This window comes from Microvirga alba, from assembly GCF_015694465.1.
GTDB classification, from domain to species: domain Bacteria; phylum Pseudomonadota; class Alphaproteobacteria; order Rhizobiales; family Beijerinckiaceae; genus Microvirga; species Microvirga alba.
In genome coordinates, this window is sequence record NZ_JADQDO010000003.1 from 112,270 (window position 1) to 169,940 (window position 57,671).

Consider the following 57,671-nt stretch of genomic DNA (forward strand, 5'->3'; position numbering starts at 1 on the left):
GCCACCTTCAGGACGGCGCAAGCCAAGTCACGCGCACCCTCGCCGAGACCGGCCGAGGCGTCATCGATGCGCTGGCTCAGCAGGGCAACGACGTGCGCGAGGCTTTCGAGAGCACCGCGCACACTCTGGAAGAAAGCTTTGCGCTGCGCGGCAGCGAGATCACCGAGAAGCTTGCAGCGACCGGCAATGTCATCGCCGAGGACATTTCAGCCCGCACATCCGAAATGCGCGACCAGATCGCGGCAGCGGGCTCGGCTGTCAGCGAAGAGATCGTGACGCGTGGCGGCCTCGTGCGCGAGCAGCTTTCCGCGACCGGCGCTTCGATCGTGCAGGAGCTGTCCACAAGCGGCAGCACATTGCGTACCGAGTTCTCGGAGACGGCAGGTTCTCTCATCGAAGAGCTCGCCAGCCGTGGCACCGCCCTGCGCGAGCAACTGGCCGCGACCGGCACTGAAGTCGTGGAAGAGATTGCTACGCACGGCGGCACGCTTCGCCAGCAACTGGCGACCACTGGCACCGAAATCGTCGGCGAGATCGTCTCGCGCGGCGGCACGCTGCGCGACCAACTCGCGAGCACGGGCACCGAAATCGTCAGCGAGATCGTCTCGCGCGGCGGCACACTGCGCGACCAGCTCGCCAGCACGGGCACCGAGGTCGTGGACGAGATCGTCGTGCGCGGCAATGAGTTCCGCGACCGCCTTGCGGCGACCGCGTCCGAGGTCACCCGCGAGATCGCTCAGCGTGGCGGCGAAGTGCGCGAGCACCTCGAAGGCGCCGTCCGCTTGGCGGATGAGGCCATCGGCAACCGCGTCGAAGACCTTGCCAACCGTCTCGAGACCGCAAGCCAGCGCGTGAGCGAGTCCGTAACGGTCCAAGGCCAGGCCCTGGAGATCAGCCTCTCGCAGGCCGGCGACAAGATCACCTCCCTCATGGGCGAGAAGGTGGAAGAGTTCCAGACCGCCTTCCAGACGCGCGGTCAGGAATTCTCCGAAACCCTCAGTCTCCATACGGATGAGGCGCATTCCCGTCTCGCCAATACCGGCAAGGACATCGTTCTCGCCATCGCGACGCAAGGGGCACGCGTCAACGAAGCTCTTACCCGCACGGCGGACAGCCTCGCGAACACGGTCGACACCCGTGGCCGCGAGATGGAAGAAACCCTTGGCTCGCGCCTTGCGGCTTTCGAGGACGTCATGGGCCGTGGCGGCGAGGTCGCCGAGCGCATCTCCCGCGACGTGGGAAGCCTCACCGACACGATCGGCGGCCGCTTCGAGGAGATGGAGCGTCTTATCACCGTGCAGGGCCGCACGATGGCCGAAGCGTTCTCCGAGCGCGCCCGTGAAGCCACAAGCGCCATCGAGACTCAGCTCACCGCTCTCGAAGAGCACGCTGCTCGCCGTTCCACGGAGATCACGTCGAATTTCGACACCATCGTGGATCGCGTCGACCAAACCCTCAGCGCCCGCTCGTCGGCCCTCAATGAGGCGCTCGTGGTGCGCACCGGCGAAATGGCCCGCGTCATGGCGGAAGGCGGGCGCGATGTCGCGCACGGTCTGCAGACTCGCGTTGACGAGATCACTCAGGCTCTCGACGCCAAGAGCGGCGTGATTGCCGAAACGCTGTCGTTCAAGGCCGACCTGATCAGCGAAACGCTGGGCGCGCGCGCCTTCGAGATCAACCAGACGCTCGGCAACCGCGCGGAAGAAATCGCGACGACCCTCGACCAGCGCGTCGCCCTCTTCGAGGATCGCGTCGTCAACCGCCTCGACAGTGTCGCGGAAACGATCGACCAGAAGGGTCACGCAGTGCTTGGCTCGCTCGGCAACCAGATCGGCGAGATCCGCGGCATCTTCGACACGCAGGGCGCGTCCCTCGTGGCGAGCCTCAACGACAGCGGCGACGCCATCGGCCGCGAGGTCGCGGCCATCAGCGAGACGACTCTCCGCAGCCTCGAAGAGCGCAGCAACGCGGTCATCGATAGCCTGCAGAATCGCAGCAGCACGATGCTGTCGTCGCTCCAGGATCGCACGATGGAGCTGACCTCGTCCTACATGCAGTCGACGGAGGCCATGCGCGCCGCCATCGACGACGGGACGGCGCGTTCGGTCGAAACCCTGGTGGAGACCAATGCCCGCCTGCGCAACGAGCTGACGGAAGTGCTCAGCCGCCTGCAGGACGCCAACGGCCTGCTCCAGCAGGTCTCGGCCAGCGCGAGCGGCAATCTCGGCGCCATCGAGGATGGTCTTGCCGGACGTGTCCAGCAGATCGAAACCCTCCTGTCGGAAATCGCCTCCCAGACGGCCCGCGCGTCCGATCAGGTCGCGGATCAGGTCGATGCGCTGCGCGGCGTGTCCTCCGGCGCGATCCAGCAGGCCACCGAATTGGCCTACAGCCTGGAGGAGCGCGGCCGTGCGCTCACGGAGAGCACCCGCGAGCAGATGGTGACCCTCACCGACGCTGCCTCCGCCCTGGAGCGCGTCGAGGCCCGCATCAGCACGGCGCTCGGCGGCCGCCAGGACGCCCTCAACGAGCTTCTCGGCCGCATCAACGAGCGTTCGCAGGATCTCGAAACCGTCACCCGCACCTTCAGCGCGCTGGTGGAAGGCTCGCTGCAGAACGCCGAGAACAAGGCACGCCAGATCGGCACCGTCCTCGCGGATACGGCTCAGGCTACGACCCATGCCATCGGGGAGCAGTTCGAACGCATCCGCACCTCGACCGGCGCGGAAGGCGAGCGGACCGCCGCTGCACTCCGCACGGCCTACGAGCAGGCTGCGGCCGAGATGGCCGAGGCGCTCAACAACGCCACGGGCAAGTTCCGCGACACCATGGGCGAACTGCGCGGCATGACGGGCCAGATCCAGCGCGAGCTTGAGACCACCCGGGCGGAACTCCGCCGCGGTGTCGTCGAGCTGCCGCAGGAAACGCAGGAGACGACGGCCAATATGCGCCGCGTCGTCGCCGACCAGATCAAGGCTCTCAACGAGCTGTCTGCTCTGGTCTCCCGCTCCAACCGCGTGGTGGATGCTGCTCCGGCGGTTCAGCCGCGCCGCGTGAACGAGGCTCCGGTTGCAGCTGTCTCCGGTGTAGCAGTGGCTCCCGAGCCGCGCGTGATGGCTCCCGCTCCCGCTCTCGCTCCTGCCCCGGTCCAGACCGTGGCGCGCCAGGTCGAGCAGAAGGTTGCTCCGGCCCCCGCCCCCGTGGCGGCTCCGACTCCCGCTCCGGCCCCGGCTCCCGTTCGTCAGGTCCAGCCTGCGGCGGAACGCCCGGCTCCGCGCCGTGATGAAGCTCCGGTTCGTGAGGCCGGCGCGCGTGGCGGCTGGCTGTCGGATCTTCTGAACCGCGCCTCGCGCGATGAGGAAGAAGAGCCGGCACGGACCGCGGGCCGCCCTGATCGCTCGCGGGTCAACAGCCTCGAATCCCTCGATTCGATCTCTGTCGACATCGCCCGCATGATCGATCACGACGCCGCTGTCGAATTATGGGACCGCTACAAGCGCGGTGAGAGCAACGTATTCACCCGTCGCCTCTACACCCTTCAGGGTCAGCAGACCTTCGAGGAGATCCGCCGCAAGTACCGCCGCGACGACGAGTTCAAGCAAACGGTCGACCGTTATGTGGAGGAGTTCGAGCGCCTGCTCGCCGAAGTCTCCCGCGACGACCGCGACTCGATGTTGACGAAGACGTACCTCACGTCGGAAACCGGCAAGGTCTACACGATGCTCGCCCACGCCAGCGGCCGGTTCGACTGAATCGGCCTGGCAAAGCCAAGTGGCACATAAAAAAACGCGGCCTTGAGGGCCGCGTTTTTGTTTTGGAATGTGCCGATCTCTAAACCGGTGGCGAGTTCGTCGCTTGGCTCACCTCGTCGCGCCGGGGAATGCTGGTTCCGCTGACCCATCGCACGATGTCGACCATCACGATCGACAGCGCCTCGTCGAGCGCTCTCACCGCATACCCGGCTTCGGCTGCTCCGGCAGGAATGCGGGCCCGGAAGATCCGGCCGTTGACGATGCGACCGTTGGGCTCGCTCACGAGCTTGACCGAGATCTCGACCACCGCCTCGTTCTGCGGCGTCGCGATCTCGAAACTGCGAAGCTCGGAGATGAGCTGAGCATCCGCGGCCGCGCCGCTCGAGGGTCTCGAGACATTGCGCAACTGCGAGGAATTTTCAAACGTGTTGATCAGGCGGGTCTGGATCAGCCGGGGAAGATTGTCGGACCACTGCCCTCCTCCGAGGAAGGAGATCGTGCCGTATGCGTCCTTTACGATGATCTGCTGTGCGGAGAGAACCTGCAGGGCGACCGGCTCGGCCACCTGAACCTGCACCCCGGGGTTTCCCCGGACCTTGGCGGTCGGGGCCGAGAGATCGAAGGTTGTCGGAGCCGGAGCCGAGGAGGAGCACGCCCCCGCAAGGCCGGCCACAAGCAGCGCGGGCGCGAGCCGCCCGAACCGCCGGATGCATTGGATGGGGGAGAGAAACACTGGCGATCCAGACATGATCATCAAGGACTAACGGCGTCCATTGTATTCGGGGATCGACGGACGGCCACCGAAAATGAACTGCTGTGGATTACGTTCGATGCTGCGTACCGCGCGACTGATGTCGCCAAGCGCCCTGCGTCCCTCGACGGCGAGCGCCTCGTATTCGGGCAGACCCGTGTTGGCGAAGCGACCGACGCCGGCGAGGATACCCTCGGTGCGCTGGTTCAGATTGTCGGCGAGAACGCGCACCGACTTGGCTGCCTCGCGAATTTCGTCGAAGGCCCCCTTCCCCGCTTCACCCGAGGCCGAGCCAAGGAATTTCTCTGCGCCCGCCAGGACACTGTCGATCCGGTCGGCGGACTTGTTGAGTTTTTCAGTGATCGAGCGGGCCTCGGTGATCGCCTTGTCCACGTCCGGGCTGCGCTGCCTCAAGGTCTGGGTGAACACCTCTACACTGTCAACGGTGCGTCCGATCTTGGCCGGATCGATCGCCTTCGCGATATTGTTGATCTCTCCAAGCGCGGTATCGAGCTTCGGTGCGGATTCGTTCAAGCGTCCGACGAGGCTCGCGGCATCCCGCAGGGCATCGTGAATGGCCTGTTTGCTGTCGGCGAGCGACTGCGTGAAACTGTCGACGTTCTCCACGATGCGCGCAACCCGCTGGCGGTCCACCGTGCGCACCACCTCGTCGAGATTGGTGGCGAGGGTTTCGAGCTTCTCTGCCAGGGGGCCAACCTTCTCGGCGGCCTGACCGACCTGCGCGAGGAAGCGGTCGATACCCTCGGCATTCTCGCCGAGGGCCTGCGAGAAGCGCTCGACGTTCTGGACGGTGCGGCTGATCGAGCCTTCGTTGTCGGCAACGACGCGCCCGACGCGTTCCAGCACGTCGTCCGCCCGCCGCGCGATGTTGCGGGCGGTCTCGATAAGATCCTGGAAATCGGACCTGTCGGCGAAGATCGTCGGCAGAGGCTGTCCCGGCCCAGCCACGAGGGGCGGCGCGCTGGGCTCACCACCGGAAAGCGCGATCGTCGCCACGCCGGTCAGGCCCTGGTATTCGAGACGCGCGCGCGTGTCGGAACGAACGGGGGTGTTCCTGTCGACCTGAACGACGGCGACAACCCGGCGGGGGTCTTCCGGGAGAAGGTTGATCTCCGTCACCTCGCCCACGCGAAGGCCGTTGAAGGATACGGTCGACCCCTTGGACAGGCCGGAAACCGAGCCAGAGAACACAATGCGGACGGCTTGCCGGGTCTGGCCGCGTTCGCCACCGGAAAACCAATAGACGAAGCCGAATCCCGCCGCGATCACCGCCAGGGTGAACAAGCCGATCAGGGCGTAATTTGCACGCGTTTCCATCACAAACCTTAAGCGTCGTCGGCCAAGGCCGCGCGAGCCCGCTTCCCGTGAAAGTAGGCTCGAAGCCACGGATGATCCGATGCAAGCATCGTCTCGATGGTCCCCTCCGCCAGAATTTTTCCCTCGCCCAGAGCCGCGATTCGGTCGCAGACCGTATAAAGGCTATCCAGATCGTGGGTTACCATGAATACCGTGAGGCCCAAAGTCCGCTGTAACGTAGCGATAAGCTCGTCGAATTCCCCGGCGCCGATGGGATCGAGGCCCGATGTGGGCTCGTCGAGGAAAAGAATGTCCGGATCGAGCGCCAAAGCGCGAGCAAGGGCCGCGCGCTTGATCATGCCGCCGGACAGCTCGGAGGGCAGCTTGTCCGCCGCGTCGGGATTCAAGCCGACCATCTCGACCTTGAGCATCGCCAGCTCGTCGAGCAACCGCTCCGAGAGAGACAGGTACTCCCGCATCGGCACTTGCACGTTCTGCTTCACGGTCAGCGCGGAGAACAGCGCGCCCTGTTGGAACAGAACACCCCAGCGGCGCTCCATAAGGCGGCGCTCGGAGGGCGACAACTCGTCGAGGTTGTGGCCTAACACCTCGATGGTGCCTGCCCGTTTGGGAACCAGCCCCAGGATCGCACGGGTCAGAACCGATTTTCCCTGCCCCGATGCGCCGACGAAGCCGAGGATTTCACCGCGATAAACGTCGAGATCGAGCCCTTTGAGAATGGTCTTGTCGCCGAAGCCGACCTCGATGCCGCGCACGCGGATGACCACTTCACGGTCCTTGTCCGAAACGGGATGGTGCCTGTCGAGCATCGTTTCAGTACCTGATAGCGGCGAAGAACATAGCGAAAAGACCATCGAGCACGATGACCATGAAGATCGCCTTCACCACGGAAGACGTCACGTGCCGCCCGAGGGATTCGGCGGAACCGGCCACCGCCAGCCCCTCAAGGGTGGCAATGATGCCGATCACCAGCGCCATGAAGGGCGCCTTGATGATACCGACCATGAAGGTGTTCATGCCCACGGCGGCCCGGAGGCGCGAGAGGAAGACATCGGGACTGATATCCCCATAGATCCAAGACGTCACGCCGCCACCGGTCAAAGCCGCGATAGAAGCAATGAAGGTTAAAAGCGGCAACCCGATTACCAACGCCAGGATGCGCGGGATGATCAGCACCTCGATGGGATCGAGGCCCATGACGCGCAAGGCATCGATCTCCTCGCGCATCTTCATCGAGCCGATCTCGGCCGTGAACGCGGATCCAGAGCGGCCCGCGACCATGATCGAGGTGAGAAGAACGCCGAGCTCACGCAGGACCAGGATGCCGATCAAATCGACGACGAAAGGCGTAGCGCCAAACCGGACCAACTGGAAAATGCCCTGTTGCGCGATGATACAGCCGACCAGAAACGAGATCAGCACGATGATCGGCACGCCGCGATAAGCGATCTGCTCCAACTGATTGACAACGGCGGTCCCGCGGAAGCGCCGTGGATGGGTGATAACCCGCAGGAGCGCGGCCACGAGTTCGCCCAAGAAGGCGATGCCGTCGATCACGTCGCGACCCGCGCCCGAGACGCTCTTGCCCATATCGACCAGAAAATCGACGATCTTGGAGTGTTTGACCTTCGTCTGCTCCTGAAAGCCGCGATAGGCGACCTCATCGAGCAGAATCTGCTGCTCCGGGCTGGCATTAGCGAAATCGGCAGCAAGCCCACGCCCGCCCAACTCGTGCCTCGTGCGGTCGAGAACCCAAGCGCCGAGCGTGTCGAGCCGCTGGACCTGACTCAGATCGAGAATGAAGTGATGCTGGCCCGAATCCACAGCAATTTCGTCCGCCAGCGATTCGACCAACGCCGCGTACTCGGCGGTCCAGTGACCGGCGAGCTTGGCGGTGACATGATCTCCGCTCCGTTCGATTCTGACTTGCGGCTCTTGAGCCAAGGTGCTCTGCGCCACGCTCATCCTTCCGGCAATGATTCCGTTTGGTGATAGCGTGTCGTTGCGCCACAAGTCGAGCCGAACTTAACGAGAAGTAGAGAGAATGCGCAGTCTTACCGTTGCCATCGACCGGTTCCCGATTGCCGGAAAGTTCACCATTGCCCGAGGCTCCCGCACGGAAGCCGTGGTCGTCACGGCCACGATCACCGAAAACGGAGCCGTCGGTCATGGGGAGTGCGTGCCCTATCCCCGCTACGGCGAGTCGGTCGAGGGCGTCGCGGCGGCGATTGAGGCGTTGCGACCACAAATCGAGGCGGGGTTGACCCGCGAAGCCCTGCAGAACGTCATGCCGGCTGGCGCGGCCCGCAACGCGGTCGATTGCGCCCTCTGGGATCTCGATGCCAAGCGCTCCGGTATCCGTGCCCACATCACGGCGGGGGTGAACCGCTGGCCACCGGCCACCACGGCCTACACGATCAGCCTGGATACCCCCGAAGCCATGGCCGAGGCGGCAGCAAGGGCGGCGGAGCGGCCGATCCTGAAGGTCAAGTTCGGCGGCGAGGGCGGCGATCTCGCGCGCATCGCCGCCGTCCGCAAGGCTGCCCCGCATGCAACTCTGATCGCGGATGCGAACGAAGGCTGGACCGAGGACAATCTCGCGGACCACTTCGCCGCCTGCGCGGAGGCCGGCTTCGCCCTGGTGGAACAACCCCTGCCCGCCAAGAACGACAGCTTTCTTGGCAAGATCGCCCGTCCCATCGCCATCTGCGCCGATGAGAGCGTGCATGACCGGCCCAGCCTCGACCGGTTGGTGGGACTCTATGACGCCGTCAACATCAAGCTCGACAAGACCGGCGGCCTGACCGAGGCGCTTGCGCTCGCCGACGCCGCCGAGGAACGGGGCCTGGCCATTATGATCGGCTGCATGGTTGGTACTTCGCTCGCCATGGCTCCGGCCATGGTGCTCGCGCCTCGCGCCCGTTTCGTGGATCTCGACGGCCCGCTGCTCCTTGCCAAGGATCGCGAGCCTGGCCTGGTCTACGAGGGTAGCGTCGTCTATCCGCCTCAGCCCTCGCTCTGGGGCTGAACGCGCAGGCGCCGGGCCGCAAGGAGCATCAGCAGGAAGCCTACCGTCGCCAAAGGAACCATCGCCGCAAAGATCGCCGCCCCGGCCTCCTTGTAGATGATGCCGCTGGCGACGGTGGCGATGGCGTTCGCCGAGGCGGCGAGCGAAACGTAGACCCCTTGCGCGCGGCCCCTCGCCCCATGCGGTGAAAGCGCCGTCAGCGCCGCCATCGCCCCCAGATGCGTCGCGCCGAAGGAAAGGCTGTGCATGGCCTGGAGAACAAACGTGACACCCAGGCCGGGATTGAGGGAAAAGACGGTGAACCGGATAACGGCCGCGGCCCCCCCGACGAAAAGGAGGCCGAGACCGTAACCGCGACCGACTGCCCGGCCCAGGAACATAAACACCAATATCTCGGCGATCACACCCGCCGCCCAGAGATAACCGATCGTGGAATCGGAGAATCCGAGCCCGCGCCAGTGGATGCTGGCGAAGCCGTTGAGCGCTCCGTGACTGCCCTGAATCAGGGCCGCGGCGACAATGATCAGCCACAAGACATGCGGTATCTTCTTGGAGACGGGGGGCTTCGGACCCTCGCGCGCGACAGCGTTGTCCGGCATCTCATACGGAAGAGCCATCAGGGTCGCGGTGATGCCGAGCAGCGGGATGAGCGTCAGCGACGCAAGCACGGCATTCGGCCCGAACGCGCCGATGACATAACCCGCCACGATGGCCGCCACGAAAAACGAGATCGAGCCAAAGCCCCGGATCAGACCGTAATTCAATCCCGGGTGGCGCAGCACCGCCCCAGTGCTCACGACGTCGAGGACCGGAAAGATCGCTGCCTGTGTGACGGCAATAAAAGCCACGAGCACAGCGATGGTCAGACTATCCTGTGCCAGAAGGAGAAGCGGGAAGCAGACGATCTGTCCAGCATGACCCGCCAGCAGGATGCGGCGCGCCGAGTGATCCGCGAGGCTCAGAAGCGGGGCGGCGGCGACAACCCGGACAATGATCGGAATGGCGACGATGAAGCCGATGACGGCCGAGGAAAGATTCTTGCTCTCCAGCCACAGGGGAAAGAACGGCTGATAGAACCCGGAACTGACAAAGCTTGCGGCCTGCAAGGCATAGAGGCGCGCACCGAGGTTTCCGGGGAATTTCGTCACGACAGGAACTTTCCGGAAACCGGGGCCGATGGAACCGGGATGAGAGGGCGACACATAGGAGCGGAAAAAGGCACTGAGGAACTCGTGTCGCCTCGGGCCATCGGACGCGATGGTCTCGATTGTGAGAATCGCAGTCCCTGGCGGAGCCGGCAAACCATCATGACCGATGCTGCGCCTGCCGTCACGTTCGCAGTGCAGATTTTCCCACCCTCGAAGCGATGAATTCCGCAACGGACTACTCTTGCTTTTGCGCGGGTCAAAGCCCTCCCAAAAGCGCCGCCTCAGCCCTCGCCCCGGGGCTGAACGCGCAAGAGGCGCGCAGCGATAAGGGTCAGCACGAAACCAACCACCGCCAAGGGAACCATCGCTGCAAAGATCGTGGCCCCCGCTTCCTTGTAGATCATGCCGCTCGCGATGGTGGTCGCGGCGGTCGTCAGGGCCGCGAGTGACCCGTAAATCCCCTGCGCCCGACCTCTGACCTGGTGCGGTGAAAGCGCCGTCAAGGCCGCCATCGTCCCCAGATGCGTCGCGCCGAAAGACAGGCTGTGCATGGCCTGGAGGACGAGGGTGACCCCCAATCCGGGATTGAGCGAGAGGGCCGCAAAGCGGATCGCTCCCGCTGCTGATCCCACGAGAATGAGCCACAGCCCCGAACCTCGACCGACTGCCCGGCCGAGAAACATGAACACCATGATCTCGGCAATGACGCCGGTCGCCCAGAAATAACCGATCGTGGCGTCGGGAAATCCGAGCTTTTGCCAGTGGATGCTGGCGAAGGCGTTCAACGCGCCGTGGCTGCCCTGTGTGAGCGCAGCGGCGATCATGACGATCCAAAGGATCGCTGGTAGCGCCTTTGACACGGGTGCCTGTCGCTCTTCAGCCCGAGCCGGCATGTCCGGCATGTCGTGGGGAACCGCGACCAACGTGGCGGTGATGCCGAGAAGCGGAATGAGGGACAACGACACGATCACGACATTCGGCCCGAAAGCGCCGATCAGATATCCGGCCACGATATTGGCGACGAAGAACGACACCGAACCGCAGCCCCTGATACGGCCGTAATCCAGGCCCGGATGGCGCTGCACCGCGGAGGTGCAAACCAGGTCGTTGCCTGGAATGATGGCAGCCTGGGCAACGGAGACAAGCGCCACAAGCGCGATGATCGTGAAGCTGTCCTGCGCCAGCATGAGCAGCGGAAAGCCAAGGATCTGGCCCGCATGGCTGGCGAGCAACAGCCGCCGCGCCCCGAAAGATCTATCGGCGAGGCTCAGGAGCGGCGCCGTGGCGACGATCCGAACGATGATCGGGATAGCGACCACGAATCCGATGATGACCGGCGACAGGCCCTTGCTCTGCAGCCACAGGGGAAAAAACGGCAGATAAAATCCGTGGCTCAGGAAACTTGCCGCCTGCAGCGCAGAAAGGCGAACGCCGAGGTGTCGAAAAATTGCCGTCACGGCTGGGGCTTTCCGAGGGCGGGGATGTTAGGTGACCGGAGAAAAAACACGGTGCATTACCGCTAGGGAAGGTTCCGACGGACTTGAGCCGCCCAGCCTTTCGACACACTGATGTCCTCAGAGAATCGCGGAGACGGGTTTCCCACCATGACGGATGAAGACACGCTCGTCACCTTCAGCAATGCGGATTACGACGCCATCGAGGCCGCCGTCCTGGAGACAGCGCGCGGTCGTTGGTTTCTCCGTGAATACGCCAAGCGTAACCGAAATGCGGACACGCAAACGGTTCTCGCTGCTGTGAATGAGTTGAAAGAGGCCGTCATCGAGGACCAGACCGCGCGCACCATGAGCCTCATCAAGGCCGATCTGCAGGACATGGTCTCGGCGGTCCAGCAGACGAGGCATGAGATCGTATCCCCCGATATCGAGCATCAAACCGCTGAGGAGCGCATCCGCCGCATGGTTCAAACGCTGCGTTATCTCGAGGGGCGCATCCACGCCATGATCGCGATTTGCGATCCGGAGTTATCGCGCGCCGAGGAAGAAGAACCGTTGTCGGACGCTCAGGGCCTCGCGGAGGCCAAAACGGCCTATTCGAGCGCCCGCCCGCACTTCCTGATGTGAGATCGAATGGCTTGGCGCCTACGCCGCCGTGTGAACCGCCTCGATATTGGAGAAGAATTGTCGCGCGCTTTCACGCCAGGTGAATGTCTCGCCATAGCTCCGGCAGCGATCCTTTGGGATCTCAAGCGCCGCCAGAGCCGCCTCCCGTAAGTCGTCCTTCAGGACGCCGCATCCCGAAGCGCCGACGACGTCCAACGGCCCCGTCACGGGATAGGCCGCGATGGGAAGGCCGGAGGCCAGAGCCTCCAGTAGGACGATGCCGAACGTATCGGTCAGGCTCGGAAAGACGAAGACGTCCGACGACGCATAGACCCGCGCCAGGTCCTCGCCCGCAAGAGCGCCGAGGAAACGGGTTTGCGGGTATTTCCGCTCCAACTCGGTGCGCGCGGGCCCATCCCCCACGATGACCTTTGTCCCCGGCAAATCGAGGCACAGGAAGGATTCGAGGTTCTTTTCCACAGCGACACGCCCGACATAGAGAAAAACCGGAGCGCCGACGTCGAGAATGCGCTCGCCGCGAGGCCGGAAAAGCTGCGTATCGACGCCCCGGGTCCAGCGCCGGATATTTCGAAAGCCACGGCTGAGGAGTTCGCGCTCAAGAGATGGCGTGCTGACCATCACCGCGCGCCCGCCATTATGGAACCTTCGGATAGCGCTATAGGACCACGCTTCAGGGATCGGTAAGCGGGCCGACAGGTATTCCGGAAAGCGCGTATGGTAGCTCGTGGTGAAGGCCCGTCCCTGCTGTCGGCAGGCCCAACGGGTCGCTAGACCGATCGGGCCCTCGGTCGCAATGTGGACATGCGTCGGTCCCGTGGCCTCGATGAAGCGGGAGACCACGCCCGGCACGGCCAGCGACAGGCGTATTTCCGGATAGGTCGGCATCGGACAGGAGCGAAACCTCTCCGGCGTGAGAAACGTGACCTCCGCCCCGAATCCCGGCGCTTCCGCCGCCATATATTCGAGCGAGCGCACGACGCCGTTGATCTGCGGCCGCCACGCATCCGTTGCGATGAGGAGGCGCATCAGGCCGCCTGCCTCTGGCTGATCACAGGAGCGTCCGGGCTGGGAGCCATCTGCTTCGCTCTCGGAGCCTCCGTCCAGCGAATCATCTGGAAGGAGCCGTCATAATGCTCGACGATGGCGGTGCAGGATTCGACCCAGTCGCCCGTATTCACGTAGCGCACCCCGAATTCGTCGTGCATGGCGGCGTGGTGGATATGGCCACAGATGACGCCGTCGGCCTCATGCCGCTTGGCTTCCGCCGCAAGCAATTCCTCGAACCGGCTGATGTAATTGACCGCGTTCTTGACCTTCATCTTGGCCCAGGAGGACAGCGACCAATAGGTCAGGCCGAGCTTCCGCCGCACGATGTTGAGGTGGGTGTTGACGAAAAGCGCCGCCGTGTAGGCTCCATCCCCGAGAAGGGCCAGCCAGCGGGCGTGGCGGACCACGAGATCGAACTGATCGCCATGAATGACGAGATAGCGCTTGCCGTCTGCGGTCTCGTGCAGCGCGTAATCGGCCAACTCCACACCGCCGAGATTGATGCCGATATAGTCGCGCAGAAACTCGTCGTGATTGCCGGGAATATAGATCAGCCGCGCGCCTTTGCGGACCTTGCGCAGCAGCTTCTGCACCACGTCGTTATGGCTCTGCGGCCAATACCAGCCGGATTTCAAGCGCCATCCGTCAATGATGTCGCCAACGAGATAGATCGTGTCGGCGTCATAGTGTCTGAGAAAACTCAAAAGCGGAACGGCCTGACATCCCTTGGTCCCCAGATGGAGATCCGACAGGAACAGCGCGCGCACGCGGACAGCTTCAAATTCCTGGGCCATGCGACGTCCCCACTTGGCTTGCCGCTCTCACCCAAACAGGATTTGCTTAGCGTCCCTGTGACGTTTGCCTTGCGGATTTGTGACAGGCGGAGCGGATCGCATGCGCCGGGTGCAGGTGTTTTCCGTCGAAATGGGGTTCACGTAGCGGACGCATCGTGATTGTTTGCATATCCCGATTGAAGCGACTCGAAGCCTGTGAAACCTCTTCTGGGGATTACCCTCAAAGTCCTGTCCGCCCTCGCCTTCACGTTGATGTCGGCCGTGCTGAAAACGCTCACCAGCCGTTACCCCGTCGGCGAGGTCGTTTTTTTCCGCTCGATCTTCGCGCTCCTCCCGCTTCTCGCGTGGCTGGGTTGGCAACGGGACCTCATCAACGCGGTGCGGACAAACAACATTCCCGGCCATTTCCTGCGCGGCATCATCGGCACCTGCGGCATGTATCTCGGCTTCGCCGCTCTTTCCTATCTGCCGCTCCATGACACGATCGCAATCGGCTACGCTTCGCCTCTCATCGTCGTCATCCTCGCTGCGCTGCTCTTGAACGAGAAGGTCCGCGCGTATCGCTGGGCCGCCGTTGCGATCGGATTCGTCGGGGTCCTGATCATGCTTTCGCCCTATCTGAAGATCGAGACCTTCACCGGAAGCCTGACAGCCGGACCGACCCTGGGAGCGCTATGTGCCTTCATCGGGGCCTTCTGCTCCGCGGGCGCGATGATACAGGTGCGCCGTCTGACCGCGACTGAAAAGACGGGAGCCATCGTCTTCTATTTCTTTATCCTCGCCTCAGGACTTTCATTGTGCACCATCGTCTTCGGCTGGCGGATGCCGGATCGGGAGGATCTGTTGCTGTTTGTCGTCGGGGGCATCCTGGGCGGCATCGGCCAGATCCTGGTGACCCATAGCTACCGCTTCGCCGACACATCGGTCATCGCGCCGTTCGAATACACCACAATGATCTGGGCGTTGCTGTTCGGTTGGTTTGTCTTCGGCGACCTGCCGACCCTGACCATGGTGACAGGAGCCAGCATCGTCGCCATGACAGGGCTTTTCATCGTCTGGCGGGAGCATCACCTCGGCGTAATGCGCGCGCGGGATCTGGAAGTGACGTCCCAACGGACGGGCGGCTGAGCGGTCGCCCCCCGGCAAAAACTGGCCGCGACGTCGTCAGTGCTTGACCCAACTGGCCTGTTACCCCAAAACCGTTTTGAGGAACGAACGTTCGGTCTTTCAGCACAAAGGCAAGGCACCATGGGCGTCGAAGGCAAAGAGCGGCACCGGGATCTCGATACCGGCGCGCAGGTTCTGTCCGGCCATATGGGCAAGACGATCCAGCGCCTGCGGAAGGCTTATAATCTGTCCCTGTCGGAACTCGCCGAGCAGTCCGGCGTGGCCAAATCCATCATCAGTCAGATCGAGCGCAACGAGACCAACCCGACGCTCGCGACGATCTGGCGTCTGAGCCAGGCCCTGGACGTCTCCATCGAGCGCGTTCTTGCGACGAGCGACGAGGAGCCGTTCATCGAGAAGTCGTCCCGGGCGGATACGCCGATCCTCGTCTCCGAGGACGGCAAGATGCGCCTCGCTATCATCGGCTGGCTCAAGACCATCGAATGGCTGCAATGGTACGACGTGCAGTCCGATTCCGGCGGTGTACTCGATTCCGACAGCCATCAGCGCGGTTCGGTGGAGTGTCTTTCGGTTCTCGACGGCGAGTTCGAGGTCGAGGTTGGCGGTGTCGTCCAGCGAGCGAAGGCGGGCGAGACCCTGCGCTACCGTTGTGACCGGCCGCATTCCGTGCGTTGCATCAGTGACGGCCCGGGCCGCGCCACCATGGTCTGCATCCTCAAAGCGGCGGTGATGGACTAGGTCCAATCGACATTCAGGATTCCGTTTTGGGCTGATGTGTGTTTCATGGGTCTCCAGATTTGTTGATCTGGGGCCCCATGACGCCCAAGCCGAAACGTTATGAACTGACCCCCATCCAATGGCGGCGGATCGAAAAGCTCCTGCCGGGCAAGGCGGGCGATCCCGGACGCACGGGGCAGGACAATCTGACCTTCGTGAACGGCGTCTTGTGGGTGCTGCGCTCCGGCGCGCACTGGCATGACCTGCCGGAGCGGTATGGCAAGTGGGAGACACTCCACAAACGCTTCACCCGCTCGGCGAAGGCTGGGGTCTGGGAAAAGGTGTTCGATCACCTCATCGATGATCCGCACAACGATTATGTCGCTCTCGATTCCACGCTGGTGCGGGCCCATCAGCAGGCGGCCACCGGCAAGGGCGGCGGCCAAAAAGGAGGGACCAGGCTCTGGGGCGTTCCCGAGGAGGACTGACCACCAAAATCCACATGGCCGTCGATGGCCGAGGGCGTCCGCTACGCGTGATCCTGACGCCCGGCCAACGCAGCGATGTCACCCAGGCCCCAGCCTTGCTCGTGGGTCTGACGCCTGGCCGACAAAGCCTATGACGCCAACGCCCTGCGCCAGATCATTGCCAGCATGAACGCCGAAGCGGCGATCCCGTGCAATCCCACGCGAAAAGTCCTGATCCCCTACGACTTCGAGGCCTACAAGGCCGCGCAATCTGATCGAGCGCTGCTTCAACAAACTCAAGCACTTCCGCGGTATCGCAACACGATACGACCGACGCGCCGCAAACTTCCTCAGCTTCGTTCTGATCGCCGCAGCTCTACTATGGATGTCGATTCAGCCTAGGGCGGCTCGGTATAGGGTTTCTCCAACTGCCGCTCATTCGGCTTGACATAGATGCGCTCGAACAGTGCGGGGTAGATCGCGGCCAAAACGAAGGCACCGACTTGTCGTTAATGATGCGGCGGTGCCGCGCCATGCTTGCTTCGTCATCAGCCGGGTCAGCAGGCCCTTGGCAGCCTTGGTCGCGCCGCGTTGGCCGCCGGTTCGACGGTGTCGTAATGCTGGTTCCCCCGAAGGTAGGTAGCGCAAGATGTCGCGGTAACCCGGTGTCAGGGCGGTGAAGCGGCTTAACATGGGACTCCTGAAAAATGAGGCCCTCACGATGGGTATTACACGCCAGCGGCATTAAAGCTCGGCAAGCTTCCGCCGCAGATACTCGGTCGCGCCGTCCAACGTGATCAGCTTGGGATAGTCGCGCTCGGGGACATCCACTCCGAGACGCCGGTGTAGAGCCGTCACCAAACTCAGGAAGTCCATCGAGTCGATGTCACACTCCTCTCGCAGATCGTGTTTCGGATCGATGGCCGCGAGGTCAATGTCCGGTGCGATCAGCTTCAACTCCTGCTCAATAATGGCGTGAATGTCAGGGCTCATCATAGGCTCCCCGGTTCCTGAAGGAGGCGCTCGATTTCGGATAAAAACAACGCGCCGCGATGGCCATCGCTCACCCGATGATCTGCGGCCAGCGTGATCGTCACGACCGGCCGGGGTACGACTGCACCGTCGCGGATCCAGGGCCGTTCGACCACTCTCCCGAACCCGAGGATGGCAACCTGCGGCGGGTAAATGACGCCGAACAGGGTGTCCACCCCGCGCTCTCCGAGGCTCGACACCGTAATCGTAGGATCAGCGATCTCGGAACTGCGAAACCGCCCCGCTCGCACGCGGCCGATGAGATCGCGCATCGCTGCCATGAGCGCGTCGGGAGAGAGGGTGTTCGCATCGTGGACCGCGGGCGCAACAAGACCGCCACCCCGGATCGCGATGGCGACGCCGATATGAACGCGATCGCTCGGACGGAACGCACGCTCCATGAAGAATCCGTTGAACTCGGGAAAGCGGCGGACGGCAAGAGCCGTCGCTTTGACGAACAGAGCCCCGACGAGAACGCGCAGTTCCGGAGGTCTGTCCGTATTGCACCGGCGGACCCAATCCTCCGCCGCGCCGACATCCGCCGTTTGTGAAAGGTAATAGTGGGGGATCTCGCGTTTGGAGCGCGTCATCGCCGCCGCGATGGCGCTGCGCATCTGGGCGACGCTGGAGATCGCTTGTGGATGGGCCGGCGCCTTCTCGGTTGATCGCAGCGCAAGCTCGACGTCGATGAGGAGAACGGCCCCGGTGGGTCCGCTCCCCTTGATGCCGGAAAGATCGATGCCGTGCAGGCTTGCCAACCGTCGCGCCACGGGAGAGGCGGTAACACGACCCGTGGCGGGGGCTATAGGCAGCGCGGCAAAAGGCGTGACGACAGGGGCTTCCCCTCTCGGTCGTTTGGGTGCTGTGGGAGGGGGGCGCTCGCATGGCGGTGCCTCAGCTTCGGCGCCGATGGCGCCTGCCGCCCTAATCTCGCGGATGACGGCAAGAGGTGTCCCCACTGGCACGGTTGTGCCGGTGTCGACGAGCAGTCGGTCGAGGATGCCCTCCTGAAACACCTCGATTTCGATGGCGCCCTTTTGGGTTTCGACCACCGCGATGAGGTCGCCACGTTTCAAGGGTGCGCCGGGTTTGGCGAGCCATTCCACGAGCGTTCCCGCCTCCATGTCGGCGCCCAGTGATGGCATACGGAACTCGCTCATGGCGTGGCCTTCACTCTGTTGCAAACGGCTCTTGCGGCAGCGGCGATCATTGCGACCCGCGGAATCGCGGCCTCTTCGAGATGCTTCGGATAAGGAATGGGCACCTCTTCGCTGCACACGCGAGCGATGGGGGCATCAAGTTCCCAGAATGCCTGCTCCGTGATGCGCATGCTGATCTCGGCCGCCAGACTCCCGCTGCGCCAGCCTTCGTCAACGATCACCGCACGGTGTGTCTTCGAGACTGATGCGATGATCGCACGGTCATCGAGAGGACGAAGGCAGCGAAGGTCGATGACCTCCGCATCGATGCCGTCCTTTGCCAGGGCTTCGGCGGCTTCAAGGGTTTTCCAGAGCGACCCGCCATAAGTGATCAGCGAGATGTCGCGCCCCGCGCGGCGTACAACCGCCTTGTCGATGTCCACCGGTCCCGCATCAGCGGCGAGTGATCCTTTCCAATTGTAGAGCATGATGTTTTCGAAGATCAGGACTGGGTCCAGTTCCTGAAGCGCCGTCCAAAGCATGCCGCGCGCATCTTCAAGAGTTGCCGGCGCCAGAACCCTAATCCCCGGAATATGAGCGTACCAGCCTTCGAGGCTGTGTGAATGCTGCGCAGCGAGCTGACGCCCGGCGCCGGTCGCCATGCGAATGACCAGCGGCGCGCCGAACTGATTGCCCGACATATGCCGGATCGTTGCCGCCGTGTTGAGGATCTGGTCGAGCGCCAGCATGCTGAAATTGCAGGTCATCAATTCCACCATAGGGCGCATGCCGGCCATGGCGGCCCCGATGCCTGTGCCTGTAACGGCTGACTCGGACAGGGGCGTATCACGGATACGCTCAGGACCGAACTCCGCGAGAAGTCCTTTGCTGACCGCGTAGCAGCCGCCATAACGGCCGACATCCTCTCCCATCAGGAAGGCGCGCTCGTCGCGGCGTAGGGCATCGCGGATGGCCTCCCGCACCGCTTCGCGATACGTTGTCTCGATGGTAGGTTCGCCCGGCCCCTCAAAGGGACCGTCGGGTGGAGAGGGTCGCTCCGGGGCGCAGACATAGCGCGTGAGGTCCTCGACCGGCTCCCACGAACCTGCCTCGGCGAAAGCAACCGCGATTTCGATCTCCGATACGACCTCCTTCTCGATCCGGCTGAGATCCTCCGGATGTATCAGCCCGTTTTGCTCCAGCCAGCCCTGGAAGCGCACGATTGGGCCCTTGTTGCGCCAAGCCTCGACCTCTTCCTTGCTGCGATAGAGCTGCGCGTCGAACATGGAGTGCGCGCGGAAGCGATAGGTGTGACATTCGAGGAAGTACGGCTTTCCCGTCGATCGAATGGTGTCGATCGCTCGCCGGGCTGCCGCCTCGACCGCGACGACATCCATGCCGTCAACGGCTTCCGAGGCGATCTTGTAGCTCTGCGCCTTGCGATAAATGTCGGTTTCGGATTCCGTGATCTCCAAGGCTGTTCCCATCGCGTAGAGATTGTTCTCGCACACGAACAGTACTGGCACGCTCCAGAGCGCAGCCAGGTTGAGGCTTTCGTGAAACTCGCCTTCGGCGACCGCGCCGTCTCCGAAGAAGCAGACCGTTACATTGTCGAGATTCCGCATTTTGTCCGCGAGCCCGAGACCGACGGCGAGGGGCAGTCCGCCACCCACTATGGCGTTGCCGCCATAAAAGTTCGTATTCCGGTCAAACAGATGCATGGAGCCGCCGCGGCCGCCGCTGCATCCTTCCTTCTTGCCGTACATCTCAGCCAGGGCTGCTCCCATCGGAACGCCGCGCACCAGCGCGTGGCCATGTTCGCGATAGGTTGCAACGACGCGGTCGCTGTTTTTGAGAACGGGGATCACCCCTACGGCAACTGCCTCCTCGCCATCGTAGAGATGCAAAAATCCTCGGATCTTCTCCTGCGTGTAGAGTTCGGCGCACTTGTCCTCGAATCGGCGGATCCGGATCATCTGCTTGAGCAGATCGATCTCATGACTTCGCGATAAACGCGGTTTCGAGATCGTGTCAGTCATCGCTCTTCACTCTCGAGGGTGGAGATGTCTCCTTCGGGCAGGCCTAACTCGCGCGCCTTGAGTAGGCGACGCATAATTTTGCCACTGCGTGTCTTCGGCAGGTTTTGTCGAAAGACGACTTCTTTCGGGGCGACGGCCGGACCAAGCCTCTTGCGGGCATGACCAAGGAGTTCCATGCGGAGTTCTTCGCTCGATGCGATCCCTGCCTTTAGGGCAACGAAGGCTTTCACGATCTCTCCGGCAACCGGATCGGGAATCCCGATCACCGCAACTTCCGCGACTGCGGGGTGCTCCATCAAGGCGCTCTCAACCTCAAACGGTCCGATCAGATGTCCGGAGCTCTTGATCATGTCGTCGGCGCGGCCGACAAACCAGTAATATCCGTCGGCGTCGCGCATCGCGAGATCGCCCGAGAGGTACCAGCCATCCGCGAAACATTTCCGGTAGCGCTCCTCCTCATGGAGATAGGCCCGCATCATCGAGGGCCAGCCGGGCCTTAAGGCCAGTTCGCCGACAGTTGACGGCGCGGTGATCTCGCGGAGCTGCCCGTCGTGTCTTTCGACAATCCCCGCCTCCACACCCGGCAGGGGCTTGCCCATGGACCCGGGACGCACTTCCATTGCCTGATAGTTGGAGATCATTATGCCGCCAGTCTCTGTCTGCCACCAGTTGTCGTGGAACGGCTTCCCAAAGGTCTTCGCCGACCAGACGACCGCCTCCGGATTGAGGGGTTCACCAACACTTGCCATGTACCGGAGATGTGAGAGGTCGAACTGCCGTACGATATCGCTCCCGACTTTCATGAGCATGCGGATTGCCGTCGGCGCGGTATACCAGACGGTAACCTTGTGATCCTGCAGAATGCGATACCACCGCTCCGCGTCGAACTCGGCCTGATCGACAATCATCGTCGTACCGTTGGTAAGTGGCGAGATGATGCCGTAGGATGTCCCGGTGACCCATCCAGGATCAGCTGTGCACCAAAAAATATCGTCCGGATGGAGATCGAGCGCGAATTGTCCGGTGATGTGATGGGCGATGACCGCTGCATGCACATGCACGGCGCCCTTCGGCCGACCGGTTGTGCCGCTGGTGAAGTGGAGAAGGGCTATATCCTCAGGTGCAGTGCGCTCGATGTTGAAGGTCTCCGAGGCCCCGTCCATGAGCGCCGCAAGGCCAAAGGTGCCATCGGGCAGTGTATCCTCTCCATCGACAAGGACCACATGACGAAGGCTACCAAGTTCGTTACGCCAGGAAGCCAACTTGCGCCGGTAGAACCGCTCTGTGGTGATGAGTAGATTTGCTTCGCCGATGCTCATGCGGGCCTTAATGGGTTCCGGTCCGAACGCTGAGAAGAGAGGACAAAATGCGGCTCCTGCCTTCAGCGATCCCAGAGCCGCGATATAGAGGTCAGGAACACGACCCAGGAGGCAGTAAACCCGATCGCCCTTGCCAAAGTTGAGAGATCTTAGAACGTTGGCAAATTTGTTCGTCAGCTTCTGCAAGTCGCTGTAGGTGAGAGCGCGGATACGGTTTTCCTGACTGATCCAACGCAGTGCGATTTTGTCACCTCGGCCATGCGAGACATGGCGGTCGACAGCCTCATAGGTGATGTTCAATCCACCATCGGGCAAACCATCGAGAAGCGAGCGCGCCTGGTCCCAAGAGAAGTCGGTAACCTCGCGATCGTAGTCGCGCAGATTCGCGCGAGCGATCTCTTCTGGTCGCTTGAGAATCGAATCCCAGGACATTTCGCCTCCGCGGCAGAGAATGCGGAAATGTCATGCATGGGCGGACGCGGGACATTGAGATTGGTCAAGGAGTTGCGCCGAGGAATTGCTAGGTCGGTTAGCGAACGGCGCCGTCAACTTGTCGGGGAAGGTCGCTGACCCGGGTTAAGTCGGAAGTAGGCAGTTCCCATACCCGTCACCTCAGCCCAGACATGACAACGCCGGCAAATGTCAAATCTCGGCGCGGGCTTCACCTTCTCAACCGCCGAAATTTGCTCAATATCAATGTACCACCGGCATGGCAGGCTTAGTTGGATTGTTATGAGAACGCCGTTTTTGTCGTGTTCCTGTGAGTTCCAAAAGCGCCCCTTGGGGCAGAGAGTCGGTCGTGACAACGGATACGCCTGAGAAGGCGCGAATTCTTCCTGCGGCCGACACTGCCGTGACCGTTCAAAGGCAGAGCGTCCCGCGGCACGCCGAAATTGAACCTATCGAATCTGGCCAGCCGCCTCAGCTTCCCGCCTTGCGACCGAAGCGCGGGAAAAAGCGCCCTGTGATTTTACTCCTCGGCGCACTTCTCGCGCTCCTCGCGATGGGCGGGGCCGGATATTACGTGTGGCATCAGTTTCGATCGGCCCCGCCGCCCGGCCTCGCTATGGGAAATGGCCGATTGGAAGCCGATGAGATCAGTATCGCCACCAAGTTCGCGGGCCGTATTCTAAAGCTGTTCGTCGATCAGGGCGACATGGTCAAGGCCGGCCAGGTTGTGGCTCTGATGGACACGCGGGACCTCGAAGCTCAGTTGAAGCAGGCTGAGGCGATGGCGATTCAGGCACAGCGGGCGGTCGACGAGGCTAAGCAAAGCCTTGCTCAGCAGCAAAGCCTTGTGCTGAGCGCTCAAGCGGCGGTCGTGCAGGCACAGCGCGCGACGGAAGAGGCGAATGCCAACCTGCAACAACAGCAGACCCAGGTGAAGTTGGCCCGACAGGAGCTTGATCGCACCACATCGCTTATGTCGAGAGGTTTCGCCACGGTCGAGCTGCTCGACCAGCGCCGACAGGCTCTGAATGGTGCCTTGGCCGCCGAGATTGCAGCCACCGCTAGAGTCAATGAAACGGAGCAGGCGCTTGTCGCGTCCCGGCATAATGCCAATGGGGCGGTTGCGTCGCGGGATGCAGCCGCCGCGAGAGTCGGCCAAACGGAACAAGCACGAGAGGCAGCCACGCACAATGTCGAGTATTACAAGGTCAACATCGCGGACAACACGCTTGTTGCGCCGCGTGATGGCCCGATCGAGTATCGCATCGCGAATACCGGCGAGGTTTTGCCGGCCGGCGGCAAAGTTTTCACCATGCTCGACGCCTCCTACGTCTACATGGATATCTACCTGCCTACGGCAGAAGCTGGCCGGGTCAGGATCGGAAGTGAGGCTCGCATTGTCCTCGATGCCTATCCCAATCACGTGATCCCAGCCAAGGTCGTATACGTTTCCAGCCAAGCTGAGTTCACCCCCAAGCCGGTGGAGACGAAAAGTGAGCGCGACAAGCTGATGTTCCGGATCCGCGTCCGAGTCGATCCAGAGCGTCTAAAGGGCCATGAGGCGATCGTGCGGAGCGGTCTGCCCGGGGTTGCGTATGTACGCACGGATCCTCATGCGGAATGGCCGCCTCGTCTGGAGCCGAGTGCAGTGCCGACTACATCGATCACGGTGCCTCCATGATAAAAAGCAAAGGGGTGGTCGCGATCCTCGAAGACATTACGCTTCGCTACGGCAAGACCGTAGCACTCGATGATGTCACGCTTGCCGTACCCCGCGGCAGCTTAACCGGCCTCATCGGCCCCGATGGGGTCGGGAAATCATCTTTGCTCGCCATCATCGCCGGCGCTCGAAAGATCCAATCGGGCCGAGTCTATGTCCTGGACGCTGACATCGCTGTTTCTGCAGTCCGTGCCACGCTCTGTCGACGTATCGCTTATATGCCTCAGGGGCTGGGCAGGAATCTCTATCCAGATCTCACTGTTCGGGAAAGCATCGAGTTCTTCGGACGTCTGTTTGGGGAAACCCCAGTCGAACGGGAAACCAGGATGGCCGAGCTTTTGGCCAGCACTGGACTCGCGCCGTTCGTCGCCCGTCCGACCAGGCAACTCTCGGGCGGAATGAAGCAGAAACTGGGGCTTTGCTGTTCGCTGATCCACGATCCGGACCTGTTGATCCTCGACGAACCGACGACAGGAGTGGATCCGCTGTCGCGTCGGCAATTCTGGAGGATGATCGAAGACATTCGAGCCCGGCACCCGACCATAACGGTCCTCGTCGCCACTGCCTACATGGAAGAGGCGGAACGGTTTGACTGGTTGGTAGCCGTAAACAAGGGCAAGATCGTTGCCACCGGATCGCCTACTGAGCTCTGTCGCGCCACAGGAGCAAGCTCTGTCGAAGGAGCATTCATCGACCTGCTCCCCGAGCGAGAGCGGGCGGGATACCTCGGCTTCTCGGTGCCCCAACGCCGCCCCGTCATCGGCGGCGAGTCGGTCATTGAGGCGGAGGGTTTGACTCGACGGTTCGGTGACTTCACAGCGGTCGACCGCGTCAGCTTCACGATCGATCAAGGAGAAATCTTCGGCTTTGTTGGCTCGAATGGCTGCGGCAAGACGACGACCATGAAGATGTTGACCGGCCTACTGCCGCCGAGCCAGGGCGAGGTGCGGCTGTTCGGGCGGCCACTCGACGCCTACGATCTCAATGCGCGCAAGCGTGTCGGCTATATGTCCCAGGCGTTCTCGCTATACGCTGAACTGACAGTCCGACAGAACCTTAATCTTCATGCCCGACTGTTCCACCTGCCGATCGAGCGGGCGAAATTGCGCATCGCCAAACTCCTCGATGAGTTTGGCTTGACGGATTATGTGGACGCGCGCGCCCAGAACCTGCCGCTTGGCATCCGCCAACGGCTCTCGCTCGCGGTGGCGATCGTCCACGAACCCGATCTCCTCATACTCGATGAGCCGACCTCTGGCGTTGATCCCATTGCGCGAGATCAGTTTTGGGAAATCCTGGTGGATTTGGCGCGCAACCGTAGCATCACGATCTTCGTCTCCACGCATTTCATGAACGAGGCCGAGCGCTGTGACCGTGTCTCACTCATGGATTCCGGCCACGTTCTGGCGACCGACACACCAGCCGGGCTGATGAGGTCCCGCAACGCCGCGACGTTGGAGGAGGCCTTCATCGATTATCTCGAAGAGGCGGAGGCAGCGCGCTCGAAAGTGGAGCAACCGGCATCGAGCGCCTGGGTGCAACCGCGCCGCGAAGCCACCCCTGGACGCGGATTGAGCACCACTTTCAGCCCACAACGCCTTGTCGCCTGCACGATTCGAGAGACCCTGGAACTGATACGCGATAAGGTTCGGCTCGGCTTCGCTATCATCGGTACGACGTTCTTAATGCTGGTCTTCGGTTTCGGTATTTCCACCGACGTCAACAGCCTGACCTTCGCGGTGCTCGACCATGATCACAGTCATGAAAGCCGGGCCTATCTCGAGGCTTTGCGCGGCTCGACCTACTTCATCGAGAAGCGCCCCCTAGCGGACTACAACGATCTCGAAAAGCGGCTTGCAAGTGGCGACATCGATACAGCCATAGAGATCCCGCCCAATTTCGGGCGGGATCTCGCGCGCGGCCTGCCTACCTCGATTGCGGCATGGGTTGATGGGGCCCGGCCCTTCATCGCCCAGACAATCCGTGGATATTTGCAAGACCTCCATCAACTCTTTCTCAACGATCCCATGCTGAGGACGGGGCAGCCGCCGGTACCTGCGCCTGCAGTTGTCCAGCTTCGTTTCAAATACAATCAGAATCTTGACAGCATCTACGCGATGGTACCGGCCCAGCTGGCGTTGCAGCTTGCCCTCTTCCCGGCAATCCTGATGGCACTTTCCGTCGTGCGCGAGAAGGAACTCGGCTCGATCACGAACCTGTACGTGACACCACTCACCCGCCTCGAATTCCTCCTTGGCAAACAAATTCCGTATGTCGGACTGGCGATGATCAATTTTGCGCTGATGTTTACGCTGGCGCTGATCGTGTTTCGCGTCCCGCTCAAGGGGAGCTTTCCGACGCTACTACTCGGAACACTGGTCTATGTCGTGGCGACCACGGCATACGGCATGCTGATTTCTGGGTTTGCGCGGACCCAGATTGCGGCCCTCTTCGGCACCGCAATCCTGACCGTTCTGCCGGCCACAATGTTCGCGGGCATGCTCGTTCCGGTTTCCTCGCTTGCAGGCATGGCACGCATCATGGGCCGCATTTTCCCGATGAGTTATTATCTCCCGATCAGTGTGGGGACCTTCACCAAAGGGCTCGGCTTCCACGATCTGTCTGGCAACATCCTCACCCTTTTGGCTTTCATTCCGGCACTGACGGCTCTCAGCCTTCTGCTGCTCCGGAAACAGGAGCGATAGGCTGATTGCGGCCATGCAAAAACTCTCGAATATCTTTTGGCTTGGAACGAAAGAGTTGCGGAGTTTTATGCACGACTTCGTGCTCGTCGCGTTGGTCATCTACACTTTTTCGCTTGCTGTTGTTGCTCAGGCTCAAAGCAGCGCTCAGGAGGTCCATAACGCGTCGGTAGCGATCGTCGATGAAGACCAATCCGAACTGTCGTACCGTATCCGGCGCGCGTTTTTGTCCCCGTATTTTCAAGCGCCACAGTTGATCGCCGAACGGGACGTGGTGCCGCTGATGAACGCGGGCAAGTACACATTTGTGATCGATATTCCTCCCAAATTCGAGGCCGACGTGCTCGCGGGGCATCAACCGGCCGTACAACTCAATGTAGATGCGACCGCGATGGTGCAAGCGGGATTGGGATCTGGTTACGCGCAACAGATCATCAGCGACCAGATCAACGCATTTCTGTCGCACCTTGAAGGAAGTCCACTTCCACCGGTCGATCTCGTCGTGCGCATCGCTTTCAATCCAAACGCCGAGACAGGTTGGTTTACCAGCGTCATGGGTATCATCAACGGGATCACCATGCTCGCGATCGTTCTTGCGGGAGCGGCGATCGTCCGTGAGCGGGAGCACGGCACACTGGATCATCTCCTCGTGATGCCATTGACCCCATTCGAGATCGCGATGTCCAAAATCTGGGCGAACAGTCTGATCATTACTCTTGCGGCTGGGCTTTCCCTTTCCCTTGTTGTTAAAGATGTGCTTAACGTGCCGATTGCGGGGTCGATCCCGCTTTTTCTGGTTGGGGTAGCCGTCTATCTATTCTTCGCCACGACAATCGGCATCTTCCTCGGGACCATCGCACGTTCGATGCCGCAACTCGGCCTTCTTTATCTTCTCGTCTATCTCCCATTGGCCATGCTGTCCGGCAGCAACACGCCGCTTGAGAGTATGCCGCCTTGCCTTGCAACCGTCCTGCAGGTGTCGCCGACTGTCCATTTCGTTGCGTTCGCGCAAGCGATCCTTTACCGCGGAGCTGGATTCAATGTGGTCTGGCCAGAGTTCGTTATCATCGCGTTGATCGGCGTCCTGTTTCTCCTTTTAGGGATCCTGCGGTTTCGCAAGGTCACGGCGGTCGCCGCTTGAAGTTGGCGGCTGGTCCCGGATGTTGTCATGTTCGGACGCTCCCTGCTGATAAGAAATCCTTGAACGCGAGTGCAAGGGATGCGTCGCAAATTTGGATCTGGAACGCAAAGAGGCGTGTCTAAACGTGACCGTTCTCATCCGGCACGACCTGCACGCGATGTTGTCTTCTCAGACTGAACTGTCACGGTCCGAGCATCTCTTCCGCAACCTGACGTGTAAGCTCAGCAATGCGTCGGCTGTTCCGCTGCGACCGCTTACGGTTGGTTTCCGGTCAAGCCGGTGCGGCGGGCGAGCTTTTTTAGCTTCAGGGGGAACGGGTTGCTATCTGATGTGCGCGTTTCGCCGCCGTGGTCTCCATGCCAAGTTCACGAGCGGCGAGGCTGACGCCACGTTCTTCGTGCTGCGGGCCACGCGGCCGTCCGTGTTTTCTCGTTGTCGGTACACGTTGTCCCGATTGTCAGCCGCCCGGCCAATCTTGCTTCTAGCTCCGCGCCGCTGAGCCGCTCACATTAGCATGTTCTGATAGAGCTGCTCCGCGACAGGGTCGGCCCTGGCGCAGGACATCGCAGCGCCCCCCATACGCCCTTGATGTCGTACCGGGGCATGTGGCCGAGAACTACGCCCGCGCCGATTTCGGGAGGGGCTCTCAGGCCATACTCTCCCAAAAGGAGAGCCCAGGCGTGGGCACCGACGATGACCGATTAGCGCTCACTTCGCTAGCTCCCTACGAATGGAGTGCAGTTCATTGCGCCGCTTACGGCTCGTTCTTGGATAGCTCAATTTGAGTCCATCAAGTGTATCGAGGATAATCTGAGATACAATCAACCGAGCGTTCTCTTTATCGTCGGCGGGAACGACATACCAAGGTGAATCGCTGGTGCTTGTCGCGCTAAGGCACTCTTCGTAGGCCTTCATATAGTGCTTCCAGAACTTGCGCTCCTTGACGTCCGACAGGCTGAATTTCCAATTCTTTTCGGGCTCGTCGATGCGTGCCAAAAAGCGCTTGCGCTGCTCCTCCTTCGAAAGATGGAGGAAGAATTTGATGACGCGAGTTCCGTTGGCCTGGAGATGTTTCTCCAAATTCGCGATAGATCGATACCGGTCGCGCCAGACCTTCGGGTCATCATGTGCCGTGTCTGAGAGCCCCTCACTTTGGAGGATTTCACGATGGACACGGACGATCAGCACTTCCTCGTAGTAGGATCGATTAAAGATGCCGATCCGTCCCCGCTCCGGTAGATCACGCGTGGTGCGCCAGAGAAAATCGTGTTGTAACTCGGCAGGACTGGGATGCTTGAAGCTGAAGACTTGGCAGCCTTGTGGATTCACCCCGGACATCACATGCTTGATGATGCCATCTTTTCCCGCCGCATCCATCGCCTGAAGTATCAGGAGAACGGCATAGCGGTTAGATGCATAGAAGAGTTGCTGTTGCGAGCTCAGTCGCGCGATGTATTCGCCTAGAAGCTTTTGATAATGCTCCTTTGATTTATACACAGGTGCCACGCTCGTCGGCCATTTGCGCAGGTTGACCTTCTCGCCCTCCCGCACGCGATAGTCCTTTGATTTGATTTTCATGTCCGCCCTTTCGGTGGCGTCCGCCGCAACGCGCGTTAGGTGATCCCAAGTCGAGCGAATACGGGAATCTTCACCACATCCAGGACGACGGCGAACACAGCGGCTGCGACTAGCGTGCAGACGACCAGCGAGACCGGGAGCGGTGTCATTGCCAACCCGGTAATCGCCAGCGTAGCCGCGATCACCACATCGACCACGGATGAGAGGACGAGCCAGAAGCTGGGACGTGAACCCCACATATGTCGGCGTTGGCGAATGGCATAGAGTGTCCCCTGGCTCCCGAAGACGAGGACGACAAAAGCAAGGGTCCGCAGCGCGCCGGTTCCGAGGTTCATCTCAAATCTGCCGAATGCCAGAATGCCCGTACAGAAGGCCAATAAGCAGGCCCCCACAGCGAGGCCTGCAATCGTCAAGCTACCGATGCGCCAGACATTCGGCTGTACCGACGGGTTCACGTGATCCGTGGTCAATGACATGGAGAGAAAGTCTCCGGCGACCATCAAAATGACCATCAGCAGCGGCGTCAGGATGGCGTGTCCGGTCATGATCAGGCCGATGACCAGCAGGAGCACCGTCACGACCTTCTTGATAATCGCGTTCAAGGCATAGGTCTGGATGCGTTGGAAGATTACCCGCCCCTCCTTCACAACTGCGACGATGGCCCCTAGCCCCGGTCTGGTCAGCACCATGCCCGCTGCCGACTTGGCCACGTCAGTCGCTGTCGAGACCGCGATTCCGATCTGCGCCTGACGCAGCGCCGGCGCGTCGTTGGCGCCGTCGCCGCACATGCCGACGACGTGATGGCCGTTCTGAAACGCCTTCACGAGGTTGTACTTGTCCTCGGGGAGAACACCGGCGAAGACTGCAAACTCCTCGGGATGCACGCTGGCTGGGATCGGCCCCGGCGGGCAGACCGGGCCATCGAGCCCAACGGCACGAGCCACGATAGCTGCCGTCGCAGGCGCGTCGCCTGTCACCATCACGGTGCGGACGCCTAGCCCGTGCAATTCGGCAATGAGCGGCGCCGCTTCTTCGAGAGGCGGGTCGCTGAGGGCGATGAGTCCGACGAGCTTTATTGCCTCAGGCGGTCCCGCCGCAACGGCCAGCACTCGAAAGCCCTGTCCCTCAAGCTCGTTCGCAACCGCTGCTGCGGTCGAAGCCTTCTGGGCAAGGCCGACAACCACCGCAAAGGCACCCTTCACGATGCGCTGCGGGTGGCCGTCCGAAGCCGTCGCTGTCGCCTCGGACATTTTCGCCGTCGGATCAAATGGCGTGAAATGGATCAGGTTCGGCGCGTCGGTGATATTCTTGGCTCCGGCAGCCCCACGAATGGCCACATCCACCGGATCCTGGCCGCCATCCGAGCTTGCCAACGCCGCCAACGCCAGAACATGTGCCACGTCGAAATCAGGCATTGGGCGCACGGCTGCCACCGCCAGCTCGTTGCGTGTCAACGTTCCGGTCTTGTCCGCACACAAGACATCCATCGTCGCCGCTTCATCCACCGCGGAGAGACGCGTCAATAGCACGTCGCGCCTTACCAAGGCCCGCGCGCCAAGTGCCGACGCCAGAGTGAAAGTGGCCGGTAGTGCAACCGGTATCGATGCAAGAACTGCCGTCAGAATAAGAGGAATGATCTCAGTGAGCGGCATCTTGAGAAAGTAGGCATATGCCACCAGCACCGCGACGACGGCGCCGTTGAACGCGGCGAGATTGCGCACGACCCGCAGAACCGCTGCCTGCTGGGAGCTGACGACATGGGCGGTGCGGACAAGTTCCGCGGTGCGACCGAACTTGGTGCGCGTTCCGGTCGCGGTGACCTCGCCCACCGCCTCGCCGCGCCGTACCAACGTCCCTGCATAGGTTTGCAGGCCCGGGCCAGCTTCGATGGGAACAGATTCGCCCGTAAGCATGGATTGGTCGAGCAGAACTTCCCCTTCGGTGAGGCGCACATCCGCAGCCACCACACCCCCAAGCGACAGCTTCACGACATCGCCCGGAACCAACTCGGCGGCCGGCATGGTTGTCCAAACACCGTCGCGTCGGACGGAAGCGTTGAGCGCAAGCCGCGACTTCAGTACGGCAAGGGTTGCCTGGGCGCGCCCTTCTTGAAAAAGCCCGAGAGCAGCGTTGAAGATGAGGAGGCCGCCGATGATCGAGGCCTCGACATATTCGCCAAGCGCGATCTCGATCACGATCGCAGCCTCAAGCATCCAGGGAACGGGAGCCCAAAACTTGCTCAGTGCCCGACGCAATGGATGCGCGGCAGTGTCCGGCTGGGCGTTCGGACCAAAGGTGTGCAGCCGACGGCTGGCTTCGCCGCTCGTCAGGCCAATGTTGGCTTGGCCTGTCCTCTCCGGAAGAGACGAATTTTCCGCACGCAGATTGCTGGTCATGGCCATTGTCCAATCCGAGTCCGGTCTGATTGACTGCCAACGGTCGACAAGTCTCAAGGAGGTGGTCGCACCTACGAAGTGCAGCAACTCCTCTGACCTAGCTGCGTCTTTCCTACGGACGCCCATAGCTGCGGCTGAGATAGTCGACGATCGCCTTGGCATCGGAATCATCGACCGGGGCACCGAACACCTTGATCATCTTGGTCACCTCAGCTTCCCACAGTTTCTGATCCAGAAAGGGTGAGTTCATCTGAATGTAATCCAAGCTGTGGCAGGCGGCGCAGTTGTTCATTACGACGTCTCTGCCGGGGCCATCCTTAAGCTTGATGGCCGTTTCGTCGGCACGGGCCCCGGTTGCTGTGACGAGGACGACAACAGGCAGAACGAATTTCCACATGGCGCACCTCATCCGACAATAACGCTGACGCGGTGCATCAGGTTATGATGGTATCCGCCCGGGTTTTGAATAAGGGTCGAGTTCTGGGTCTGTCCGACCGCATTCGTGGCGCGAGCGAGGAGCGTCAGGGCCCCCTTGCGAGTTGTCTTGAGCGGAAAGGTCCACTGCCGGAACGAGTACCGGCCGACATCCGGACCTAAGGTTGCGCGTGACCAAGTCTGACCTTCATCCGTGGAAATCTCAACGGACGTAATGCCGTACCCTCCGTCCCAGGCAATGCCCTTGGCGGTGAGAGTCTGGCCCATTCTCACCTTCTCGCTCTCCGCAGGTGTCGTAATGAGCGAGTTGACGACCATTTCCGTGATGGGGGTGTTCGCCGCCGTCTCCTGCGTCAGGAACCGCTGGACGAGGGGAAACTTGCCGACCGGAATCCGATAGGCCGCCTTCATCCAAAAATTGTCCTCAGGGGTTGATCGCGCGGTGATCCGGGTGAGGTGTTTCATCCAATAGGTTGCCGTCCAGCCCGGGACAATGATCCTTGCCGGAGCGCCGTTGAAGTGCGGCAGCGGCTGCCCGTTCATCTCGTAGGCGATCAGGGTGTCCGGATCGAGAGCCTTCCAGACAGGGATGCTCTTGACGAAGTCCGGCGTCTTGTCGAGCGCCGGTCCGTCTGCTCCATCAAAAGCGATTTCGATTGCTTCCTTTGTAAGGCCGGCTCGATCGAGGATGTCCTTTAGCCGAATGCCTTTCCAGCGAGCATTCCCCATGGCGCCGTACCCCCACTCAACCCCGGCGACATGCGGCTCGAACAGGCCTCGACGGCTGCCTGAACACTGGCAGACCGCAGGGATTTCGACAGGCATGAAATCTCGCTTGAGGGCGTCCAGTGTCAGTTCGAAGGGCTTTGTCGCCGCGTCTCCCCCGACCGCCAAGCGCCAGCTTTTCGGATCGACCTCCGGAATGTCCGAGAGATGATAGCGAACGAAGAACGCGTCGTTGGGCGTGAAGAGCTCGTTGAAATAGTGGAGCGGCGTTTCATAGTTAGGTGGGCGATACGTCAGCTTGATGAGTGGCACCTTGCCCGGCAGCGCTTCCAACTGCGCAATGTTTCGAAGCCCGATCGGAAGATGTGGGTCCAGGCTGAAAGAGTCAGCCGCAAGCCCCTCGCGCAGATGAGCCGGCGCTGAAAGAGCGGCACCCCCGACGCCGATAAGGAAGGATCTCCGCGTAACCATGGGCTTGCTCCCATACCGGCCAGCTATGTTGCTGAAAAAAGCTAGGATGGGACACGCCATTGTCCAGCGAAATTAAGGGGAGGAACGACGAACAAAAGGCTACGCCTGCAACGGAATCCAAAGGCATCGTGTCTGTTGGCGCGCAATGGAGAGACGCCTTGCTTCCGGTATCGCAGGTCGTCGTATTGCCTTCCCGGCTGCTGCACTAGAATCCCGCTAACGGTGACGAACGGCACATGGAACGATTGGCGACGTGACCAACGAAATTTCGGGATTTTTGTCTGGGGGAGGTTGTCAGGAGCGCCGTCATGGCCCAAGCGACGCCTGCCGATTCTGTCGACACCAGTGAGTATCCGGCCTTCTGGCGGCGGTGGTTCTATTCCACGAACCACAAGGACATCGGCACCCTCTACTTCATCTTTGCCTTCATCGCGGGCCTGGTCGGCGCCACTTTCTCGATCCTCATCCGCCTGGAACTCCAGGAACCCGGATTGCAGTTCTTCGCCAATCCGCAGGCCTTCAACGTCGTCGTGACAGGCCACGGCCTCATCATGATATTTTTTGTCGTCATGCCGGCTCTCATCAGCGGTTTCGGTAACTGGTTCGTGCCGCTGATGATCGCAAGCTCAAGCCGTAGGCCAGATACCATCGGAGGCACAGCAAGATCACCGACCTGTCAAAGTGCCTGACCTTGAACATCTGCCTCTCCGCACTCGTGCCCCAGCGCACCATAGGGACGAAACCGAAACAAATGTTTGCGACAAAGCCATCGGTTTGAGCCGATTAGAAGTCGCGCTGAATGTGGAGACGGCCTTCCCAGGCATTCGACGAGCCAGCCGAGATGTTGTCGCCGATGGCGACACGGCCGCGGGGATCGATGCGGGCGTAGAGAACTTCGACGCCGAAGTCCAAGCCGGGAACCGGCTGCCAGAAGGCGTTCGTGCCGACACGCCATTCGTTGAAGTCGTCGAGGCCGATGCGGATGCCAGCAGGCGTCACAGTCGAAGCGCCGGTGCCGTAATCGAAGCGAGCGTACGAACCGAACACCGACTGGCGGATCTGCGGGGTCCAGTAGTGTGTCACGCCACCGGCGAGCGCCCAGCCACGGCCACGGACGATATTGCCCGTGATCGGGTTGATGTAAGCGTCAGCAACCGCGCCCCTGACAGAGCCATCGATGATGAAGTCGTCGTTGCCACCGATGATGTAGCCGAGAGCGCCGTTCGCGTAGGTCGCGGCAAACCACATGGCGTCGCCCGCGGCGATCATCGGCAGGTTGACGCCGACCTGACCCGTGACGGCGAAGCCGTATTCATTGCTCGGGATCGAGCCAAGGATCGGAACGGCAAAGCCCGCGCCGCTCAGAACCCGGCTTCTGATCTGGTGGACGGCGCCCGAAATCTGAGCCGTACCCCAGGTCGCTTCGTATTTCACGTTGCCGACGAGGTCGGGCACGCGCTCGCCAGCGTAGTTAAGCTGGGTCGCAGCAAGACCACCGGGGAAGAAGCCGTTGTTGCGACGCTCGAGGCCATTTTCGAGTGACAGCGTGGTCGAGAAGCCGTTGCCGAGGGTGAAGGTGTAGGCCAACAGGTCAACGTCGGGCGAGTCCGAGAAGCGGAGCGTGCCCAAGTGCTCGGTCCGGAGATCACCGTTATCGAAGAACGACGTCACGTGTCCGACGGTCAGGCCGCCGAACTGGATGAACGCCTCAGCCACGTTCGGGCTGCTCGAAATCGTGCCGTTGGTGCCGTTGAACGGCCTGCCGGACGAACGGATGATGTCGAAGCGAACGAACGTGCGGAGCAGGCCATAAGCCGTCGCCGTACGAGCGTCTGTCTGGATACGACCGCTAGCGCGGAAGCCGACGGCATCCTGAGCGCGGAGGCGCGGCTCACCGTACACGTAGTCAGCGCGAACGCGGCCACCGACGCGGAGGCAGGTTTCCGTGCCCGGGATGTAGAAGAAGCCTGCGCCGTAGGTGGAGCAGACGCGAACGTACTCAACAGGAGCAGCCTTCTTCGCGGGAAGGTCAGCAGCTTGAGCGCCGGCAACGGCGGCGAGACCCGCGACCGATCCGAGCATAAGGCTCTTAACGATCTTCATAGAGACTCTCCAAGATATCGATGCTGGAAGTGACCTGCCCCTGAAACCCTGCTAGGCCGCAAGAAGGTGCTTGACTTGATGCGGCCTGACATTGTCGGGCTGATGGTAAAGCTGCCCGTCATCCACCGGCTTGCGCAGAACTACGGCCACTGTCACGATTGCGGGCGATTGCACACGGGCGCCGAAGCCGAGAATCAACCACCTGACACGTGCCATTAGCAGTTGCAAACAACACAAAACACCATGGGGACAAATGATTGCTTGGAGGGCAAACATCTTGGGGAAACTAGCAATTTGTCTATCCCTCATAGGCGGTCTATTCGGCTGCTCTGGAAATGCCGCGCTGTCAGCGGACACCACGCACTACGAATTTTTTCTGGAGAACAGCACGCTCGAAATGAAAGATGGCGTGCGCTTGGCTGTGACCTACTACCGGCCCGTGGCCAAAAAGCCCAGAGAAACTTTCCCGGTGATTATGGAAATGCTGCCTTATCGCAAGGATGATTTTTTCGCGCTTGGCGATTATGAATATGGCTCATATTTTGCCAAGCGCGGCTATGTTGTTGCCCGTGTCGATGTGCGCGGTACGGGAGGCAGTGAGGGCGGCATCCCCGAAAGCGAGTATTCCGAAGCGGAGATTTCCGATGCGGAGGCGTTGATCGCCCAGCTGTCCAAAATGAGCTGGTCCAATGGCAATGTGGGAATGTATGGCCTTTCATGGAGTGCCTTCAACTCACTGATGACGGCCCACAGAAAACCGCCTGCGCTCAAGGCCATCATTGCGGCGCACGGGTCGACCGACCTTTTCTACAATGACGTGCACTACATCGACGGCGCTTTGCACATCGATTCCTATGCGCATCAAATTGATACCGATAATTCGATGCCGCAAAGCCCGGACTACCGCATTGATGAAGATTATTTCCGGAATCGTTTCGACAGGGAACCTTGGATATTCACCTGGCTACGCCAGCAACAGGATGGCGATTTTTGGCGCAAGGAGTCCCTCAAGTTCAAAGCCCCCCTGGAGGTGCCAAGCTATCTGATCGGTGGATTGCTCGACGGCTACCGGGATTTCGTCATGGATGTGGGTCGGACCGCCAAGGCACCGGTCATTGCGGAAATCGGGCCATGGAACCACGCATGGCCTGAATACGGCGTGCCAGGCCCCAACTACGAGTGGCGGCAAAAGGCCTTGCGCTGGTGGGACTACTGGCTCAAAGGAATAGACCATGGAATTCTGGATGAGCCCCGCTGGATGGCATTCATGCGTACCGGGCACGCTCCTGCCACCGATCTGACCACTGTCCCCGGTTATTGGCGCTGCGATAAGCAGTGGCCATCGGACGGCAGCAGCACCCAACGCCTCTACCCTCAAACCGCGCAACATCTGGGCAATGCCCCTGCAGCGCTGGAAACCGCCCAAGCCCTGCTTTACCGCGCCGGCATCGGGATGGCAGCTGGTGGTTGGTGGGGCGAACAAACGGGCGACATGGCAACGGACGACGCCCACAGTCTGGTCTACGACTCTGCCCCCTTGGCCGAGGCCCTGGAAATTATGGGCATGCCGCAAGTGCGATTGCGCGTGGCCGCAGATGCTCCTTTTTACCAGTGGACAGTGCGTTTGGAGGATGTTGCTCCGGATGGCAAGGTGTCCTTGGTCAGCGGCGCCATCATCAATTCTTCCCAGCGTTTTTCGCGGCTTGAGCCTGCGGCGCTGATACCCGGTGAACCGACTACGCTGACCACCTCGGTTCACTTCACCACATGGCGTTTCAAACCCGGCCATCGTATCCGCCTGGCCGTCGCCAACGCGCAATTTCCCATGATCTGGCCCAGTCCTACGCCGGGCGCCACCAGTCTTTTGTTGAGCAACGACACATGGCTCGAATTGCCAGTGGTGCCGATGCAAAACGAAACGAACCAAGCTTGTATCCTACCCCCGCCAGAGCCAAGTGATGCGGCACCTTTTGGCAAAGAGCTGGAAAAAAACGGCCCTGTTTTCAACAGTTTCCGCAATGAACAAACCGGCGATTCGACATTCACGACCGCCAACGACGTTACCTGGATCATTCGTGACGACAAATTCCGATCCAGCGAATCATACCGATGGGACGTCAATGACGCCATGCCCGCCAACGCCCGCTACCAAGGCGAACGCAGAAATATTTTTACCATCAAGGGCAATGAAATAGACCTCTCGACCAAGGCGCGGATCGAGTCGGATGCCTTATATTTCGACGTCACTTTCACTAAGACTTTGCGGAAGAATGGCGAACTGATTAGAGAAAAGACATGGGTAGACCATATTCCGCGGATGCATCAGTGAGGAAGCCTCAATAAACCGTGCCGACCCAATAGAACGCCAAACGGTTCCTGCGCAAGGCGCCCAAACGCCATAGCCGGCCTGAGCGGATTGTGATTGATGGCAGCCAGACGAACCGTGAAGCGATCCTGTCGTGCGACACACCCGACCGGCTCGAAGACAGAACACGGCGTGATCTGAAGCCCATTGGCATCCGCCAAAGCGCCTACCTCAATAATCGGATCGAGCAGGATCATCGAGCCATCAAGAGGCGCGTCAGACCAATGCTCGGCTTTCAGTCGATGGTCACTGCCTGCGTCATCCTTGGTGGGATCGAGTTGACCCACATGATACGCAAACAACAGGCGAAGCATGCCTGCAATTCGCAGCCGACCCACGCCAAGCAGTTCCATCTGCTCGTTGCCTGATCTTGAGCCTAGCTATCGACCACCTTTGCGTTCCAGATCCAAATTTGCGACGCATCCGGACCGCCTCATCCCGGAATTCCTGCGTAAAGCGTCGGTGGTATTGGGCCATGGAGCACCTCCTGGATTATAGAAGTGCTCTCCGGCTTCCCCAAGCTAGTCCATCATTTCACCGCTCCTTCGATATCGCCAAGTGCTTCGTGAAGGACTTCGATGTTTGACAGGCGTCGCCGCCCAGCAGGGCCCGCAAGATCCATGATGCGAGTGGCAAGCAGGTGCGTTAGCGCCATGACTGCGGAGTGGTTGTAGAGAGGTCCGGCCGCCGCCGTCTGACAATGGAGATGGTCAACCGCGACACCACGCTCGGACATCATTTCGGCCAGATCGCGATAGCTGATGCGATATTTGCAGTACCAGCGCACGCACAGCAGGGTGATCTCAACGGGAAACGGGCGGCGCGTGAACAGAGACAACGGGGCGGCTCCTTGACGAACCGCACCCGTTATACGGCCGGGGTTAATGCAACGATCCCCTTCAGAAAGCCCCGCAGCCCGGCCAGCGACGTTCGGTTTTAATGGAAATATCAGATTGCACGTTTGATACATCAGCGGTAAATAGTCATATCCGGTTAGACAATCTGCTCACCTGCGGCACAATCTTCACCGCAAGTGGGTGACAGGATCGTCAGGTACCGGCGCCGGAAAACCACACTGGCGCACGAGGAGCCTCGCGCATGCCTTCAGTCACTCGTCGTAATCTCATGGCAGCCGCGGCTGCCGCCGCCTTGGTTCCCTCGGTCGTCCCGGCGGCCCGGGCACAGAAACTGCCCAAGGTTGAGTTCCTCTATTCGCCCTTCGCCGACTACGCGCCGTTCTTCGTCGCCAAGGAGCTCGGCTTCTTCAAGGATTTCGGCGTCGAGGTGACGCTCTCGCCGAAGGGCGGCACGGCCGAGACCATCCAGCTGCTCGCCTCCGGCAATATCGAAGCCGGCGCCGCGACTTGGGGCGCGGGCCTCTTCAACGCACTTGACCGCGGCGCCACGGTCGCGATCATCGCCACCTCGGCGCGGATGCCGGCCACGGTCCCCTCGCCCTCCCCCTTCATGATCTCGCAGAAGGCCTGGGACGCGGGGACCCGCACCGTCGCCGGCCTCAAGGGCAAGCGCATCGGCATTCCCGGGCCGAGCGGCTTCGGCATGTTCTCCGTCGCCAAGGCGCTGGAGAAGGGCGGGTTGACGATCGAGGACGTCGAGCCGGTCTACCTGCCGCCGCCGGCGACTGCGGCCGCCTTCGCCAATGGCGGGCTCGAGGCCGGCTGGAGCATCGAGCCCTTCGCCCAGCAACTCGAGAAGCAGGGCCTCGGCCGCCGGATGGTCGAGGACCACACTTTCGGTACCGAACTCGGCCTGATCGCCTTCAACCAGGACTTCGTCGCCAAGAACGAGGATGCGGTGGTGCGCTTCATGGCGGGCTATCTCAAAGCCGCCCGTCTGCTCGACACGGGCGGCTGGAAGGACGACAAGGTCCTCGACATTGTGGCGAAATACACCGGGACCGAGCGCGATGCCTTGCGCGGCATCCCCTATACCGTCCGCTCCGAGGACGGCGCCATCGACATGGCCTCGGTGCGCGAGCAGGAGGAGTTCTTCCGCAAGCGCGGCGCGCTCGAATACAAGGGCCCGGCCAAAATCGACGCCGTCTATCGTGTCGATCTCTTGAAGCGCGCCAACGATCTCGTTGCGAACAAGCCCTGATGGCGGCGGCGCTCGAGATCGTACGCCCGTCCCCAGCGGAAGCGGACCGGCCCGCCATCGAGGTCGGCCACCTGACCAAGGCGTTCTACGACAGCGAAGGCGACCGCGTCACCGTGGCCGTCTCCGATGTCAGCTTCTCCGTGGCGAGCGGCGAGTTCGTCTGCATTGTCGGGCCGAGCGGCTGCGGCAAGACCACGGTCCTGCGCATCTTGGCAGATCTCGAACAGAAGCTCAGCGGCACGGTGAAGCTGCACAGCGCGACCCCGCCAGCCATGGTCTTCCAGGAAACTTCCGTCTTGCCCTGGCTGACCGTGTCGGAGAACATCGCCTTTCCGCTGAGCCTCAAGGGCGTCTCCGGTGCCGAGCAAGAAAAGCGGGTCCGCGATCTCCTGGCGCTCACCGGTCTCACCGACTTCGCCAGAGCCAGGCCTCACCAGCTCTCCGGCGGCATGAAGCAACGTGTCTCGGTGGCGCGCGCCCTGGTCGACGACCGCGACATTCTGCTGATGGACGAGCCCTTCGGCTCGCTAGACGAGCAGACCCGCCTCGTCCTGCAGCAGGAGCTGCTGCGCATCTGGGAGACGACGGGCAAGACCGTGGTCTTCATCACCCACAGCGTCGACGAGGCGCTGACGCTGGCCGACCGCGTGCTCGTCATGTCGCCGCGTCCCGGCACCTTGGTCGCCGACCTGGAGGTGCCGTTCGAACGCCCGCGCGACGTCGTCGAGATGCGGCGCGACAAGCGTTTCTGGGATTTGACCTACAAGGTCTGGCGCCTGCTGGCCTCCCCGGCGAGGGCATGAGATGAGCGCCGTTCCGGTGACCTTGACGGAAGACGAGCTGCGCCGGCTCAAGGCGCCGGCGCGGCGCGAGCGGCTGTTCCGGCTCGCTTCGTATTTCAGCCCGCTGCTCCTGCTGCTGCTCTGGGAACTGTCGAGCCAGCTCAATCTGAGCGATCGGCGCTTCTTCCCGGCTCCGAGCGCAATCGCCCAAACCGCCTGGCGCATGGTGCTGAGCTTCGAATTGTTCGACCATATCGGCGCGACGTTGCGCCGCGTCGGCGTCGGCTACGCCATGGGCGCTGTGCCGGGCATCGTCATGGGGCTCATCCTGGGCTTGTCGCGGCCGGTCCGCCGCGTGCTCGGGCCGATCTTCTCGGCTCTCTATCCTGTGCCGAAGATCGCCATCCTGCCGTTGATCCTGCTGGTCTTCGGCGTTGGCGATGCCTCGAAGTTCGTGGTCATCGCCATCGGCGTGTTCTTCCTCATGCTCTACAACACCATGAGCGGGGTGATGCAGACGCCCCAGATCTACATGGACGTCGCCAAGAATGCTGGCGCGACCCGCCTCCAGACCTTCCGGCGCATCGCCTTCCCCGCCGCGCTGCCGAGCATCTTCACGGGGCTGAAGCTCGCCGCCGGCTCGTCCTACATCATCATCGCAGCGGCCGAGTTCCTCGGCGCACGCAGCGGCATCGGCTTCTTCATCTGGGCGTCGTGGCAGACCTTCGCGGTCTCGCGGATGTTCGTCGGCATCGTGGTGATCTCGGCCATGGGTTACCTCACCATCCTCGCGCTCGAGGCGCTGGAGCGGCGCTTTGTGCCCTGGGCGAAGCATTGAGGCGGTTGGGGAGCAGAGGCTCATGACCGTCGCCAGCCCGGCCACCACCGCCCACGCACCCGTTTCGGAGCGCATCTACCTCGCGCTCCGGCAGGAGATCATGCGCTGCGAGCTCGCGCCGGGGACGACGCTCGACGCTGCCGCCATCGCCCGCCGCTACGAGGTCTCGAAGACGCCGGTGCGTGACGCGATGCAGAAGCTCGCTGCCGACGGGCTGGTCGCGATCCTGCCGCGCAGCGGCTACCGCGTCGCCGCCATCACCTTCCAGGCCGTGCACGAGATCCTCGACCTGCGCGCGGCGATCGGCCCGCATGCGGCACGGCAGGCGGCACGCCACGCCACGGCGGCCGACGTCGCCGAGCTGCGCCAGATCGTCAGGGAATACGCCGCGCCGCTCGATGTCGGCGCGATGCAAAAGGTGGCGCGGCGCTTCCACGTCGCCATCGCCGGCTGCAGCCGCAACAAGCGCGTCATCGCCCTGTCGGAGAGCCTTTTCGACGAGCTCGAACGCCTCCTGCGTTTCGCCATCGACTTTTCCGTGAAGGCTGGGGAGCACTCCGACGAACACACCGCGCTCGTCGATGCGATCGAAGCGGGCGACGGCGAGCGGGCTGCAGCGATCGAAGCCGCCCATATCAAGTCCAGTCGGGAGTTCCTGATCGAGCGTCTGATGACGCTGGGCTATCTCTCGGAAAGCGAGATCCGGATCGGCAGCGCGGCGCGGAGTGCAGGCGAATGATCGCGGCGGCTGATGCGGTAACACGGCTGTCGACCGCCCTCGGTGGAAGCCCGGCAGCGAAGCTCGCCGCTTCGGCGTTGATTGAAGCCGAAGCGCTTGGCCTGCCGCGCTTCGGCATCGCCATGCTCGATGAATTGACGGCCGATGCCGCGCCCGTCCCGGCGGACGAGGGACCACAGGCCATCCGCTGGCTCGACTGTTCCTCCTGCTTCGCACCGCTCGCCGTCGCCACCGCCACGCTCGATCTGACGGGGGCCGCCCAGCAGTTCGGCATCGCTGCGGTCTTCCTGCGTGGCATTAGGGGCTTCGGCCGACTCGCCCCCTTCGTCCGTCACCTCGCCGATGCCGGGCTCGTCGGACTCGCCGGCGCCGAAGGGCCGCCTTTCGTCGCGCCGCATGGCGGCACGCAGCCGGTGATCGGCACCAACCCGCTCGCCATCGCCATGGGCCAAGGCACGGAGCGCGTGGTCATCGACGTCGCGAGCAGCAGCGCCACCATGGCCGATATCCGCACCGCTCGCGCCACCGGCACTCCGTTGCTGGACGGGACCGCGCTGGACGGCGAAGGAAGGCCGACCCGCATCGCTGCCGAGGTTGCAGCGCTCCTGCCGCGCGGTGGCCAGATTGGCTCGCTGCTCGGGCTCGTGGTGGAGCTCATGGCCGGGGTCGCCAGCGGCGGCCGGGGCGATCCGAAGGGGCGCGGGGTGTTTATCCTCGCCTTCGATCCGGCGGCGGCCGGAGAGCGCATCGACTGGCAAGCCAAGCTTGCCGGGTTGAAGAACGATTGGACTGCTGGTGGCGGTCACTGGCCGCGCGGCGGCGGATTGCCGGTCGAGGCCGCGCTGGACGCTGAATTCGCACAGCGCCTCGACGCCCATCTCACCCGTATGACGGCTCAGGGAGGCCGGTGATGCAACACTTCACCCTGCCCGGTTGGCATGGTTCCGGCCGGCAACACTGGCAGAGACTCTGGCTGCCGCACGACCCGGCGGCAATCGTCGTCGAGCAGTGCGATTGGGACAATCTGGCCGACCGCCTTGCAGAGATGGTACCCTAGATGACGACATACCCCACCTCCGGGCCTGTTTTTTCGGTCATCCCTGTCGACGGCCCGATCGACGAGCCGCGCCGGATTACCATCTCCGGCCTCGCTCCTGACGAACTCGTCGCCATCTCCACCCGGACGATGCGATCGCGTGGCGCCCTTTGGGACAGTCAGGCAACCTATATGGCTGACGCGCACGGCGTGATCGATCTGACCCGTGACGCGCCCGTTGGCGGCGATTATGCCGAGGTTTCGGCAATGGGCCTGCTCTGGAGCCAGCACCCGGTCGGCAGCACGAGCCAAGAGCTCTTCGCCGACGACGTCATGCAGCCTCTATCGACGACGCTGACCGCCGAGACCGCCGACGGCATCCGCGCTGAGGCCGAGCTCTTCCAGCGCTTCGCCGCGCCCGGCGTGACGCGGCGGGAGATCCGGGAGGACGGCTTGGTCGGCACGTTGTTCACACCTGCCGGACCGGGCCCGCATCCGATCGTGGTAGTGCTCAATGGCTCGGGCGGCGGCATCAACGAGCCACGCGGCGCGCTCTACGCCTCCCATGGCTACCAGGCCTTCGCGCTCGGCTATTTCAAGGCGCCTGGCCTGTCGCCTTTCATCACCGAAACGCCGCTCGAATATCTCGAGGCAGGCCTGCGCTGGGTGCACCGGGAACTCCAGCCACGGGACGGCTTCGTTGCGGTCAGCGGGCAGTCGCGCGGCGGCGAACTCGCTCTGCTGCTCGGCGCGACCTTCCCCGATCTCGTCTCGGCCGTGATCGCCTATGTGCCCGGCGCCGTGGTCCATGGTGCCCAGGGCGCCGGCGATCCAGCGCGCGGTGGCTGGCAAGGCGTGACCTGGACCAGGGGCGGCGTCCCCCTAGCGCATCTCTGGCAGGACAACAGTGCGGTGCATTGGCACCCCTGGGCCGGCGACGTCCCGCCCAGCCGGCACCACTCCGTCTTCTTCGAGGGACTGAAGGATCGCACTCTGGCGGCGCGCGCGCGAATTCCGGTCGAGAGGATCGCGGGCCCGGTGCTCTTGATCTCGGGCCGCGACGACCGCGCCTGGCCATCCAGCCTCTACTCCCGCATGGTGGTCTCGACCCTGCGCCAGCACGACCATCCTCACCTGGTCCGCCATCTCGACTTCGATGATGCCGGTCACGCCATTAACCTGCCCTTCGTGCCGACGACGCAGTTGGCGCGCGAGCACCCGGTCTCGAAGGTACCCTACACGAGCGGTGGCACACCCTCTGGAAATGCCAGAGCCGATGATGGTTCCTGGCGCGGGGTTCTCATCTTCCTGGCCGAGATAACCAGCCGCTAGTCCAGGCGGATCCCGCCAACGCCCTTATGCGCAAGCAGACAACAGGATCCTTCGAAAGGAAGACGAACATGCCCACAAGAGAGCACCTCGAAGGCGAGTGGCGTGAATGGCGCTATGCCCACGTTGCCAAGATGTTCCGCCCGTATGGCTGGACTTCGCTAGTTGCGCAATACTGGCTGGAAGCAGATGATCACGACGTCAAGTTCGAACTGCTTCCCGGCAGCTGGTCGGTTGAGAAAGGCCGGATCATCTTCACCCCGCCTGTCTCGGGTCCGACCCTGTCAGTGAATGGCGAGTATCCCGCAGATCCAGTCGAGATCATTCCGGGGCGAAACCAGACCTACGGTCACGGCAATAGCCTGCCGGTGTATTTCGGCGTGAACGAGGTGGAGACCATTGTGCGCACCAAGCATGACGGCCACCGGCTCTACGGTGTCCGCGTGCGCGATCCGCGCAAGGCGACGCGCTTGGAGGATGCAGGCGTCACCGCTTTCGACTACGATCCTGCGTGGCGAATCCCCGGTTTCTACACGCCCACCGAACGCATCGAATTCGAGGCCGAAACCGTGGAAGCTGGCGTTCGTGAAACGACTCCGCGCATGGGAACCTTCACCTTCGAGTTCAAGGGCAAGATCTATAACCTCGTGCTCATCGGCAAGGACACGCCGACTGGCGTACAGCCCGTAGCGCACGTTCGCGATCAGACCAGCGGCCCCATCACCTACGGCGCCGGCCGAGTCATCGAACTGCAGTTCGCCGAAGATACAAGCACCCGCATCGACTGGATCGATTTCAATTACGCGGTCGCGCTGCCATGCGCCTTTACGAACTTCGTCACCTGTCCGCTGGTTCCCCCTGAGAATCAGCTCGACTTCGAGGTTCTGGCCGGTGAGAAGCGCCCCTCGCAAAGTGTGGTGAGGACAACGACCTACCAGCCCAGAACGAACGGCGTTCCCCAACACCCGTGACTGCACTTCCGGACAAGTGCCCATTAAGAATTGATGGACGCCTATTGTGCCGTCCACACTTCACCATGAACAGGCGGCAGTCGGCACCCACTTACCAATGATCGATCCTCCCGAAATTTTTCACTTTCTTGATTTGTTCAAGGAAAGGCGCATTGGCGGCAAAACATTGGGATCCGTCGCCCCCGTCGCGCGATTGCAGGCGTATTTCGCCTGCCCTTTCCGCATCATGTGGATCAACTCGATCCCACCAAAGATGACGCGGGTACGGATCCGTCGCAATTTTTTGTTCCCAGTATCCGCTACTGCTACCCGGGTCTCGTTAGCGGAGGGGTCGCGTGTTCAAGGGAAGGCATTTTGATCGTTCGGTGATCCTGCTCTGCATCTGATGGTATCTGGCGTACAGCCTGGGCCTGCGGAACCTTGAAGAGATGATGGCTGAGCGCGGCATCTCGGTCGATCGCGCGACATCGACAGATGGGTTGTCCGTTATTCGCCCGAGTTGCTGGAGTGCTTCAACCAACGCAAACGCGCTGTGAGCCGGAACTGGCATGTCGATGAAACGTGCATCAAGGTCAGAGGCCAGTGGCGATATCTTTACCGCGCCATCGACAGCAATGGCGACACGGTTGAGTTCTTGTTCAGCGAGCGCCGCAATCTGGCCGCCGCCAAGCGTTTCCTGGCCCGAGCGTTGAGGCGGCACGGCCGTCCTGCGATGATTGGGATCGACGGCAGCCAGACTAACCGGGAAGCGATTGTGGCTTGAGATACAATAAACCGCCTCCAGGACAGATCGCGGCGGCGTCTGAAACCCATTCGCATCCGACAAAGCATCTATCTCAATAACCGCATTGAGCAGGATCATCGTGCCATCGAGCGACGGGGTTCGACCCATACTCGGCTTTCAGTCCACCGCCAGTGCGCGCGTGATCCTGGGTGGCATCGAGATGATTCATATGATGCGTAAACAACAGGCGAAATACGCCTGCAATCCGCAGTTTGATCTGCTCGCCGCGTGAGCGTCTGGTATGGGACCAGACGCTCACGCGTCCTATCTCCGAATGTGCGACGGATCCCTATAAGTGATATTTATAAATCGGCGTCGGCGGTATGGTCCGTTCCCGCTTATGTATTTCTTGTCCCAATAAAGTCATCCCCAAATCTAATTCGAATTTAGAACTAATTTATATATTAAGAATAACTAATTTATATATTAATATAACTGTTGCAAGCGCCAGAAAACTCAATAATATAAGTTCAATTGCAATCAATATTGCTCCAGATAACGGTAATTACGACACGAATATTCAAATTTTTGCGGGCTTTCAATTGAACAAGCGGTTACGCCGTACCATAAGCCAAACCCTAACACGGTATGTGGTTGCGTCCGGCCAAGACCGCGACGATCGTGAGAGCGAACCTCTCGGTCGGTTTATGACTTCATCGCGGCGGATGTCCGTCGCGTTCGGCATCGCAATGCCTTTCCGTTGATCGGAGTGGCCGATTCAGATGCCGGTGCTGCGGAATTGAGGCCGTCCAGAACCTCAGCCGCCGATCCCCGGTCTCGTTTCATCCACTAGTCGAAAGTCTGCGCAATCGGGGGCGTAAAGGTGAAAGATAAGACGCTCAACGGATCAATCTCCGATGCCGCGCTGGCAGAACGGGCGCGCATGAACAGCCACCTTATCGCCAAATCCGTTTAGTTTGCGACCGCGCTTAGAGCACCGATGACATCTGACATCGACATGAATGACCGGCGCGATCTTTGTGGAACAAGATGCCTTGTTCTCGGAGGCGGTGGTTTTCTTGGGGTGAACCTGTGCAATGCGCTCGTGACCTGCGGGGCATCAGTCACAGCCCTGGGACGCTCGCTTGCTTGGCCGAATGCCCTCAATCCGCGAGTTGCATGGACGCAAGGTCATCTGAATGACATCTCCGCCCTCAAAGAGGTCGTTCGCGGCCAAGATGTAGTCTTTCATTTGGCGAGCTCTTCAATCCCCGCCATCTCCAATCAAAATCCCGTCGCTGATCTCGAGGCGAATGTGCAGGTCACCGTTCAGTTGTTGGATGTTTGCCGCGGCCGCGACGTGGGAAAATTGATCTTTGCGTCGTCCGGAGGTGCCGTTTACGGACAACCTGAGGCGCTGCCCATCCCTGAGAGTTCACCCACGGATCCGGTCTCGGCCTATGGCATCAGCAAACTGACAAGCGAGAAGTATCTGGCGCTCTACAGGCATCTGCACGGCCTCGACTATCAGATCCTGCGCGTAGCGAATGCCTATGGGCAATATCAGGTGCCGCACAGAGGTCAGGGCGTCGTTGCGACGATGATCAGTCGTGCCTTGAGCGGAAAGCCGCTTGAGATCTGGGGTACAGGCGATTCCATCCGCGACTTCGTTCATGTGGACGATGTCGTCACGGCCATGATCGAAGCTTGCGCTTACACAGGGGCCTACAAAATCATGAATGTAGGGTCAGGATGCGGCCTCAGTATCAATCAGATATGCCGCGACCTCGAAACCGTGATTGCGCGCGGTCCCCTGGTCAAAACCTACAAGCCGTCTCAGAGAGGTGATGTGCCGGCGAACATTCTCGACACGTCGCTGATCCAGCACGAGTTGGGCTGGCGGCCCCGCGTGCCCTGGCTGACAGGCCTGCGGCGCACCGTCCATTGGATGGCTGAGGCGCACCAGCCCAGAAGCCGGATGGTCTCCAGGGGCGAAAGAATAACACGATTGAATGAAGAGAGGGCGATGGCCTTCACAATTCAGCAAGGATAAAATCTTGCGGGAAAACCAGCTCCTCAAAGATTCCGATAGCTCTGCCGTCAGAGTGGCGATCATCGTGCCGGCTTACGGGCAGCCCGCGCTCACGGCGGAGGCATTACGCAGTGCCTTAAGCCAGGAGACGGATTTTTCCTATGCTATCGTGCTCGTCAATGACGGTTGTCCCGATCCGTCGACACGGGACATCGGCCTGACTTTCGCGACTGCCAATCCGGGTCGCATCTTCTATCTTCAGAAAAGCAATGGTGGCCTCAGCGCTGCACGCAACACGGGGATCGATTTTGCGCTTGCTGCCTTTCCCGAACTTGAGGCCGTCTATTTCCTCGACTGCGATAACCGTATCGGGCCACACCTGCTGCAGCGCCTTCTGACGGCCCTGCGCACGAGCGAAGAGCACATCGGCTGGGCCTATGCCGATGTCGATAAGTTCGGCTTTGCCGAGTTCGGCGATACGTCCGGCCCCTACTCTCCATTGGAGCATCTCTTCCGCAATGTCAGCGAGGCGGGCAGCATGGCGGCGCGGCGAATGCTCGATGCCGGCATACGATTTGACACGCAGATGCGACGCGGCGTGGAAGATTGGGAGTTCTGGCTCCAGGGCCTCGAGAGGGGCTTCCACGGCGTGCACGTTCCCGATGCCGGATTTCGCTACCGCCGCCGTGGCGAGAGCATGTTGGTTGCTGCGGAACGGGATTTCGGGCCGATCCTCGACTACATTCGCTCGCGCCATCCATCGCTCTTCCGGCCTGAGGCGCTCCTCGCGCGCGAGATCGCCGAAAAGTCGCGCTACGCCATTTATCATCCCGATACCAAACGGGTCAGCCGTCTGACGGCTCCTTCAGACCGCGAATGCCTCAACCGTGACGACTATCTGAGACGGCTGCTGCGGTCACGCGAGCGGCCGGAATATGGCCGATGTCCGGGGCACCTCGTGGTGATGGACGAGAGCCTGTATGATGTGTTGGCCGAGCGCCGTATGTTGGCCGGGATCCTTTGGACTCTTGAATGCGCGGTCAGGCGCGCGACGTTTGCGGCCGTGAGCTTCCGTTCGACGGTCGAGACCGTGCCGAGCTGGCTCCGCGAGAACATTTTAGGCGATCACACAGGGGTGGTGCCTCTCCCGAACAACGCGCAGATTATCGCACTCGAAGCGAGCGTTTTGCTGTCCCACACCCGGCCGGGAAGCAAATTCGACCGTCTTCCGGTCCAAGCCGGGAAAAGATGCGAAGGGCTCGTCCTGACCGCAAATATGCCCGGCTTGCCTCCTTCCGAGCAGAACGCGGCCGCGGCCCTGACGGAGCTCGGCGAGACCTTAGCCGGTCTCGCCCTGCGCGAGCACGCCCATCTTTGGCGTGCCGCTCCCCTCGTCCGCTATCGATCCCACCCAGCCATGCCCCGCGACATCTATGCCCATCTCGGCCTGTCGTCGATCTTCCCCTGCGCCGTCCAGGCCAACGACACACGGCGAGCAGCGCTGGTCGTCGAACCGGGGTTTCCGGGAGCGCTGGCTGCCGCGGACCGAATGCGGGATCTTCTGAGTTGCCGGGGGTGGAATGTCGATCTCGTGATCATCGGGGATGAGATCGAGGCCGGCCACTCGGCCTCGCACGACTACACCGAAATCGTGCTATTGCCCCGCGAGGCTTTGCGGGTGTCATCCGGGGCGGGCGACTACCGCATTTATAACGGCACCGTGATCCCGTGTCTTGATGGCTTTGGAGTGGAGGACGCCATCGCAACCCTCGCGGCCTATCAACTGGTCGTCTCGGTAGCGAGCACTCTTGCTCACACCATCATGGGCTCCCTGCGTCACCTGAAAATCGAGACCTGCTGCTTGCTGCACACTCAGGGCTCGCAACGGTCCCCCGCCGACCTCATCAATGCCTGTGCCGCGTTTGAGCAGGCTTACGACGCGATTGTCATCGAGGACCAGCCCCTGTTTCATCTCTGCCGCGCTTTCGGCATCCCTCAAAGGAAGTTGCACCTTTGGCGCGACCTGGCGGCCGCTGCGAAAAGCGCCGCCCCAATCACTCGGATCACAACAACGCTAGAGACGCTCCGCGCATGACGACCTACGCAGACAAAGCATGCTTCGCGTCCCTTTATGACGCGCCTCCCAAACTCCTGCTGCTTGGATCGCAGGAGGAAGCCATACAGACCGAGTTGAACGATCAATTCCAATGGCTTGCAACCCATCGTGATTGCGAGGGTCGGCTTGTGCTGGCGTCGGCGAGCAGGCAGGCGGTGCCCATGCCCGACTTGCTGCCACTCGAGGTGCCCCCCACAAATGTCTGGGCGGTGTGGGTCCCGGCGGTGGACGACCAGAGCATTGCGGAATCCTTAATGCGGTGGTGGGCGGCTGAGGGTGGCGAGGCAACGCTGCCGACGTTAGTCCATGGTGATCGGACCACCTTGGACAAGGTGCTTCTGGCTCGGTCGCTCGACGAAGCAAGCCGACTGGCGCGTGCCAATGAACGCCTGCTATGCGATCTCGCTGCCTTGCGCGAGAGCTTCGAGAACCACGTGCGGATTCCCCGCGAAGTGGAGGAACTGATAGAGAATTTGCGTCTCGCGCCGATGCGTCTCGTTTTCACAAGCCCAGCGTCCACCGGCGATATCCCGGTTCCCATGTACGGACCGGTCGATCAGCCTCCGAACGAAGGCGCATCAATCCGGCAGAGATTGCCGATCTCTGCGCACGGCTTTGCCGGCCTTGATCTCTCCATCGTACATCCGGGATCCGGCGAAGGCCGGCTGCGCCTTGATCTGATTGCGCGAGACGAAGGCTTGACGCTCGCGACCTGGCGAACGCCATTCCGAAAGCTGCGCCCGGGCCTTTTGCCGTTGCGCGTGGAGAAGGTTATGGCGCGGCATTGTCACTCGCTCGAGCTACACATCGCGGCCGAGGGGGCCGGCAATCCACCACGTCTCGCTATCGGGTCCGCTGGACTGCTGCCAGAGTATTCCTTGATTCCGGCAATGGATGCCGATGTGCCACTGGAGCCTTCGATGCTTGCCCTGCGGCTCTGGGGTGGACTTCCAGGGCTTGTCACCGGCACCGGAGGCGATAACGCGGCTCCGAAAGTGCCACCACCGGACCCGGTGATCCCACTCGATGAGACGAGTATCGCCCGCGTGCGTCTGACGCGTGAAATCACGGCGCCTTATCCTTGTTTCGGCTATTTGGGTGGTGACAGGGTGCTGTTGCGGCCTTTTCCGAACAAGGTGTCGGCTGCCGCTATCGCGCTGGCGGCCATCCCCAATCTCGGCGCAGTGTCCTGCTCGGTGGCTGTTGATGAGAAGCGGTGCGAAACACGCAGGCTCGGAGCGCGCCTCGTTGTCATGCCTCCGGGCTGCAGCCCCGACGAAGCGGAGCGTGGCGAGAGGGCTCTTGGGGCGAGCGAATGGGTTGAACTCGACCACCCTCTCGAAGCGCGAACGCTCACGGCCCACCTTTCGGAAGCGCATCAGGGGCCGCTCGATCTGCACCTCTTCACGCGCTTGCCCAAGGGGGGGGCGATACAGCATGTGCGCATGGTGTTCCAAAATTTCGAGGCCGAGATTCGCGAACACGCGATCGAGGGCATGTCAGCGCTGCTTCCCTGCGGTGAAGAGCAAGGAGGGATTGCCTGAACCAAGAATATTTTCTAGGTGTTTTTAGGGGATGTCACGGTACCCGGAGGGGGACGCAATGGGCCTCAATCGGCGCCGGCCGTATCGTCGCGCTGAGCGTCGCGCGGCCATTCGGACGGCTGCAGGGCCCCAGATGGTCTTATTCTAAGGCATTTCCATCGTCCGTCGAGAAGCCCTGCTCTTCCGGACTAGTAAACGAATGTCTCATCCGTCATCTGCAACCGATCGTTTCGTTCTGAACTCAGATTATGTACACAGGGCAGGAATCGTGACCGGAACAAGCGATATGCCCCCTGCCCTCCCCCTCCAGCGCTTGGCCGGTCGGGTGAGACGGATCGTCATAGTGGGCGACGTTGCTGACGACATGGAGAATGCGCTTGTCCATCCTTCGATACCTTCTTGAACAGCCGCCCGGAAGCTCAGCCGCGTTGTTTTGAACGCAGGTCGCCCCCGAGTTTCACTTTCAGGGCGAGGTCTGTGATCTTTCCGAACGGCGCGCGCAGCAGGCTCGGCAGGTTCCAGCGCCCCTGGACGAATACACCCTTGGCATGGCTCATGGCGCGAAAGCCCTCGATACCGTGATAAGCTCCCATGCCGCTTGGGCCGATGCCTCCGAACGGTAGATCGTCCTGCGCCACGTGGATCATCGTGTTGTTGATGCCCACATTCCCCGAGGTCGTGCGCGCCAGCAGCTTTTCGCAATCGGCGTCACGAGCGCCGAAGTAATAGAGCGCCAGCGGTCGCGGTCGCGCATTCACATAGTCGATCACCTCATCGATCGTGCGATAACTCCGCACCGGCAGGATCGGCCCGAAGATCTCCTCCCGCATGATCGCGGCGTCGTCACCGGCTCCGACGATCAGTGTTGGCGCCAGCGTGCGCGCCCGCTCGGCGGCTCGCTCCGGCGTCACACCCACCTCGATCACCCGCGCGCCCCTTGTCCGGGCGTCCTCGATCAAGTTTTTCAGCCGATCGTAGTGACGATCGTTGACGATCGAGGTGTAGTCGCGGCTGGTCGGCCCACTAGGATAGAATCGCGCAACGCTCGCACCAAATTGGGTGATGAACGTGTCCAGATCGTCCTCATGGACCAGCGCGTAATCGGGTGCGACGCAGGTCTGGCCGCTGTTCGAGAGTTTCCCGAACACAATGCTGTCGGCAGTTTGCCCGAGGACATGGCCCCTAGCAACGATCGTCGGGCTCTTGCCACCTAGTTCAAGCGTCAGCGGCACGAGATTGTCGCTCGCCGCCTTCATCACCTTGCGGCCGACCGGCGCGCTGCCGGTGAAGAGCAGATGGTCGAACGGCAGACGGCTGAAGGCCGCTCCGACGTCCGGCCCGCCCAGCACGACGGCGACCTCATCGGCGGGAAAGCCTCCTTCAAGCATCCGCCGGATCACCTCGCTGGTGCGTGGCGTCAGTTCCGATGGTTTCAACATCGCACGGTTGCCGGAGGCAAGCGCGGTTGCGAGCGGAATCATCGTGAGCGAGAAAGGATAGTTCCATGGCGCCATCACGCCGATGATGCCCTTGGGCTGATATTCCACATGGGCGCGGCCGGCGCGGTATAACAGGCCGACATGCCGGCGCTCAGGCTTCATGAAGCAGCGCAGATTGCGGGTGAGGTAATCGATCGACTGAATGACGCCGACAATCTCCATAATGTCGGTTTCATGGCGCGAGCGATGACCGAAATCGGCGTTGATCGCATCGCCCACCTCGCGCCGGTGAGTCAGCACGGCGGCGCGCAGGCGTTTCAGCCGGGCCTTGCGTTCCTCAAGGCTCGGCGGGCCGTCCTTGAGGAAGGCTGAGCGCTGACGCTCCAGCAGGACCGCCATGTCGAAGCTAGGATTGGGATGGGCCGGAAACATCACTTCGTCTCTCTTGAAAGGAGCGCGTGTCGAATTCATCCGCGAATGAACTTCAGCAGGTCTGCGTTGACGACATCGGCGTTGACCGTGAGCATTCCGTGCGAAAAGCCGGGATAGACGATCAACGTACAGTTTTGCAGAAGCTTGTCCTGCATGATCGCCGCACATTGATAGGTGCGGTAGTAGAAGTTCGGCGCCCAGGTCGGGCCGATCCGCGACGGGACCATCACCTTCGGGATGGGCCGGAAGAAATCAATATTTCCGGCGGCTGGATCCTTCGCCACCTCGTCGAGGTCGGGATTGGACCGAAGGCGGTCGTAGTAGCCGCCTCTCGGCACCATGACCTTCTGGCCTGCGAACTCGACTCGGTATAGGAGGACTTGTCACCACGCGGCATTTCGATCTTCTTGGCACGGTCACACCAGCGCTTCCGGCCAGCAGATGGCGGCGAAGACGCCGATGATACCGATCAATTCGGGAAATGGGCTGAGAGCTTGCAGGGTCGCGATCATCGCTGAACCCTCCGGACGATGCTTAACGGCCTGATGTCGCACAATTATCTGCCGTCCTGGCGGTCCTCTTCAAGGGCTTCCGAAAATCCCCGGCGCGGCATGATGCCACAAAAACGCTGAATCTGGATTGGACTGGTTTCATTTTGGCGGCTGTTTTAGCGTCAACGGCCTCAATCAGGAGCCGGAAGTGACGTGGCGCTGGAACGTCACGCGCGGCATCCCCTCCCGGGGCGTTGAGCTGCCCACAGGCACTCCGCAGCCCCTACAGCGCTCAATGGGTTACGCGGGAGCTCCGGGCCTGCTGCGCTTCGCTCCGGCTCAACGCGCGACCTTACCACAAGCCCACGGCTTGCTGCGTCGTTCTGCGGCCAATCGCCTGGACAGCTCGCGGGAGGGGCACGCGTTCCCTTGGTTGGGGCTCACGGCGGATACAGTCGGTCCCGCGCATTGCAAAGGTAAAGCCTGCCGTCGTCGCGGTGGGCGTGAAGCTTCAAAGCCCCGTCCCGACGAGATGCCGTCGCACGATCTCGATCAGATCCCGCCGCAGTTTCGGGTTCTCTTCAGCTTCTTCGAGGGCAAACGCACCTTCGTCTCCGCCGACGGATACGTCGTGACAAACAATCGATTTCCTTCAGATCGATGCGCCGATCAACAGAGGCAACTCCGGTGGCTCGACGTTCAATCTCGCTGGCGAGGTCGTCGGCGTGAACACGGCGATTACTCGCTGTCCGACGGCAGCGTCGGCCTTGGTTTTGCGATCCCCTCGGATACGGTTGAGCCCTTCGTCGCTCAGCTCGAGAAGGACGGGAAGGTCTTTCGGGGCTATCTTGGGGTGCAGATCCTGCCCTCACAAGGATCTGGCCGATGCCCTCGGACTTTCCTCCGATAGAGCCCTTTCAGTCCGATCGGATCGAAAAGCGCCCTAGAAATCCTTATACCACCGCACTTTCTAACACAGAGCCGGCGCCCACTTCTGCGGAAAATGCACTAACCGTCTCCGAGGGCAGCGCGCGCAGGTACGTACCGCCATTCTTGGTGAAAATCTGCCTGAGCATCGGCTTGAGCGGCTCCAGGACGCCGTCCTCCCTTTCCATCAGGTCGAGCATCGCCATGGGGTTGTTGAGCGGCAGATCCGCCTTGCGCTCCAGCATTTTCGGCAGATCGAACTGCCACCATCGGACCCTCAGAAGCCGCTCGATGGTCGCCTCGTCGAAGCGATATTTCACAATCCGGGCCGGGTTGCCGACAACCACGGCGTAGTCCGGAACATCCTTGGACACGACAGCGCCCGCCCCGATGATCGCGCCGTTTCCGATCTTCACGCCAGGCAGGATGATCGCCCTCATCCCGACCCAGACATCGTTTCCGATCTCGGTTACTTTGCCGTAGCCTTTGAACGAGAAGGGCGGCTGATAGTCCACGAATCTCGAATAGATGTTCTGGTAGCTGCAAGGATGCGATGTCAGCCATTCCGTCGGGTGAGCGCTGCCACGAATGAGAACCGCGTCGCCAATCGAGCAATATCGCCCGATGGCCGCATGAGCGACGCCCGCGTGGGGGGCGAGATAAGAATAGGCCCCCATGGACACGTTCATCACGTTGGCGGCGCTGTATATCTTGACCGGCGCTTCCCACGTGAAACTCGTGTCGTAGGTCCCGTCTATATCGAGCCCGTGCTTCAGCAAGAGTTGTTTTTGGGTCAGATTTTCTTGCTGCATGGAACAACACATCAGGATTTTAACCGCACCTGCTGTGTATCGATATTACATCGTTCTGAGAAGCCCTTTCCCGGGCCGAATGTTACTGGGGCTTCGTGTATCCCGGCCTCTGCGGAAGAGCGAGGATATACTCCGACATAGCCTGGCGGTCGGCCTCGGAAAGCTGTGCGGTGTTGTGGACGACCGACGCCATGGGACCTCCGACCGTATCGAAGTTCGGCGTCTCACCCGTCTTCAGGAGCGTCGTCATTTCTTCAAGGGTCCATCCACCGATTCCCTTGGGACCCGGCGTGATGTTGGGAACGACGCCCTTGCCTTCCGGATCCGGACCTCCGGCGAAGCGGCGGTCCGTGATGATCGCGCCCATGAAATTCCGCTCGCTATGACACTCGGCGCAGTGACCTGGACCTTCCACCAGATAAGCCCCGCGGTTCACGTCGGCAGGCTTGGTCGAATCGGGTTGGAACACGCGCCCATCGAGAAATGCGAGCTTCCAAAGGCCGACGCCCTGACGAATGTTGAACGGGAATAGCAGTTCGTGCGGCGGGGCGCGGCCCTCGACCGCCGGCAGGGTCGTCATGAACGCGAACAAATCGGACAGCTCGTCCGGCGTCATCCGCTGATAAGACGTGTAGGGAAAGGCCGGATAGTAGTGCCGCCCGTCCGGCGACACGCCCTCGCGCATGGCCCGCACGAAATCGGTGACGCTCCAGCTCCCGATCCCGTCCTGCTTATGAGGCGAGATATTCGGCGTATGGAAGGTGCCGAAAGGCGACTTGAGGGCATAGCCCCCTCCGAGCCGCATGCGATCGTCCTGGCCGGGGGTGGCGTGACAGGAGGTGCAGCCTCCCGCAAAAAACAGGGTCCGGCCATTCTCCGGATCCGGGGGGCGATTGGCGGTGGGACCCGGTTGCTCGCCCCGAAGGAGGCGATATGCCGACGGCGAAGTCAGCGCCAGAAAGCCCAGACCTCCGCAAACGGCCAAAAACAGCAGGCCCGTCAGCGCCCTGCGCATCACGAATTCTCCAACATGAAACGGGCGGCGCACGGCCGCCCGGATCGCGCCTGATAGGATTAGCTTTTACGGAAGGTCTTGTGGCAGGTGCCGCAGTTCTGGAGGACCTTGGGGAACTCAGCTTTGAATGAGGCTTCGTCCTTGATGGACGTGATCGCCGCCTGAGCATCCTGTTCCAGCTTCGCAAAGCCGGATTCGAAAGCCGCCTTGCTTTCCCAGATGGTCGGGAGGGCCTCGGTCTTGTCCGTCGTTGCCTTCGAGCTCTCGGGGAAAAGGCCCGGAGCCTTCTTCGCGTTTTCCGAGATGGTCTTGAGCGCCGCCTGTGCCTTGGCGAGGTCGAACGGCTCTTGCCCGCGCAGCATGCCGCCGGTGGTCTTGGTTTCACCGCCCATCTGCTTCATCAGCGTCTGGCGCTGCTCCACGACGCCGCTCTCGGCAACCGCCGCAGTCATGCCGAGC

General features: G+C 61.6%; 42 protein-coding genes and 8 pseudogenes (2 of these 50 only partly in view). 25 read left to right on the forward strand and 25 right to left on the reverse strand.

The genetic code is table 11. The annotated features are described in order from the left end of the window. Positions 1-3,752, forward strand: the 3' portion of a protein-coding gene (locus I2H38_RS08750) for an apolipoprotein A-IV repeat region-like domain-containing protein (RefSeq protein ID WP_196271472.1). It extends 1,174 nt beyond the left edge of the window; the window shows 3,752 of its 4,926 coding nt (coding positions 1,175-4,926); the start codon falls outside the window, past its left edge; the stop codon is at positions 3,750-3,752. Positions 3,753-3,831: 79 nt separating this feature from the next. On the opposite strand, the gene I2H38_RS08755 is transcribed toward I2H38_RS08750, so the two are convergent. From I2H38_RS08755 to I2H38_RS08770, 4 genes are read right to left on the reverse strand one after another with little or no spacing between them, the layout of a single operon-like run. Beyond that, on the reverse strand, positions 3,832-4,500 hold the full coding sequence (locus tag I2H38_RS08755) for an ABC-type transport auxiliary lipoprotein family protein (protein ID WP_196271473.1): 669 nt from the start codon (positions 4,498-4,500) through the stop codon (positions 3,832-3,834). Between the two features lie 12 nt (positions 4,501-4,512). Continuing rightward, positions 4,513-5,841 (reverse strand): MlaD family protein, encoded by a 1,329-nt coding sequence (locus I2H38_RS08760; protein ID WP_196271474.1) that lies wholly within the window; start codon positions 5,839-5,841, stop codon positions 4,513-4,515. Positions 5,842-5,849: 8 nt separating this feature from the next. Further along, positions 5,850-6,650 (reverse strand): ABC transporter ATP-binding protein, encoded by an 801-nt coding sequence (locus I2H38_RS08765; protein ID WP_196271475.1) that lies wholly within the window; start codon positions 6,648-6,650, stop codon positions 5,850-5,852. 4 nt (positions 6,651-6,654) lie between these two features. Continuing rightward, a complete protein-coding gene (locus tag I2H38_RS08770) occupies positions 6,655-7,806 on the reverse strand; it encodes an ABC transporter permease (protein WP_196271476.1) in 1,152 nt (383 codons plus the stop codon). Positions 7,807-7,885: 79 nt separating this feature from the next. Here I2H38_RS08770 and dgcA point away from each other — a divergent pair, with 79 nt between their 5' ends. Further along, positions 7,886-8,869 carry an N-acetyl-D-Glu racemase DgcA gene (dgcA, locus tag I2H38_RS08775; RefSeq protein WP_196271477.1) on the forward strand — a complete coding sequence of 328 codons (984 nt, stop codon included), beginning with the start codon at positions 7,886-7,888 and terminating at the stop codon, positions 8,867-8,869. Here dgcA and I2H38_RS08780 read toward each other — a convergent pair. Further along, the gene (locus I2H38_RS08780; RefSeq protein WP_196271478.1) at positions 8,848-10,017 is read right to left on the reverse strand and encodes an MFS transporter; all 1,170 of its coding nucleotides are present in this window, start codon (positions 10,015-10,017) and stop codon (positions 8,848-8,850) included. The genes dgcA and I2H38_RS08780 overlap by 22 nt on opposite strands. A gap of 281 nt (positions 10,018-10,298) precedes the next feature. After that, the gene (locus I2H38_RS08785; RefSeq protein ID WP_196271479.1) at positions 10,299-11,474 is read right to left on the reverse strand and encodes an MFS transporter; all 1,176 of its coding nucleotides are present in this window, start codon (positions 11,472-11,474) and stop codon (positions 10,299-10,301) included. Positions 11,475-11,585: 111 nt separating this feature from the next. Here I2H38_RS08785 and I2H38_RS08790 point away from each other — a divergent pair, with 111 nt between their 5' ends. Beyond that, positions 11,586-12,098: a hypothetical protein gene (locus I2H38_RS08790; protein WP_196271480.1), complete on the forward strand. Its 513-nt coding sequence runs from the start codon at positions 11,586-11,588 to the stop codon at positions 12,096-12,098. 18 nt (positions 12,099-12,116) lie between these two features. Here I2H38_RS08790 and I2H38_RS08795 read toward each other — a convergent pair whose 3' ends face one another. Then, on the reverse strand, positions 12,117-13,124 hold the full coding sequence (locus I2H38_RS08795) for a glycosyltransferase family 4 protein (protein WP_324617369.1): 1,008 nt from the start codon (positions 13,122-13,124) through the stop codon (positions 12,117-12,119). Further along, positions 13,124-13,939 (reverse strand): UDP-2,3-diacylglucosamine diphosphatase, encoded by an 816-nt coding sequence (locus tag I2H38_RS08800; RefSeq protein ID WP_196271481.1) that lies wholly within the window; start codon positions 13,937-13,939, stop codon positions 13,124-13,126. The genes I2H38_RS08795 and I2H38_RS08800 overlap by 1 nt, the downstream gene beginning before the upstream one ends. Before the next feature lie 195 nt (positions 13,940-14,134). Between I2H38_RS08800 and I2H38_RS08805 the strand changes: the two genes are divergently transcribed. The 3 genes and pseudogenes from I2H38_RS08805 to I2H38_RS08815 all read left to right on the forward strand — a co-directional run bounded on the left by I2H38_RS08805 (position 14,135) and on the right by I2H38_RS08815 (position 16,699). Continuing rightward, positions 14,135-15,067, forward strand: a complete 933-nt coding sequence (locus I2H38_RS08805) for a DMT family transporter (protein WP_196271482.1) — start codon at positions 14,135-14,137, stop codon at positions 15,065-15,067. Positions 15,068-15,187: 120 nt separating this feature from the next. Continuing rightward, positions 15,188-15,805, forward strand: coding sequence for a helix-turn-helix domain-containing protein (locus tag I2H38_RS08810; RefSeq protein WP_196271483.1), 618 nt, complete (start codon positions 15,188-15,190; stop codon positions 15,803-15,805). Between the two features lie 77 nt (positions 15,806-15,882). After that, positions 15,883-16,699, forward strand: a pseudogene (locus I2H38_RS08815) (IS5 family transposase). A gap of 296 nt (positions 16,700-16,995) precedes the next feature. On the opposite strand, the gene I2H38_RS08820 reads toward I2H38_RS08815, so the two are convergent. From I2H38_RS08820 to acsA, 4 genes are read right to left on the reverse strand one after another with little or no spacing between them, the layout of a single operon-like run. Further along, a complete protein-coding gene (locus I2H38_RS08820) occupies positions 16,996-17,244 on the reverse strand; it encodes an acyl carrier protein (RefSeq protein WP_210324740.1) in 249 nt (82 codons plus the stop codon). After that, positions 17,244-18,443 carry a dihydrolipoamide acetyltransferase family protein gene (locus tag I2H38_RS08825; protein WP_196271485.1) on the reverse strand — a complete coding sequence of 400 codons (1,200 nt, stop codon included), beginning with the start codon at positions 18,441-18,443 and terminating at the stop codon, positions 17,244-17,246. Before I2H38_RS08825 ends, I2H38_RS08820 begins: the two co-directional genes overlap by 1 nt. Further along, the gene (pdhA, locus tag I2H38_RS20925; RefSeq protein WP_196271486.1) at positions 18,440-20,461 is read right to left on the reverse strand and encodes a pyruvate dehydrogenase (acetyl-transferring) E1 component subunit alpha; all 2,022 of its coding nucleotides are present in this window, start codon (positions 20,459-20,461) and stop codon (positions 18,440-18,442) included. The genes I2H38_RS08825 and pdhA overlap by 4 nt, the downstream gene beginning before the upstream one ends. After that, complete coding sequence (gene acsA / locus I2H38_RS08835) at positions 20,458-22,212, reverse strand: acetate--CoA ligase (protein WP_196271487.1); 1,755 nt, start codon at positions 22,210-22,212, stop codon at positions 20,458-20,460. Before acsA ends, pdhA begins: the two co-directional genes overlap by 4 nt. Before the next feature lie 649 nt (positions 22,213-22,861). Between acsA and I2H38_RS08840 the strand changes: the two genes are divergently transcribed. Genes I2H38_RS08840 through I2H38_RS08850 form a run of 3 tightly spaced genes read left to right on the forward strand, consistent with a single transcriptional unit; the run spans position 22,862 to position 27,793 of the window. Next, a complete protein-coding gene (locus I2H38_RS08840) occupies positions 22,862-23,911 on the forward strand; it encodes an HlyD family secretion protein (protein WP_324617370.1) in 1,050 nt (349 codons plus the stop codon). Next, on the forward strand, positions 23,908-26,655 hold the full coding sequence (gene rbbA, locus I2H38_RS08845) for a ribosome-associated ATPase/putative transporter RbbA (RefSeq protein ID WP_196271488.1): 2,748 nt from the start codon (positions 23,908-23,910) through the stop codon (positions 26,653-26,655). The genes I2H38_RS08840 and rbbA overlap by 4 nt, the downstream gene beginning before the upstream one ends. 13 nt (positions 26,656-26,668) lie before the next feature. Continuing rightward, positions 26,669-27,793 (forward strand): ABC transporter permease, encoded by a 1,125-nt coding sequence (locus tag I2H38_RS08850; RefSeq protein ID WP_196271489.1) that lies wholly within the window; start codon positions 26,669-26,671, stop codon positions 27,791-27,793. 708 nt (positions 27,794-28,501) lie between these two features. On the opposite strand, the gene I2H38_RS08855 is transcribed toward I2H38_RS08850, so the two are convergent. The 4 genes from I2H38_RS08855 to I2H38_RS08870 all read right to left on the reverse strand — a co-directional run bounded on the left by I2H38_RS08855 (position 28,502) and on the right by I2H38_RS08870 (position 33,399). Then, complete coding sequence (locus tag I2H38_RS08855; RefSeq protein WP_196271490.1) at positions 28,502-29,371, reverse strand: ADP-polyphosphate phosphotransferase; 870 nt, start codon at positions 29,369-29,371, stop codon at positions 28,502-28,504. A gap of 35 nt (positions 29,372-29,406) precedes the next feature. After that, positions 29,407-31,767 (reverse strand): HAD-IC family P-type ATPase, encoded by a 2,361-nt coding sequence (locus tag I2H38_RS08860; protein WP_196271491.1) that lies wholly within the window; start codon positions 31,765-31,767, stop codon positions 29,407-29,409. Positions 31,768-31,879: 112 nt separating this feature from the next. Continuing rightward, positions 31,880-32,164, reverse strand: a complete 285-nt coding sequence (locus tag I2H38_RS08865) for a c-type cytochrome (RefSeq protein WP_196271492.1) — start codon at positions 32,162-32,164, stop codon at positions 31,880-31,882. Positions 32,165-32,172: 8 nt separating this feature from the next. Continuing rightward, positions 32,173-33,399, reverse strand: a complete 1,227-nt coding sequence (locus tag I2H38_RS08870; RefSeq protein WP_196271493.1) for a molybdopterin-dependent oxidoreductase — start codon at positions 33,397-33,399, stop codon at positions 32,173-32,175. Positions 33,400-33,707: 308 nt separating this feature from the next. Here I2H38_RS08870 and I2H38_RS08875 point away from each other — a divergent pair. After that, a pseudogene (locus tag I2H38_RS08875) lies at positions 33,708-34,025 on the forward strand (cbb3-type cytochrome c oxidase subunit I); the annotation flags it as partial. Here the strand turns inward: I2H38_RS08875 and I2H38_RS20930 are convergent. The 3 genes and pseudogenes from I2H38_RS20930 to I2H38_RS20700 form a co-directional block, all read right to left on the reverse strand. Next, positions 34,018-34,098, reverse strand: a pseudogene (locus I2H38_RS20930) (IS6 family transposase); the annotation flags it as partial. The pseudogenes I2H38_RS08875 and I2H38_RS20930 sit on opposite strands and share 8 nt — an antisense overlap. An 84-nt stretch (positions 34,099-34,182) precedes the next feature. Continuing rightward, on the reverse strand, positions 34,183-35,502 hold the full coding sequence (locus I2H38_RS08880; protein ID WP_196271495.1) for a porin: 1,320 nt from the start codon (positions 35,500-35,502) through the stop codon (positions 34,183-34,185). Between the two features lie 51 nt (positions 35,503-35,553). Further along, positions 35,554-35,718 (reverse strand): hypothetical protein, encoded by a 165-nt coding sequence (locus I2H38_RS20700; RefSeq protein WP_210324741.1) that lies wholly within the window; start codon positions 35,716-35,718, stop codon positions 35,554-35,556. A gap of 61 nt (positions 35,719-35,779) precedes the next feature. On the opposite strand from I2H38_RS20700, the gene I2H38_RS08885 reads away from it, so the two are divergent. Together I2H38_RS08885 and I2H38_RS08890 are read left to right on the forward strand one after the other, a co-directional pair. Further along, entirely contained in the window at positions 35,780-37,831 is a 2,052-nt protein-coding gene (locus tag I2H38_RS08885; protein ID WP_210324742.1) for a CocE/NonD family hydrolase, read from the forward strand. Positions 37,832-37,866: 35 nt separating this feature from the next. Next, positions 37,867-38,235 (forward strand): annotated as a pseudogene (locus I2H38_RS08890) (DDE-type integrase/transposase/recombinase); the annotation flags it as partial. Between the two features lie 338 nt (positions 38,236-38,573). Here the strand turns inward: I2H38_RS08890 and I2H38_RS08895 are convergent. Then, positions 38,574-38,705 (reverse strand): annotated as a pseudogene (locus I2H38_RS08895) (IS6 family transposase); the annotation flags it as partial. 260 nt (positions 38,706-38,965) lie between these two features. On the opposite strand from I2H38_RS08895, the gene I2H38_RS08900 reads away from it, so the two are divergent. The 12 genes and pseudogenes from I2H38_RS08900 to I2H38_RS08955 all read left to right on the forward strand — a co-directional run bounded on the left by I2H38_RS08900 (position 38,966) and on the right by I2H38_RS08955 (position 52,096). After that, a complete protein-coding gene (locus tag I2H38_RS08900) occupies positions 38,966-39,985 on the forward strand; it encodes an ABC transporter substrate-binding protein (RefSeq protein ID WP_229426622.1) in 1,020 nt (339 codons plus the stop codon). Further along, positions 39,985-40,788 carry an ABC transporter ATP-binding protein gene (locus I2H38_RS08905; RefSeq protein ID WP_196271497.1) on the forward strand — a complete coding sequence of 268 codons (804 nt, stop codon included), beginning with the start codon at positions 39,985-39,987 and terminating at the stop codon, positions 40,786-40,788. The genes I2H38_RS08900 and I2H38_RS08905 overlap by 1 nt, the downstream gene beginning before the upstream one ends. Before the next feature lies 1 nt (position 40,789). Beyond that, positions 40,790-41,605 (forward strand): ABC transporter permease, encoded by an 816-nt coding sequence (locus I2H38_RS08910; protein WP_196271498.1) that lies wholly within the window; start codon positions 40,790-40,792, stop codon positions 41,603-41,605. Positions 41,606-41,627: 22 nt separating this feature from the next. Next, a complete protein-coding gene (locus I2H38_RS08915) occupies positions 41,628-42,344 on the forward strand; it encodes a GntR family transcriptional regulator (RefSeq protein ID WP_196271499.1) in 717 nt (238 codons plus the stop codon). After that, positions 42,341-43,255: an Ldh family oxidoreductase gene (locus I2H38_RS08920; RefSeq protein ID WP_196271500.1), complete on the forward strand. Its 915-nt coding sequence runs from the start codon at positions 42,341-42,343 to the stop codon at positions 43,253-43,255. The genes I2H38_RS08915 and I2H38_RS08920 overlap by 4 nt, the downstream gene beginning before the upstream one ends. Then, positions 43,255-43,401: an alpha/beta hydrolase gene (locus I2H38_RS08925; protein WP_196271501.1), complete on the forward strand. Its 147-nt coding sequence runs from the start codon at positions 43,255-43,257 to the stop codon at positions 43,399-43,401. Before I2H38_RS08920 ends, I2H38_RS08925 begins: the two co-directional genes overlap by 1 nt. Further along, the gene (locus I2H38_RS08930; protein ID WP_196271502.1) at positions 43,402-44,712 is read left to right on the forward strand and encodes an acyl-CoA thioesterase/BAAT N-terminal domain-containing protein; all 1,311 of its coding nucleotides are present in this window, start codon (positions 43,402-43,404) and stop codon (positions 44,710-44,712) included. 68 nt (positions 44,713-44,780) lie between these two features. Continuing rightward, on the forward strand, positions 44,781-45,680 hold the full coding sequence (locus I2H38_RS08935; protein WP_196271503.1) for a DUF1684 domain-containing protein: 900 nt from the start codon (positions 44,781-44,783) through the stop codon (positions 45,678-45,680). Between the two features lie 392 nt (positions 45,681-46,072). Beyond that, positions 46,073-46,696: pseudogene (locus I2H38_RS08940) on the forward strand (IS6 family transposase). Between the two features lie 726 nt (positions 46,697-47,422). After that, positions 47,423-48,457 carry an NAD-dependent epimerase/dehydratase family protein gene (locus tag I2H38_RS08945; RefSeq protein ID WP_229426623.1) on the forward strand — a complete coding sequence of 345 codons (1,035 nt, stop codon included), beginning with the start codon at positions 47,423-47,425 and terminating at the stop codon, positions 48,455-48,457. Between the two features lie 4 nt (positions 48,458-48,461). After that, positions 48,462-50,531, forward strand: a complete 2,070-nt coding sequence (locus I2H38_RS08950) for a glycosyltransferase family 2 protein (protein WP_210324743.1) — start codon at positions 48,462-48,464, stop codon at positions 50,529-50,531. Continuing rightward, a complete protein-coding gene (locus tag I2H38_RS08955) occupies positions 50,528-52,096 on the forward strand; it encodes a DUF6212 domain-containing protein (RefSeq protein ID WP_196271506.1) in 1,569 nt (522 codons plus the stop codon). The genes I2H38_RS08950 and I2H38_RS08955 overlap by 4 nt, the downstream gene beginning before the upstream one ends. A 419-nt stretch (positions 52,097-52,515) precedes the next feature. Here I2H38_RS08955 and I2H38_RS08960 read toward each other — a convergent pair whose 3' ends face one another. Then, a complete protein-coding gene (locus tag I2H38_RS08960; protein WP_196271507.1) occupies positions 52,516-53,967 on the reverse strand; it encodes a coniferyl aldehyde dehydrogenase in 1,452 nt (483 codons plus the stop codon). Positions 53,968-54,002: 35 nt separating this feature from the next. Next, positions 54,003-54,119 (reverse strand): annotated as a pseudogene (locus tag I2H38_RS20705) (alpha/beta fold hydrolase); the annotation flags it as partial. Between the two features lie 983 nt (positions 54,120-55,102). On the opposite strand from I2H38_RS20705, the pseudogene I2H38_RS08970 reads away from it, so the two are divergent. Then, positions 55,103-55,381 (forward strand): annotated as a pseudogene (locus I2H38_RS08970) (S1C family serine protease); the annotation flags it as partial. 30 nt (positions 55,382-55,411) lie between these two features. Here I2H38_RS08970 and I2H38_RS21395 read toward each other — a convergent pair. The 3 genes from I2H38_RS21395 to I2H38_RS08985 form a co-directional block, all read right to left on the reverse strand. Then, the gene (locus tag I2H38_RS21395) at positions 55,412-56,197 is read right to left on the reverse strand and encodes a CatB-related O-acetyltransferase (protein WP_324617371.1); all 786 of its coding nucleotides are present in this window, start codon (positions 56,195-56,197) and stop codon (positions 55,412-55,414) included. Positions 56,198-56,279: 82 nt separating this feature from the next. Further along, positions 56,280-57,212 carry a c-type cytochrome gene (locus I2H38_RS08980; protein ID WP_196271508.1) on the reverse strand — a complete coding sequence of 311 codons (933 nt, stop codon included), beginning with the start codon at positions 57,210-57,212 and terminating at the stop codon, positions 56,280-56,282. Positions 57,213-57,271: 59 nt separating this feature from the next. Beyond that, a protein-coding gene (locus I2H38_RS08985; protein WP_196271509.1) for a c-type cytochrome crosses the window boundary here: on the reverse strand, positions 57,272-57,671 show its 3' portion. It continues 35 nt past the right edge of the window; the window shows 400 of its 435 coding nt (coding positions 36-435); the start codon falls outside the window, past its right edge; its stop codon occupies positions 57,272-57,274.

Bases quoted from the DNA above. Each gene is read 5' to 3' on its own strand.
- I2H38_RS08755 (WP_196271473.1), bottom strand. From the start codon at position 4,500: ATGTCTGGATCGCCAGTGTTTCTCTCCCCCATCCAATGCATCCGGCGG.
- I2H38_RS08955 (WP_196271506.1), top strand. From the start codon at position 50,528: ATGACGACCTACGCAGACAAAGCATGCTTCGCGTCCCTTTATGACGCG.
- I2H38_RS08790 (WP_196271480.1), top strand. From the start codon at position 11,586: ATGTCCTCAGAGAATCGCGGAGACGGGTTTCCCACCATGACGGATGAA.
- I2H38_RS08770 (WP_196271476.1), bottom strand. From the start codon at position 7,806: ATGAGCGTGGCGCAGAGCACCTTGGCTCAAGAGCCGCAAGTCAGAATC.
- dgcA (WP_196271477.1), top strand. From the start codon at position 7,886: ATGCGCAGTCTTACCGTTGCCATCGACCGGTTCCCGATTGCCGGAAAG.
- I2H38_RS20700 (WP_210324741.1), bottom strand. From the start codon at position 35,718: ATGGCACGTGTCAGGTGGTTGATTCTCGGCTTCGGCGCCCGTGTGCAA.
- I2H38_RS08800 (WP_196271481.1), bottom strand. From the start codon at position 13,939: ATGGCCCAGGAATTTGAAGCTGTCCGCGTGCGCGCGCTGTTCCTGTCG.
- I2H38_RS08850 (WP_196271489.1), top strand. From the start codon at position 26,669: ATGCAAAAACTCTCGAATATCTTTTGGCTTGGAACGAAAGAGTTGCGG.
- I2H38_RS08980 (WP_196271508.1), bottom strand. From the start codon at position 57,212: ATGCGCAGGGCGCTGACGGGCCTGCTGTTTTTGGCCGTTTGCGGAGGT.
- I2H38_RS08920 (WP_196271500.1), top strand. From the start codon at position 42,341: ATGATCGCGGCGGCTGATGCGGTAACACGGCTGTCGACCGCCCTCGGT.
- I2H38_RS08810 (WP_196271483.1), top strand. From the start codon at position 15,188: ATGGGCGTCGAAGGCAAAGAGCGGCACCGGGATCTCGATACCGGCGCG.
- I2H38_RS08855 (WP_196271490.1), bottom strand. From the start codon at position 29,371: ATGAAAATCAAATCAAAGGACTATCGCGTGCGGGAGGGCGAGAAGGTC.
- acsA (WP_196271487.1), bottom strand. From the start codon at position 22,212: ATGTCCTGGGATTCGATTCTCAAGCGACCAGAAGAGATCGCTCGCGCG.
- I2H38_RS21395 (WP_324617371.1), bottom strand. From the start codon at position 56,197: ATGCAGCAAGAAAATCTGACCCAAAAACAACTCTTGCTGAAGCACGGG.
- I2H38_RS08825 (WP_196271485.1), bottom strand. From the start codon at position 18,443: ATGAGCGAGTTCCGTATGCCATCACTGGGCGCCGACATGGAGGCGGGA.
- I2H38_RS08900 (WP_229426622.1), top strand. From the start codon at position 38,966: ATGCCTTCAGTCACTCGTCGTAATCTCATGGCAGCCGCGGCTGCCGCC.
- I2H38_RS08905 (WP_196271497.1), top strand. From the start codon at position 39,985: ATGGCGGCGGCGCTCGAGATCGTACGCCCGTCCCCAGCGGAAGCGGAC.
- I2H38_RS08860 (WP_196271491.1), bottom strand. From the start codon at position 31,767: ATGACCAGCAATCTGCGTGCGGAAAATTCGTCTCTTCCGGAGAGGACA.
- I2H38_RS08915 (WP_196271499.1), top strand. From the start codon at position 41,628: ATGACCGTCGCCAGCCCGGCCACCACCGCCCACGCACCCGTTTCGGAG.
- I2H38_RS08870 (WP_196271493.1), bottom strand. From the start codon at position 33,399: ATGGTTACGCGGAGATCCTTCCTTATCGGCGTCGGGGGTGCCGCTCTT.
- I2H38_RS08760 (WP_196271474.1), bottom strand. From the start codon at position 5,841: ATGGAAACGCGTGCAAATTACGCCCTGATCGGCTTGTTCACCCTGGCG.
- I2H38_RS08960 (WP_196271507.1), bottom strand. From the start codon at position 53,967: ATGTTTCCGGCCCATCCCAATCCTAGCTTCGACATGGCGGTCCTGCTG.
- I2H38_RS08880 (WP_196271495.1), bottom strand. From the start codon at position 35,502: ATGAAGATCGTTAAGAGCCTTATGCTCGGATCGGTCGCGGGTCTCGCC.
- I2H38_RS08820 (WP_210324740.1), bottom strand. From the start codon at position 17,244: ATGAGCCCTGACATTCACGCCATTATTGAGCAGGAGTTGAAGCTGATC.
- rbbA (WP_196271488.1), top strand. From the start codon at position 23,908: ATGATAAAAAGCAAAGGGGTGGTCGCGATCCTCGAAGACATTACGCTT.
- I2H38_RS08795 (WP_324617369.1), bottom strand. From the start codon at position 13,124: ATGCGCCTCCTCATCGCAACGGATGCGTGGCGGCCGCAGATCAACGGC.
- pdhA (WP_196271486.1), bottom strand. From the start codon at position 20,461: ATGACTGACACGATCTCGAAACCGCGTTTATCGCGAAGTCATGAGATC.
- I2H38_RS08910 (WP_196271498.1), top strand. From the start codon at position 40,790: ATGAGCGCCGTTCCGGTGACCTTGACGGAAGACGAGCTGCGCCGGCTC.
- I2H38_RS08930 (WP_196271502.1), top strand. From the start codon at position 43,402: ATGACGACATACCCCACCTCCGGGCCTGTTTTTTCGGTCATCCCTGTC.
- I2H38_RS08765 (WP_196271475.1), bottom strand. From the start codon at position 6,650: ATGCTCGACAGGCACCATCCCGTTTCGGACAAGGACCGTGAAGTGGTC.
- I2H38_RS08865 (WP_196271492.1), bottom strand. From the start codon at position 32,164: ATGTGGAAATTCGTTCTGCCTGTTGTCGTCCTCGTCACAGCAACCGGG.
- I2H38_RS08945 (WP_229426623.1), top strand. From the start codon at position 47,423: ATGAATGACCGGCGCGATCTTTGTGGAACAAGATGCCTTGTTCTCGGA.
- I2H38_RS08935 (WP_196271503.1), top strand. From the start codon at position 44,781: ATGCCCACAAGAGAGCACCTCGAAGGCGAGTGGCGTGAATGGCGCTAT.
- I2H38_RS08925 (WP_196271501.1), top strand. From the start codon at position 43,255: ATGCAACACTTCACCCTGCCCGGTTGGCATGGTTCCGGCCGGCAACAC.